Here is a 57671-nt window from a genome sequence, read left to right as displayed (position 1 = left end):
CTTGTGATCGAGCGCTTTATCCAGGCCATGGTCCTGGCCTTCGGTGTGGAACAGCGCGCGCTGGCTCTCGACTTTCGGCTGGTAGAAGATGTTCGAGAAGTCCAGGCCCTGCGCCTTCCAGTGGCCGATTGCCTTCGATTTGTCGAGCAGGTCGGCGCGGCCAATCAGTTCGTCGTAGGTGCGAATGCCCAGCTGCGCCATGATCTGGCGGGCCTCTTCGGCCACGAAGAAGAAGTAGTTCACGACGTGTTCGGGCTTACCCTGGAATTTCGCGCGCAGCACCGGGTCTTGCGTGGCCACGCCCACCGGGCAGGTATTGAGGTGGCACTTGCGCATCATGATGCAACCTTCGACCACCAGCGGCGCGGTGGCAAAGCCCACTTCGTCGGCACCCAGCATCGCCGCGATGACGACGTCGCGGCCGGTGCGCATCTGCCCGTCCGCTTGCAGGCGGATGCGGCTGCGCAGGCCATTGAGCACCAGCGTTTGCTGGGTTTCGGCCAGGCCCAGCTCCCACGGGGTGCCGGCATGCTTGACCGACGACAGCGGCGAAGCACCCGTGCCGCCATCGTGGCCGGCCACGACGATGTGATCGGCCTTGGCTTTCGAGACGCCCGCAGCGACCGTGCCGATACCCACTTCCGAGACCAGCTTGACCGAGATCGAGGCGCGCGGGTTCACGTTTTTCAGGTCGTGGATCAGCTGGGCCAGATCTTCGATCGAATAGATGTCGTGGTGCGGCGGCGGCGAAATCAGGCCGACACCCGGCACCGAGAAGCGCAAGGACGCGATGTACTCGGACACCTTATGGCCCGGCAGCTGGCCGCCTTCGCCCGGCTTGGCGCCCTGCGCCATCTTGATCTGGATCTGATCGGCCGAGTTCAGGTATTCGGCCGTGACGCCAAAGCGCCCCGACGCCACCTGCTTGATTTTTGAACGCAGCGAGTCGCCGTCTTCGAGCGGGATGTCGACCACGACGCGGCCATCGCCCAGGCGCGAGGCCAGCGTCTCGCCCTTCTTGATCGCGATGCCCTTGAATTCGTTCATGTAGCGCGCCGGATCTTCGCCGCCCTCACCCGTATTGCTCTTGCCGCCGATGCGGTTCATCGCGATGGCCAGCGTAGCGTGGGCTTCGGTGCTGATCGAGCCGAGCGACATGGCGCCGGTGGCAAAGCGCTTGACGATGTCCTTGGCCGATTCGACTTCTTCGATCGGAATCGCCTTGTCGCGGTCGATCTTGAATTCGAACAGGCCGCGCAGCGTCAGGTGACGGCGCGTCTGGTCGTTGATCAGCTGCGCGTATTCTTTATAGGTCGAGAAGTTGTTGGCGCGCGTCGCATGCTGCAGCTTGGCGATCGTGTCGGGCGTCCACAGGTGGTCTTCGCCGCGCACGCGGAAGGCGTACTCGCCGCCGACGTCCAGCGCATTGGCCAGCACCGGATCGGCGCCAAAGGCCAGCGCGTGCAGGCGCAGCGCTTCTTCGGCCACTTCAAACAGGCCAATGCCTTCGATATTCGACGAGGTGCCCTTGAAATACTTGTCGACCAGCGACTTGTTCAGGCCTATGGCTTCGAAGATCTGCGCGCCGCAGTACGACATATAGGTGGAGATGCCCATCTTCGACATCACCTTCAGCAGGCCTTTACCGACAGCCTTGATGTAGTTGTAGCTGACCGTCTCGGCCGACAGTTCTTGCGGCAGGCCATGGGCCAGCTCGGCCAGCGTTTCGAGAGCCAGGTACGGGTGCACGGCTTCGGCACCGTAGCCGGCCAGCAGCGCAAAGTGGTGCGTCTCGCGCGCCGAACCGGTTTCGATCACGAGACCGGCGGAGGCGCGCAGCCCGCGTGCCACCAGGTGCTGGTGCACGCTGGAGGTGGCCAGCAGCGCGGGGATCGCAACCAGGTCGGGCGACATGCGGCGGTCGGACACGATCAGGATGTTGTGGCCCGACTTGACCGCATCGACCGCCTCGGCGCACAGCGAGGCCAGCGACGCTTCGATGCCCTCCTTGCCCCACGCGACCGGGTAGCAGATGTTCAGCTCATAAGCCTTGAACTTGCCGCCGGTGTGCTGGCCGATATTGCGCAGGCGCGCCATGTCGTCGAAGTTCAGGATCGGCTGCGCGACTTCGAGGCGCATCGGCGGGTTGACGTTGTTGGTGTCGAGGATGTTCGGCTTGGGGCCGATGAACGAGACCAGCGACATGACCATGCTTTCGCGGATCGGATCGATCGGCGGATTGGTCACCTGCGCGAACAGCTGCTTGAAGTAGTTATACAGCGGCTTGAGTTTGTTGGACGTGACGGCCAGTGGCGAGTCGTTGCCCATCGAGCCGGTGGCTTCTTCGCCCAGCACCGCCATCGGCGCCATCAGGAACTTCAGGTCTTCCTGCGTGTAGCCGAATGCCTGCTGGCGGTCGAGCAGCGTGAGCGCCGGTTTTTCGCCCTGCGCATCGGTCGGGCGGCCGGCGGCCAGCTGCGATTCGGTCAGCTTGATTTCACCCAGCTTGATGCGCACCGACTTGATCCAGGCCTTGTACGGCTTGGCGTTGGCGTAGGTGTCCTTCAGTTCCTTGTCGTCGATGATGCGGCCCGCTTCGAGGTCGATCAGGAACATCTTGCCCGGCTGGAGGCGCCACTTCTTGACGATGCGCGACTCGGGAATCGGCAGCACGCCCGATTCGGACGCCATGACGACCAGGTCGTCCTCCGTGATGACGTAGCGCGCCGGGCGCAGGCCATTGCGGTCGAGCGTACCGCCGATATGGCGGCCATCGGTGAAGGCCATCGCGGCCGGGCCGTCCCACGGCTCCATCATCGCGGCGTGGTATTCATAGAAGGCGCGGCGGTTGTCGTCCATCGAAGCGTGGTTTTCCCAGGCTTCCGGGATCATCATCATCATCGCCTGGGCGATCGGGTAGCCGGCCATGATCAACAGTTCGAGCGCGTTGTCGAAGCAGGCGGTGTCGGACTGGCCTTCATAGATCAGCGGGAACAGCTTGTTCAGGTCGTCGCCCAGCACGGCCGACTTGAGGATGCCTTCGCGCGCGCGGGTCCAGTTGAAGTTGCCCTTGACGGTATTGATCTCGCCGTTGTGGGCGATCAGGCGGTACGGGTGGGCCAGTGGCCACTCGGGGAAGGTATTGGTCGAGAAGCGCTGGTGGACCAGTGCCAGGGCCGAGATGCAGCGTGGATCCTGCAGATCCTTGTAGAACACGCCCACCTGGTCGGCCAGCAGCAAACCCTTGTAGACGACGGTGCGCGCCGACATCGACGGCACGAAGAACTCCTTGCCGTGCAACAGTTTGAGGGCCTGGATCGCGTGGCCGGACGATTTGCGGATCACGTACAGCTTACGCTCGAGTGCATCGGTGACCATGATGTCCGGGCCGCGGCCGATGAAGATCTGGCGAATCACCGGCTCCTTGGCGCGCACGAACGGCGACATCGGCATCGTCGCATCGACCGGCACGTTGCGCCAGCCCAGAACGACCTGGCCTTCGATGCGCACGGCGCGCTCGATCTCCTGCTCGCACGCAATGCGCGATGCATGCTCTTTCGGCAAGAAGACCATGCCGACGCCGTACTCGCCTGGTGGCGGCAACTCGACGCCCTGGCGCGCCATCTCGTCGCGGTAATACTGGTCCGGAATCTGGATCAGAATCCCCGCCCCGTCGCCCATCAGCGCATCGGCGCCCACGGCGCCCCGGTGGTCGAGGTTCTTCAGAATCAACAGACCCTGTTCAACAATCGAATGACTCTTGTTGCCCTTGATATGGGCGATGAAGCCAACACCGCAAGCATCGTGTTCATTGGCGGGATCATACAAACCTTGGGCAATCATGCGACGTTCTCCACAACTTTACGGGATCGAATGCCGAGAATAGTGCAATGCAAAATCCCCCGTCAACCTCAATAATTAGGGTCAGAGTCGAATTGTTTGACAACTTTTCAGGAAACTCGATAATTGGGGACAGAGTCGTTACGGTCTTTGGACAGGCTTTCCGCTAGCGGTTAAGCTATTGATTCCAAATAGATTTTTGCAATAAAAAACGGCACGAATAACCGTGCCGTTGTGTCGGGAATTGCTTTTTTTTAAGCTTGCGAGAGCGGCGGAAGGGGCAAATTAAAAGGGCGACCACGCTTGGCTGGCAAGATCTGGCGTTGTGTTTTTTGCTCCAGCTGACTCTTGAAGGTGTCCGAACCCAGCGGCTTGTTTCTCAGAATCGAGGTGGTGATGAAATCAACCTCTTCGGAGGACAAACCTTGCTGAACCATGTCCATGTACGCCGCCTCGCGCTGGAATGGGGTATTGCCCAGGGCCCAGAACAGGCTGTGGTCGCTGACCAACGTATCGAGGCGCGCCCCGGCATGATGGGCATAGCTCGACCACGCATAATCGCCCGGCCCGACAGCCAACTGCGCACGCACCGGATTGAGTTCGATGTAGCGGCTGCAGGTCATGAAATACCGGTCCGAGTCGATCAGTGACGTGCGGAATCGGCCCTCAAACAAGCCGCCGCTGCGCTCATACTTGTGGTTAAACCAGGGAACATAGAGTCGGCCAACCTTTTGCATCATCAGCGCCAGGCCGGTGGCGTCACTTGGTGTTGCCAGCAAGTGAACATGGTTTGGCATCAAGACATAGGCATGGATTGCCACGTCATAAAACCGCGCGCCCTCCTTGAGCCAGACGAGAAATCGCTGGTAATCCGCCTCGTCCCTGTAAATGATCTGGCGGTTATTGCCGCGTTGGATGACGTGATGCGGTTGCTCGGGAACGATGAGTCGAGGTTGGCGTGCCATGGCGTCGGATGTGCATGAGGAGCCAGAATTCTACAATGGAAAATGACTCTGTCCCTAATTAAACGCAAGAGATCGCAAAAACCGTCTGACTCTGTCCCCAATTATTCAGGATGGGACCCATGCGCAATTTATGCCACGACTTTTTACGTGAATATGGATCATCCAACCAAGTTCCCAAAGAAAATTGGCCAATAATTCTACTCTGACCCTAATTGTCTGAGTGGAAATTGGCCAATAATTCTACTCTGACCCTCATTGTTGGAGGGCAGAGGTGGTCAGGAGAGGGTGAAGCCGGCGGAGAGGCTGTAGCCTTCGCCGTAGGCGCTGCGCAGGGGGAGGTCCTGGCCGAGGCCGGTGCGGGCTTTTTTGCGCAGGCGGTAGACCAGCATGTCGACGCGGCGGCTGGCGTCGGGGTCGTCGCCACCCATGCCGGCGACGATCACGTGGCGCGGTACCGGGCGCGTGTTGATCGTCAGGAGGTGCAGGAAATTGCATTCTTTTTCGGTCAGGTCGACGACCTTGCCCATCAGCTCGAGCTGGCGCGCGCTCACGCGCAGCATCCACTTGCTGGGGGCCGGCGCCGGGTCTTGCGGGCGCACCCGGCGGTCCAATGCCTCGATGTGGGCGGCCAGTTCCGGGAACTTGATCGGCTTGGTCAGATAATGGTCGGCGCCCAGGCGCAAACCCAGGATGCGGTGGTCAAAGGCCACCCGGCCCGTGAGTACCAGCAACCCGATTTCCGGGTACAGCTGGCGCATGCGCGGGATGACATTAAAGCCATCTTCGTCTGGCAGCCCGAGGTCGAGCACCACGACCGCAGCCGGCGTGCGCGTCAGCGCCGCCCACATTTCACTGGCGGTCCTGGCGATCGTGACATCATGGTCCAGCTCCTTCAGGAACTCGGCCATGTCGTCGGCGTATTCGCCATTGTCTTCAACAATCAGTATCTGCGTCATGCCCTTGCCATATTAGTCACCTGCCCGTCGTTGATACCGATGGTAGCGTTATCCTCGCCGAAGCGCGGTCCCGATTATCACTGCTGAGGCTACCTGAAGCAAGGAGTTATTCCTCTATAACCTCTATAAGACCAGCGCCGGCATCCAGAGACGGAACTCGGCGCCGGCGCCCTGCTGCCCCGGCGCGAGGCTCAGCACGCCGCCGTGGACTTCGATGATCGAGCGCGCCATATACAGCCCCAGGCCACTGCCTGGCAGACCGGCGGCGTTACGGCCGCGGTACCCCTTGTCGAAGACCCGGGATGCGTCGTCTGGTGGCACGCCCGCGCCGCCATCGAGTACGGCGATCTCGACGCCACCGCCGCTGCGCCGCACGCGCACAGTGACGTCGGCGGTGGGCGGCGAAAACGCCAGCGCATTGTCGATCATGACCTTCAGCGCCAGCCGCAAGCCTTCCGGTTCGCCGCGCAGGATCGAGGCGACATCGTCGAGCTGCAGCACGGCTGCGCGCCCGGCCGCGCGGATCTGCGCAGCGCCCGTCTCGACCAGTTCGCCGACCGTGATGGTGTTGGGCTGGCGGGTGCGACCGAGCGTGGCCATGCGATCCGGCGACAGGTATTCGTCGAGCATCCCGATCAGGCGGTCGACTGCGGCGCCGATCTTGCGATAACGGGCGCGCACCGATTCTTCGGCATGGCTGGATGTCGCTTCCAGCCGCTGGATCGCGCCATCGATCGTTGCCAGCGGCGTACGGAACTCGTGATTGAGCATGCTGGCAAACCGTTTGTGTTCGCTCTCATGGCCGCGCCGCACCGACAGGTCGCGCAGCAGGCCAACCAGCACCGTTGCGTCATCGACCGGCACGATGGCCAGGGCTTCCAGCGCCAGCGGGCGGCGCTCGACATCGAACAGATCGAATTCGCGCCGGTTGCGCATCCCCGGCGTGCCGGCTGCCGTAGTGCGCAGCCACGCGGCCAGCGGCGCCAGCGGCGAGGCGCTGTCACCATCGAGCGCGCCCTGCAGTGTGGCGGCGTCGTAGCCGCTGAGGGCCGCAAACGCCGGACTCAGATAGCGCACGCTTCCAGCCGGCAGCGCAATGGCAAAGGCCATGTCGTCTCCCAGTTCGGCAATCGTGCGCAGCTGCCGGCCGGTCAGCATCTCGGCATCGCCAGCAAAGACCGGGATGGCAGGCACGGTAGCGGCTATCGGACTGGACTTCATTGGACCTCTTTCCTCACCAACAGTTACGGGCAATGTATCGACCAGCTAGTATATCGCGACCGTCACATGCTTGTGACATATTGCTTTGCAAAATGCAAAATATGATTTCAATAAGGAATGAAAGCAGCCACCACAGCGTGGAATGCATTTGGCAAACGAAACAATTGCGCCACACCGGCAGGGTTTGGGCGATAATTTCACTACCATGAACGATACCGCTACCCGCCCCCCGCTCCCAGACCGGCTCTCGATCGATCCGAGCAGCCCATTTCACAACCGTGACGTCTTCCAGCACGACGTCGGCATTCGCTTCAACGACAAGGATCGCACCGACGTCGAAGAGTACTGCATCAGCGAAAGCTGGATCAAAGTCGCCGCCGGCAAGACCCTCGACCGCAAAGGCCGCCCGATGCTGATCAAGCTGAAAGGCAAAGTCGAAGCGTATTACGCATAAACCTTTGGTCGATATAACAATGGCGGGCTCGCGAGCCCGCCATTTCTCTATCTATACCAGCGCGAGCTTGCGCTATGCTGACTGAGCCGCCCTGGCCAATTACTCGGTCAGCGGCGCAAAGATCGCCTGCAGATCTTCCTGCGTCAACGCCATCTTCTGCGACTCGCCTTCGGACAGGATCGAGTGCGCCAGCTCCGACTTCTTCTGCTGCAGCAGCTGGATCTTTTCTTCCAGCGTACCCTTGGCAATCAGCTTGTAGACGAACACCGGCTTGTCCTGTCCGATGCGCCAGGCGCGGTCGGTCGCCTGATTTTCGGCCGCCGGATTCCACCACGGGTCGTAGTGGATCACGGTGTCGGCCGCCGTCAGATTCAACCCGACGCCGCCCGCTTTCAGGCTGATCAGGAAGATCGGCACCGCGCCCTGCTGGAATGCCGCCACCTGCGCCGGGCGATCGCGCGTTTCGCCGGTGAGCAGCGCATACGGGATCTTGCGCAGCGTGAGTTCTTCTTCGATCAGCGCCAGCATGCTGGTGAACTGGGAGAACACGAGGATCTTGCGGCCTTCGCCCAGCAAGTCTTCGACCATCTGCATCAGGTCGACCAGCTTGGCCGATACCGCCGCCGTGTTTTTCTTCGAGGGCATCGACTTGACCAGGCGCGGATCGCAGCACACCTGGCGCAGCTTGAGCAGCGCCTCCAGGATCACGATCTGGCTGCGCGCCACGCCCTTGCGGTCGATCTCGTCGCGCACCTTCTTGTCCATCGCCAGGCGCACCGTTTCGTACAGGTCGCGCTGCGGGCCGGACAGCTCGATGCGGCGCACCATCTCGGTCTTTTGCGGCAGCTCTTTGGCCACATTGTCCTTCGTGCGGCGCAGCAGGAACGGCCGGATGCGGCGATTGAGCAGCGTGCGGCGTACCGGATCGTCCTGACGCTCGATCGGATGACGGAACTGGGTGTTGAATGTCTTTTCGTCGCCCAGCAACCCCGGGATCAGGAAGTGGAACTGCGACCACAGCTCGCCCAGATGATTCTCGAGCGGCGTGCCCGACAGGCACAGGCGGTGGCTGGCGTCGAGCGAGCCGGCCGTCTGCGCTGCCTTGGAACGGGTGTTCTTGATGTAGTGCGATTCGTCCAGGATCACCAGGTGATAGTGGTGCTTGCGCAGTTCTTCTTCGTCGCGCGGCAGCAGCGCGTAGGTGGTCAGCACGATGTCGGCACCGTCGATCTGGTCGAACGACTCCATGCGCTCCTTGCCCTGCAACAGCAGCACTTTCAGGCTCGGGACAAAGCGCGCTGCTTCGTCGAACCAGTTGGCCATCAGGCTCGTTGGCGCGATCACCAGCGCCGGACTGGTCAAACGGCCCGCTTCTTTTTCGATCAGGATGTGCGCCAGCGTCTGCACCGTCTTGCCAAGACCCATGTCGTCGGCCAGGATGCCGCCAAGGTCATATTCGCGCAGGAACTGCATCCACGCCAGGCCATCGAGCTGGTAGTCGCGCAAGGTGGCCTGCAGGCCCGCAGGCGCCTCGACTTTTTTTACCGCGCCGAACTGGCTCAGTTTGCGGCCGGTCTCGCGCAGGCGCTCGCCGCCCGTCCATTGCAGCTCGACGCCGCGCGCCAGTTCTTCGAGCCGCGCCGCGTCGAGCGTCGACAGGCGCAGGCGCGCCTTGATCTTGTCATTGAAATACAGCTCGCCCAGCGTGGCGAGGATGGGCTTGAGGCGGCCCCACGGCAGCGCCACGCGCTCGCCATCGGGCAGCACGGCCAGCATCTGGTCGGACTCGGTGTGCGCAGCCAGCACGCTCGGATCGAATTCGAGCGGCGCGCTGCGAATCAGCTGCACCAATACCGGCAGCAGCGGCACGCGCTTCTTGGCCACCACGATGCCCAGCTCCAGTTCGAACCAGGCATTGCCGGCCTCGAGCGGTTCGTCGATGTCGGCATACCAGTCTTCGACCGGCACCACGTCGTAGCGGTACTTGCCCGATTTTTGCAGGTGCCAGCCGGCGTCGGACAGTGCGTCGACCGAGTGCTCGGCAAAGCGCAGCCAGTGCGCCTGACTCTCGAGCTGCAACGCGCCGGCCATCACGTTGAGCGGCGCCGTGGCCGGCTTGCGAAAACCGATCTCACCCAGCTTGTCGAGCGCGTCGCTTTCGAGTTTCGGATCGCGCTCGATGATTTCGGTGAGGTCGCCCACCTGGCGCACGACGCGCTGCGATGGGTCGAACGACACGCGCTGGCCGTCGTAATCGAAGGCCAGCACGGCGAAGTCCTGCCAGCGCGCGGCGCTGCCGTCAGCCAGCTGCACTGCATCGAGCAGCAGGTGCGGAATCGGTTTGACGTCATTGCGCAGGCGCTGCGTGAGCGGCTGCGGCAACGGCATCAGTTGCTGCAGGCCGTGCGCGAGCAGCAGTTGCGAGACGCGTTTTTTATCGGTGCCGGTGAGCGTCGGTGCCTGCGCCACGAGCGCCTGCAGTTCGGCCAGCGAGATGTCGATGCCGCCGCGATTGAGCTCAAGCGGCCCGCATGACAGATTGTCGATGTACCACGGCGGATCGGTCGGCAGCATGTAGTCGATCTGGTCGGCGGCGCTGTGCACGGCCGCGCCGCCCACGGGTTCAACCGACCAGCCGAGTTTTACGACGCGGCCTTCGTCGCGCCAGGCCAGGCTGGCCAGGCGGGTCGGGCCGCACTGCAGCGGGTAGACCAGGCCGCCGGCCATGTCGGCCCACGAGTTCGCCCATAGCAGCTTGCCCTGTTCGAGCAGCATCTGCAGCAGGATCGCGCCGACCTTGCCTTTCGGTTCGGTGGCGCTGGTGCCTTGCGCCGACCCGCTGCGCATCGCGATGAAAAAGCGCACCAGGTCGATATCGTCGCCTTCGAGATACGCCGGCGGCGCCGACAACAACGAAAAAACTTCGCTCACGGGACTGGCCGCGGCCACGTCGCCGTTTGGCCGAAGGCGCGCCTTGCACAGGCACAGCGCCACATGACGCCCGCCGCTGGTGGGCGCCATCACGTAGACGAACTTGTACTGCGCAGCCTTGGGGTCGACCACTTCATCGGTCAGCTTCGGTTGCGGATGCGCCGCTGCTTCGACCCGCTGCAACCAGCTCACGACCGGCGCCGGCAAGGCCGGAGAACGTGCGGGCGTGCGGGCTGCGGGTGCGTCGCTGGCTTTGTCGCGAAGATAATCGACTGTTGTCATTGGGTCTCGTGGCAGGGTATTAAAAACGGCAATAACGACTATTATCTCGCATACGAACACTTCCGATTTGTTCGTAATCGCACCTTGCCTGCAAATGGTGCGCGCGCGCAACGCGCGTGTCTGCAGTCAACCGACTGTTCTCTCATGTTCGTGTGGCCCTGTCAAGACTGGCGTATCGGCATTGTTTGCGTATCATTGGCCGCTTGGTCCACGATCCGTGCTTCACCACTGCCTATGCTGCCATCCATCGAACAACGCCTTGCCAAAGAACTCGCCGCCAGGCCAGCCCAGGTGGCTGCCGCCATCGCCCTGCTGGATGAAGGGGCCACCGTGCCCTTCATCGCGCGCTATCGCAAGGAAGCCACCGGCGGCCTGGACGACATCCAGCTGCGCCTTCTGGAAGAACGCCTGCGCTACCTGCGTGAGCTGGAAGACCGGCGCGCATCGATCATCGCGTCGATCACGGAGCAGAACAAGATGACGCCGGCGCTGCTGGAATCGATCGCGCTGGCCGAAGACAAGACGCGTCTTGAAGACCTGTACCTGCCGTACAAGCAGAAGCGCCGCACGAAGGCCCAGATCGCCATCGAGGCGGGGCTGGCGCCGCTGGCCGACAGCCTGCTGACCGACCCGCAGCAGGATCCCGAGGCCATCGCCAAGGGTTATCTGCGCGAGGCGTTTACCAACGCCGACGGCGGCGCCAACCCCGGCGTGGCCGACACCAAAGCAGCGCTCGATGGCGCGCGCCAGATCCTGATGGAGCGTTTTGCCGAAGACGCCGCGCTGCTGCAGACGCTGCGCGAGTACGTGCAGGAACACGGCATCGTCGAATCGAAGGTCGTCACCGGGAAAGAAGACGAAGGCGAAAAATTCGCCGACTATTTCGACTACAACGAGCCATTGGCCGCGGTGCCGTCGCACCGCGCGCTGGCACTGCTCCGCGGTCGCCGCGAAGGCATGCTGGACGTGTCGCTACGCCTGGATTCCGAGCCCGAAAAACCGAAGTGGGACGCACCGCTCAATCCGTGCGAAGGCCGCATCGCGGCGCGCTTCGGCATCAAGGCGCAGGGCCGCCCGGCCGACAAATGGCTGCTCGATACGGCGCGCTGGACCTGGCGCGTGAAGAGCTTCATGCATCTGGATACCGAATTGATGGGCGCCTTGCGCGACAAGGCCGAACTCGATGCGATCGGCGTCTTCGCACGCAACCTGAAGGCCCTGCTGCTGGCCGCGCCGGCGGGCCCGCGCGCGACGATGGGCCTGGACCCTGGCCTGCGCACCGGCGTGAAGGTCGCGGTGGTCGACGCCACCGGCAAGGTGGTCGATACCGCCACGGTCTATCCGCACCAGCCGCGCAATGACTGGGACGGCGCGCTGCACACGCTTGGCCTGCTCGCGGCGAAACACAATGTGTCGCTGGTCTCGATCGGCAACGGCACCGGCTCGCGCGAGACCGACAAGCTGGCGCAGGATCTGATCAAGCAGCAGCCCGAGCTGAAGCTGACGAAAATCGTCGTCTCGGAAGCCGGCGCGTCGGTCTATTCGGCGTCCGAATTCGCCTCGCGCGAATTGCCCGACATGGACGTGTCGCTGCGCGGCGCGGTCTCGATTGCGCGCCGCCTGCAGGACCCGCTGGCCGAACTGGTCAAGATCGATCCGAAATCGATCGGCGTGGGCCAGTACCAGCACGACGTCTCGCAAAGCCAGCTGGCGCGCTCGCTCGACGCGGTGGTCGAGGATTGCGTGAACGCGGTCGGCGTGGACGTCAATACCGCATCGGCGCCGCTGCTGGCGCGCGTATCCGGCCTGTCGTCCACGGTCGCGCAGGGCATCGTCGCGTATCGCGACACGCATGGTGCATTCGCCTCGCGCGCGGCGCTCAAAAAAGTCCCGCGCCTGGGCGACAAGACGTTCGAGCAGGCGGCGGGCTTCCTGCGCGTGATGAACGGCGCCAACCCGCTGGACGCGTCGGCCGTGCACCCTGAGTCGTACCCGCTCGTCGAAAAGATCCTGCTCGACGTGCGGCGCGACATGAAAGCCGTGATCGGCGACGGCGCCCTGATCAAGAGCCTGAATCCGGCGAGGTACGCGGACGACAAGTTCGGCGTGCCGACCATCACCGACATCCTGAAGGAGCTCGAAAAGCCGGGCCGCGATCCACGGCCCGAATTCACCACGGCGACCTTCAAGGATGGCGTGGAGCAGATCTCGGACCTGCGTCCGGACATGATCCTGGAAGGCGTGGTCACCAACGTCGCCGCCTTCGGCGCATTCGTCGACATCGGCGTGCACCAGGACGGCTTGGTGCACATCTCGGCGCTGTCGAACACGTTCGTCAAAGACCCGCACACGGTCGTCAAGGCCGGCCAGGTGGTGAAGGTCAAGGTGCTGGAAGTGGACCCGAAGCGCAAGCGCATCGCGCTGACGATGCGCCTGACGGACAGCGCGCCGCAACCGGGCGCGCAACCTGCGCAGCGCCCCGACCGCAACGACGCCAAACGCGTGCAGCAGCACCAGCGCCAGGAACGCACGGCGGCGCCGGCCGGCGGCGCGATGGCCGATGCGTTTGCCAAGCTGCGCAAATAGGCGGCGCAGGCCTTAACTGTGCTTGATCAGGATACCGATCAGGTACACACCCAGGCAGCCAAACCCGATCAGCAGCATCTTGTGCTGCGGGATCGCCGGCGCGCCCGTCTTCTTGATGTAGAGCGCATCGCGCACCAGCAGCAGCGCGTAGACCAGCGCCGCGATGCCGGACAGGATGTCGCCGGGGCTCGGGCGCGTGAACCCCGTATAGATATTCAGGATGCCGGGAATGCCCAGCAGGGCGGCGATCACGAGGTTCGCGTTCGGCGATGGTACGCGGCGGCGGGGTTGCTGCATCGGGTGCTCCGGTGGATGGTGACAAACGGCGCGATCATACCGCAATGCCGGGCGCAGGCACTGAGGCAGGCACTGACACAGCGGCTAGGGGCTCAGGCGAACAGGGTCGTGTTGCGCAGCACCAGCTTGATCAGGAAGCATCCGGCGAAGGCGCCGAAGCAGATGAAGCCGATCAGCGTGACGCGCGGCGACGTCAGGAGTGCGAGCCGGCCGGCGCGCCGCTGCAGCGCGCACCAGGCCAGAAACAGCGCCATCATCAAAGGGCCGACCTGGACGAAGATATCGACCGCGCGGCCACCCCGCAATGCATTGGCGCCGTCATACAGCGCCGGCAAGCCCAGCAGCGCTGCAAAAACCCACAGGGCCGCAATGGGCAAGGTAGCGAACGTATTCTTCATCGTGTTTTCCGTCATCTTGAAGCGGGGCATGATACGGCAGCGTCGTCATGGTCACCGATGCCGTCAACGACGAATTCTTATAGAATGGCGCCATCTACCCATTCCTCTCCAAAAGGCACACATCAAATGAGCGACGTTCAAACCTGGATCAAAGACACCGTGACCTCGACCCCGGTCGTGCTGTTCATGAAAGGCACCGCGCAGTTCCCACAGTGCGGCTTCTCCGGCCGTGCCATCCAGCTGCTGAAAGCGTGCGGCGTCGACAACGTCGCCACCGTCAATGTGCTGGACGATGCTGAAGTGCGTCAGGGTATCAAGGACTTCTCGAACTGGCCAACCGTGCCGCAGCTGTACGTGAACGGCGAGTTCATCGGCGGCACCGACATCATGAACGAGATGTACGAATCCGGCGAACTGCAGACCCTGCTGAAAAACGGCTGATTGCATGGCTGAGCGCCCACGCAGGATTGTCGTCGCCCTCACTGGCGCGACCGGCGCAACCTATGGCGTGCAGCTGCTCAAGCGGCTGCACGCAACGCCTGGCATCGAAAGTCACCTGATCATTTCCGACGCCGCCACCCTGACCCTGCACCAGGAACTCGGCCTGCAGCGACGGGACGTCGAAGCGCTGGCCCACGTCGTGCATCGCAACCGCGATATTGGTGCATCGATCGCCAGCGGGTCGTATCAGGTTGACGGCATGGTCGTCGCGCCCTGCTCGATGAAGACACTGGCCGCCGTGGCCCACGGTTTCGCGGACAACCTCGTCACGCGTGCTGCCGACGTGATCCTGAAGGAACGCCGGCGCCTGGTGCTGATGGTGCGCGAAACCCCGTTCAACCTGGCCCACTTGCGCAATATGACGGCGGTGACCGAAATGGGCGGCATCATCTTTCCGCCATTGCCGAGCTTTTACCACCGGCCTGCGACGATCGCGGACATGGTCGAACACACGGTAGACCGTGTCGTGGACCTGCTGGGGATAGAAAATAGTCAGGCCGCGCGCTGGGGCGGCATGAAGGGTGAACAGAACGACCGGGCAGAATGAACCGCCATGCCGGCTTGCGCCGGCATGGGTTATTTCAGCGTTTGTCGTCGTAACGGTTATCTTCCGACTTTTTCAAGTCACGCGCTTCTTCGAGCATTCGCCGCCGGGCGTTGCGTTCTCGCATCAGCTCAGCATGACGCGCTGCCGTCATTGGCGGCACCGTCATCAAATCCTTGAGCTGGGCGGTATTGGCGTAGTTGTTTCGCATGCGTCAGCTGCTCCTGGTCAACCTGAATCGGTGGCGGAAACCGCTGCCACCTGATCAGATTATGGACCAGACCAGCCCATTTGTACCGTTCTGCACAACAAAAGTGCAAACCAGCAATAACGCTACTGCGATGGCGGTTTACTTCGCTTCCGGCTTCGTGTGATTCACACGCACCAGCATGCGAATGAATTCGCGCGCCAGCTGGCGATGGTGTTCATCGAGGCGCTGCAGGTCGGCGATCAACTTGACGTCGGCCGATTCGAAGCGTGCGCTGGCAGCACCGGCGTCGCCGGCAGCCTGCTCGGCGCCGCCAAAACGCAACCAGTCGGCAGGCACGCCCAGCCACTGGGCGATCATGCGCAATTTTTCCTGGGTTGGAATGGCTTCGCCCACCAGCCACTTGCGGGCGGCATGAACCGTGATCGGGCGACCTTCAAAGCGGATATTAAATTCTCGCGCCAGACGCGTGGGGCTGTCCGGGGAGTAGTGAGCGTTCTTCAGGGCATGCTGGAGGCGTTCGCTAAAGCTCTCCCGTTCGTTGGTTGAATTCATTGCGGTACTTGTTGTTGGATAGAGGAAGGTTCTTCCAGACGAGAAACCTCATCTTTACACTATACAACTAATAAGTAACAAAGATGTGGTTTTTTAATAGTTTTACACGCAATTTACCTTATTCCCAACAGCAATTTTCACAAGAACAGTTGGTAGTTAAAGTTGGCTTATAGAGCATGCAGCAACTACGTATCATTAATTAGAACAGTTCAAGAGAATGCCTGTCCTGTTCAATATGTATCCGGTGGTGACATATCCGGTGTTAATTTCGCGTGAAAACTAACACGCCATCGGCATTTGTCACACGGGTCAATTGACCGTCATACCAAAGCTTGTGCAGATGCGCGAGCGCCTCGCCGAGTGCGAAACTGAGCTGGTGCGCATCGAGCGGCCGCCGGAACATGATGGGCACGATATCGGTTGCCGACTGGGGGACAGCGCAGGCAGCGAGCACCTCGGCCAGCCGGTCGACATGGTGCTCGCGCAACTGCCGGATGCGCGTGTGCAGCCCGCGAAACGGCTTGCCGTGGGACGGCAGCACCAATACGTCGTCGGGCAGGTCGGCGAACTTGCCGAGCGAGTCCAGATACAGTTGCAGCGGGTTGCCATCAGGCTCCACGGCAAACACGGACACGTTCGTCGAAATGCGCGGCAAGACCATGTCGCCCGACACCAGGATGTTCCGGTGCGCGCAGTACAGCGAGGCGTGTTCGGGCGAGTGACCAAAGCCGGTGATCACGCGCCACAATTGACCGCCAATTGTGACATCTTGCTTGTCCTGCAACCGGGTATAGGCCAGCGGCACGGTCGGCACCAGTGACGGATAGTAATTGCGGCGGCTGCCCATCTGGTCCAGCATCGCCGCGTCGCGCAAGCCGTGGCGCTCGAAATGCGGGATGGCCGACGGGCCGTCCACGCCCGGCAGCGCGGCCGCCATCATGCGCATGAAGCCGAATTCACCCGTCGTGGTCCAGAACGGCGCGCCGAAACGCTCGCATAGCCAGCCAGCCAGTCCGACGTGATCGGGGTGGCAGTGGGTGGCGATGACCCGTACCAGCGCTTGTCCGTCCAGTCCAGTGGCCAGCAGCTGTTCCCAGCCGGCGCGGGTTGCGTCGGTCCCGGCGCCGGTATCGATCACGCTCCACCCGGCGCGCATCGCCCCATCCTGCTCCACGTCGTCGCGCAGCAGCCACAGATTGACGTGGTCCAGCGCAAATGGCAGCGGCATGCGGGCCCAGTACAGGCCCGGTACGATCTCGGTAACGGCCCCCGGTAACGGGATCGTGTCGCCGAACGCATACGACAGCTGGGATTCAAGCGCATTCATGCAAATCTTTCCTTTTCTGGCACAACGGCGGGCGCGCTACAATACGACGCAACGGCAATTTACGTTAACGGAAGTTACTGCTTGTTTCGATTTTACGCGATTTTTGGTTGTTTCCCAACTGCTACAAAACCTCATGCCAACTACCTACACCATCGCCGAACTGGCGCGCGAATTCGACATCACTGCTCGGGCCATCCGTTTCTATGAAGACCAGGGACTGCTCAGTCCGAAACGCGAAGGCGTGGGCGGCCGCAACCGTGTCTATACGCCGCGCGACCGCACGCGCCTGAAACTGACGCTGCGCGGCAAGCGCCTGGGTTTGACGCTATCCGAGATCAAGAGCATCGTCGACATGTACGAGTCGCCCAAAGACACGCAGGCACAAATCGACCGCTTCCTCGCCGTGCTGGGCCAGCAGCGCGTAACACTCGAGCAGCAGCGCGCCGACATCGAGATGGCGCTGGAAGAAATCGTCGCCCATGAAGACGAATGCCGTCGCCTGCTGGGCGGCAATCACGGCACCCGCGAGGCCAACGCAGGCCGCGACGCCGCCTGAGTCGCCGGGCGCGCACATCGAACCGGCGCGGCCACGATTTTTCCGCGCCTTATTTTTGCCCGCTGTTTGACGTTTACGTTAACGTAACACGCGAGTATGATTGACGCGCACCCTTTCTTAATTTTCCACCCACTGTTCACCGCGAGGACGACATGCTGCACCTTCCAGGCCTGACTTTTGACCATGGCGACGACATCGCCGCGCTGCGCGAAGCCGTCCAGCACTTCGCCGCCAGCGAAATCGCACCGCGCGCTGCCGAGATCGACCGCAGCGACCAGTTCCCGATGGATTTGTGGAAAAAGATGGGCGAGCTTGGCCTGCTGGGCATCACGGTAAGCGAGGAATACGGCGGCGCGAACATGGGCTACCTGGCCCACATCGTGGCGATGGAAGAAATCTCGCGCGCTTCGGCCTCGGTCGGCCTGTCGTACGGCGCCCACTCGAACCTGTGCGTGAACCAGATCAAGCGCAACGGCACCGAAGCGCAAAAGCAGCGCTACCTGCCCAAGCTGATCTCGGGCGAGCACATCGGTGCGCTGGCCATGTCCGAGCCAAACGCTGGCTCGGACGTGGTCAGCATGCGCCTGCGCGCCGAGCTCAAGGGCGACCGCTACGTGCTGAACGGCACCAAGATGTGGATCACCAACGGCCCCGATGCCGACACGCTGGTCGTCTACGCCAAGACCGACCCCGAGGCGGGCGCGCGCGGCATGACCGCCTTCCTGATCGAAAAAGGTTTTAAAGGGTTCTCGATCGCGCAAAAGCTCGACAAGCTCGGCATGCGCGGTTCGCACACGGGCGAACTGGTGTTCCAGGATTGCGAAGTGCCGCTCGAGAACGTGCTGGGCGGCCTCGGCAAGGGCGTCAATGTCCTGATGTCGGGCCTGGACTTCGAGCGCAGCGTGCTCTCGGGCGGGCCGCTGGGCATCATGTCGGCCTGCATGGACGTGGTGGTGCCGTACATCCACGACCGCAAGCAGTTCGGCCAGGCCATTGGCGAGTTCCAGCTCATGCAGGGCAAGATCGCCGACATGTACTCGACCATGATGGCGTGCCGCGCTTACGTGTATGCGGTCGGCCAGGCGTGCGACCGCGCCACGGGGCCGGAGCAGATCCGCGCCCTGCGCAAGGACGCCGCCGGCGCCATCCTGTACAGCGCCGAAAAAGCCACGTGGATGGCTGGCGAAGCGATCCAGACGCTGGGTGGCAATGGCTACATCAATGAATACCCGGTCGGGCGCCTGTGGCGTGACGCCAAGCTGTACGAAATCGGCGCCGGTACCAGCGAAATCCGCCGCATGCTGATCGGCCGCGAGCTGTTCGGCGAGACCATGTAATCCTTTCAGATTCGGAGACCCATACCATGAACGATCCAGTCGTTATCGTCGGCGCCGCGCGCACCCCGATGGGCGCCTTCCAGGGCGATTTTTCCAGCAAGAGCGCAAGTGACCTGGGCGCGGTCGCGATCCAGGCCGCCGTGCAGCGCGCGGGCGTGGATCCTGCGGCCGTCGAACACGTCTACTTCGGCAACTGCCTGATGGCCGGCCAGGGCCAGGCCCCGGCGCGCCAGGCGCTGATCAAGGCCGGCCTGCCGATGTCCACCGGCGCCGTGACGCTCTCCAAGATGTGCGGCTCGGCGATGCAGGCGGCCATCTTCGCGCACGACCAGCTGGTGGCCGGCAGCGCCGACGTCGTCGTTGCCGGCGGCATGGAATCGATGACCGGTGCGCCCTACCTGATCCCGAAGGCGCGCGGCGGCTACCGCATCGGCCACGCACCGATGTTCGACCACATGATGCTCGACGGCCTCGAAGACGCCTACTCGCGCAACGAAAAAACCGGCGAAGGCCGCTCGATGGGCACCTTCGCCGAAGAGTGCGTGGCCAGCTACGGCTTCACGCGCGAAGAGCAGGATGCGTTCGCGATTGCCTCGGTCAAGCGCGCGCAGGCCGCCGCGACCAGCGGCGGCTTCGATTGGGAAATCGCGCCTGTCAGCGTGACCAGCCGCGCCGGCGAGACCGTCATCGACAAGGACGAAGGCCCGCTCAAGGCCAGGATCGACAAGATCCCGTCATTGAAGCCCGCCTTCAAGAAAGATGGCACCGTCACTGCCGCCTCGTCGTCGTCGATCAACGACGGCGCCGCCGCCCTCGTGATGATGCGCGAATCGACCGCAAAAACACTCGGCCTGACGCCGATTGCGCGCGTGCTCGGTCACGCCACCCATGCGCAAGAGCCGAACCTGTTTACCACCGCCCCGATCGGCGCGATGCAGAAGCTGTTCAAGAAAACCGGCTGGACTGCGGGCGACGTCGACCTGTACGAAATCAACGAAGCCTTCGCTGCGGTGCCGATGGCGGCGATGCGCGACCTGGACATCCCGCACGAGAAGGTCAATGTGCACGGCGGCGCCTGCGCACTGGGCCACCCGATCGGCGCCTCCGGCGCGCGCATCGTCGTCACGCTGCTCGGCGCGCTCAAGCGCACGGGTGGCAAGCGCGGTGTGGCGGCGCTGTGCATCGGCGGCGGCGAGGCCACGGCAATGGCAATCGAGCTGGTATAAGCCCGCCCGCGATGCGCTGCAACGATGAACAAAGCATGCGACTATTGAAGGTCTTGAATATTCAACCCTTCACAAGGAATGCAGCATGCCCACCGCATTGATCGTCGGCGCCTCGCGCGGCATTGGCCATGAACTGGCTGCCCAATATCGCCAGGATGGCTGGCGCGTCATCGCCACCGCACGCAAGCAGGAAGACTGCGCTGGCCTCGTCGCACTGGGCGCCGAAGCGCACCAGCTCGACGTGCTCGATGCCGCATCGATCGCCGCGCTGGCCTGGCGCCTGGACGACGAAAAGATCGACAGCGCCTGGCTGGTGGCCGGCGTGTATGGCCCGGGTAAAGGAAGTTTTCCGACCGGCCCCGATTTCGACGCCGTCATGCACACCAATGTGCTCGCGGCGATGCGCCTGATCCCGGTGGTCGCGCCCCTGCTGGTCGATGCGAAAGGCAAGCTGGCCGTGCTCTCGTCGCGCATGGGCTCCATCGGCGAGCGCTCGGGCAGCAACGGCACGCTGTACCGCGCCAGCAAGGCCGCGCTCAACTCGGTGCTCAAGGATGCCTCGATCACCTACGGCGCGCAAGGCGTGACCTGCATCGCCTTCCATCCGGGCTGGGTCCAGACCGACATGGGCGGCAGCGGCGCGGCGCTCACCGTGCACGACAGCGTGCGCGATCTGCGCGCCACGCTGGCCAGGGTGGACGCGGGCGCCAACGGCAGTTTCCTGAACCACGACGGCGAGCCGATCGCCTGGTAACACACGATAACGAGACCCCATGATCCTGTCCGACGAACACCAGATGATCCGCGACGCCCTGCGCAGCTTTGCCCAGGAGCGCCTGGCCCCCAACGCTGCGCGCTGGGACCGTGACCACCACTTCCCGCGCGAAGAACTGGACGAACTGGCGGCGCTGGGCGCCTTCGGCGTGGCGGTGCCGGAACAATACGGCGGCGCCGGCCTGGATTATGTGGCGCTCGCGCTGGTACTTGAAGAAATCGCCGCCGGTGATGGCGGCGTCTCCACCATCATCTCGGTCAACAACTGCCCGGTGTGCAGCATCGCGATGATGTACGCGAGCGAAGCGCAGAAACAGCAGTGGCTGCGGCCCCTGGCGCAGGGCGAGCTGCTGGGCGCGTTCGCGCTGACCGAGCCGCACACCGGCAGCGATGCCGCGGCGCTGCGCACGACCGCCGTGCGCGATGGCGAGCATTACGTCATCAACGGCACCAAGCAATTCATCACCAGCGGCAAATACGGCGATGTGGCGATCGTCATGGCCGTCACCGACAAGGCGGCCGGCAAGAGGGGCATCAGCGCGTTCTGGGTGCCGACCAACACGCCCGGCTACATCGTGGCCGGCGTCGAACACAAGATGGGCCAGCACTCGTCGGACACGGCGCAGATCGTGTTCGACAATTGCCGCATCCCGCTGGAGAACCTGATCGGCGAAGAAGGCATGGGCTACAAGATCGCGCTGTCGGGCCTGGAGGGTGGCCGCATCGGCATCGCCTCGCAGGCGGTCGGCATGGCGCGCGCCGCGTATGAGGCGGCGCTGGCGTACGCGAAAGACCGCGAAAGCTTTGGTAAACCAATCTTCGAGCACCAGGCGGTGCAGTTCCGCCTGGCCGAGATGGCGATGAAGATCGAGGCCGCGCGCCAGCTGATCCTGCATGCGGCGTCGATGAAGGATGCCGGCCTGCCCTGCCTGAAAGAAGCCGCGATGGCCAAGCTGTTCGCGTCCGAAATGGCCGAGCGCGTGGTGTCCGATGCGATGCAGGTGTTTGGCGGCTACGGTTACGTGGCCGACTTCCCGGTCGAGCGCATCTACCGCGATGTGCGCGTGTGCCAGATCTACGAAGGCACCAGCGACATCCAGAAGATCCTGATCGCCCGCGCATTGTGACCGCCCAGTTGATCCTGCAGGCGTTGGTGCCGGAACAGCTGCCGCAGCTGTTCATGTACCTGGACGAGCACCTGCAGGAAAACGGCCGCGGCGCCGTGCCGCTGTTTCAGCCGGCCTCGCGCGCGCAGTCACGCCTTCCGCCCGACAAGGCGGCGTCGTTTGCCGCCAGCTTTACCGTGCCGTTCGGCCAGCCACGCTGGCGCCGCATGTGGCTTGCGCTCGATGCCCGGGGCGCGATCGCCGGCCATGTCGACCTGCGCGCGCGGCCCGAAATCACCGCCGGGCACCGCGCGCTGCTGGGCATGGGCGTGCACCGCGACCACCGCCAAGCGGGACTGGGCCGCCAGCTGGTCGAGCACGCGCTGGCGTGGGCCAGCGCTACGCCGCCACTCGAATGGGTCGACCTGGATGTCCTGTCGGGCAACCTGGCGGCGCGCCGGCTCTACGAGCGCACCGGGTTCGTCGTCACCGGCGAGGTGCACGACCTGTACCGGATCGATGGCGAGTCGCACGGCTCGGTGACGATGAGCCGGCGCCTTACGCCATATCCGAGGTAGGGTGGGCGGGTTTCCCGCCCACGCGTTCAACCCACCTGTCACAAGCCCGCGCTAAACAGCACCACCAGAAAATTCTCAGGACACTGCCGCTTCCAGCAGCGTGATCGTCTCCGCCCGCGTATCGAGCCTCGCGCGCACGCCGATGGGCAGCGTGCACTGGTTGCGGATATGCCCGATCGAATAGCCGCTCACTGCTGGAATGACCAGCGGATGCAGGTGCAGCGCCAGCGTGCGCTCGAGCGTCAGCGACACGTCCTCGTGTTCCGGCCCGCAGTTCTGGCAAATCCCCACGACGACCGCCGCCGCGTTCGCAAAGCCAGCGGCCAGGTCCAGTTGCATCATCCAGCGATCGATCCGGTACGGCGCCTCGTTGACGTCTTCCAGGAACAGGATGCTGTTCTCGATATCGGCCGCATATGGCGTGCCGGCCAGCGCCGCGACCATCGACAGGTTGCCGCCCATGAGCGGCCCCGTCGCCACGCCGTGCGTGAAGGTATGGATGCCGAAGTGGGGCTCCTGCGCGGCGCGTTCGGCGTTCTCAAGCGACATCGGAATCGTGTAGCGCGCCTGCGGCTCGGTGAGCACTGCCATCATGTGCTGCGTCGCATAGTCGGTCAGCGTCGACGAGGCCACCGGCCCATGGAACGTCACGAGACCCGTCTGCTTGACGATCGCCAGGTGCAGCGCCGTGATGTCGGAATACCCGATCAGCACTTTCGGATTACGGCGAATCAGCGCGTAATCCAGCCCGGACAATAACGAGATGCAGCCCGAGCCACCGCGGATCGGCCAGATCGCCTTGACCTCGGGATCGGCAAACATCGCGTGCAGGTCGGCCAGGCGCTGCTGGCTCGATCCCGCGTAATTGCCAAACACCTCGCGCAGATAGGCGCCAGGCTTGACCCTGAAACCCAGCGCTTCGATATTGCGCACGGCCTTCTCGATCGCGCCATCGTTCGTGTAGCCGCCCGGCGCGATCAGGCCAACGACGTCGCCCTGGCGCAGGCGTGGGGGTTTGATCAGCTTGTGCATCGAACGGGAAGGCAGGCGCGCAGCGGCAGCGCCGGACGCGATGGTGGACATGGCGGCGGCGATGGCGCCAAAACTGCGGCGGTTGATCTTCATGCGCGGTAGGCAATCCTGAATGAAAAAGGCCCGGGCACAGCCGGGGTCAGGTCTGACATTCAGACACGACCTCAGCATTAGCCACTTCCAATGGTGTCTTGCCCAGGATCAGCATGGCCCGGCGCCAGCTAGTTCCGACTACACGACTGTCGAGATCGTGTCCGAATGTCAGACCTGACCCCCGCTTTTTCTACGCGGCCCGGGCCGTCATTGCAGGGCGATCAGAAGAACTTGTAGGTCGCCATCATCGTGAACGAACGGCCACGCGGATCGGCCACACGTGGCTCCCAGCTGCTGCCGGCGCCGGTGTTGCTGTCGTAGGTAATCGCGAACGGTGGATCTTCATCCAGGATGTTCTTGATGCCGGCGGTGAGCGTCAGGTTCTTGAAGCCCGTGTAGTTCGCGGTCAGGTGGAAGATCGAGTAGTCGTCCACTTTGCTGTTGTACTCGGACGGCTTGATGCGGCCGCTGGCCACGCCCGGCAGCACCTGGTCGGTGTAACCGGAGCGGAAGATATTCTGCAGCATGCCGCTCCAGTTGCCGTACTTGTATGTCACGTAGGCGCTGTGCTTCCACTTCAGGCCCAGGTCACCGGTGAACAGGAAGCGGCCGATTTCGCTCTCGCCGAATGCGGCGTTCTTCGTGGCGCGCGACTTCTTCTCGAGCAGGCGCGAACCGTCGATGCCGATGCCCCAGATCGAACCGGTGCTGAACTTGCCGGTCATGCGGGCGCCGACTTCGAGGCCGCGCGTGATGCGCTCGCCGGCATTCAGCCAGCGCTGGTCGACGAACGCCAGGTTGCCGGCGGCGTCACGAATGAACTGGTCCTGGAACAGGTTGTAGTTCGCGACCATGGTCGCGAGGTTGAACGAGTCGATCGTGTTTTCCTTGCGGATTTCCCACAGGTCGGCATTGGCCGAGAAGCCGCCGGCCGGCTCGAACACCACGCCCAGGCTGGCCTGCTTGGCGGTCTCTGGCCCCAGCGTCGGCTTGCCGCCGGTGAGCGTGACCGGATTGACCGCCTGGCAGCCTGCCACTGTCGTGTCAACGCGGCCGCTCGGGCAAGTGGCCGGGTCAGCAAAGTCCTTGCCGGCGTACGCGGTCTCGGTCACGCCGTTGAATAGCTGATTGAATGACGGCGCGCGGAAGCCCTCGTTGTACGAGCCGCGGAACATCAGTTGCGGGATCGGCTGGTAGCGGAACGAGACCTTCGGATTGGTCGTCGCGCCAAAGCCCGTGTAATCGTCGCGGCGGATGGCGAAGGTCAGTTCCAGCGCCTGCGTGACCGGCACCAGCATCTCGGCATACACGGCCTTGATGTCGCGGCTGACCTTGGCCAGCGCATTGACGTCATCGAATGGCGCGTTCAGGATCGCCGGGCGCGCACTGGCGGCGCGCAGGTCGCCATTGAACTTGTATTCTTCGCGGCGCAGGTCGGTACCCAGCGCCATCATCACGGCGCCGGCCGGCAGCTTGAAGATTTCGCCCGACAGCGCAGCGTCGAACTGGGTCAGCGTCGTTTTACCGCCGTACATCACGACGCCTGCGGCCGAGGTGGCGCGGATCGCGTCGATCGCGGCCTGGCTCTGGGTCTGGCCCGGCAGCAGGAACGGGTTGACGATGCCCGAGCCGAGCACGCGGCCCAGCGCCGCCGTGTAGTTGTAGCCGGTGCCCAGCAGCGATTCGGATTCACTGTAGGCACGCGACAGGCCGACGCGGTAATCGTAGCGGTTGCCGAACAGGGTCAGCGGACCATCGGCGCCCACCAGCAGGCGGCCGGCCTTGGATTCGGTGGTGATTTCGCGGTTGCCGCACTCCATGCAGCGCCAGCGGTAGGCGATCGGCAAGCCGTAGTTGCCCGAAATGCCGGGGAAGGTCTTGACCAGCGCGTTGTAGACATCGTTGTAGGCAGCGCCCGTGCTCGGGTAGAACGAGCTCGCGCCGAAGGTCGATGCGGATGGCGAAATCTGGTTCGGCGAGAAGCGCTTGGAGACTTCGACACGCGAGGCCACGCCTTCGGCAAACAGCTCGTGCTCGCCGATGCGGAAGGTGGCGCGGCCCAGCGCATTGGTGTTCTTGACCGGCTGCTGCAGCACGGCGGCACGGCCCGTATCCCAGGCGCAGCCATAGGCGGCGCCCGGCGTGTCCCACAGCTTTTCGTCGTACGCGCCCATGCCGTCGATGCTGTTGCACCCGGCGCCGCCTGGCAGGTCGAGCAGGCTGATGCCGTTGTAGGCAACGCTGCTGCCCGGCAGGGTCGGGCCGGTGCCGGTGCGCGAAAGCAGCGTTGGCGCCAGCGTCGTGGCGAAGATATTGCCGCTCGGCGTACCGCGCGTGTCCACCGACACGCCGCGGTTCGGCTGGAAGGTGTTGACGAAATCACGCTGGTTGCCGCGCAGCGCCTTGTTTTCGCTGTGGGACAGCGTCGCCAGCACGTTCCAGCCCTGGGTATCGAGGTCGCCCCAGCCGCCGGTGAGGCTGGCGCGGCCGATTTCGCCGCCGCTCGCCTCGGCCACATCGGTGAAGGCTTGCGCTTCCAGGCCCTTGTAGTTCTTGCGCAGGATGAAGTTGATCACGCCGCCGATGGCGTCGGTGCCATACACGGCCGAGGCGCCATCCTTGAGCACTTCGACGCGCTCCACCGCCGCCATCGGAATCGAATTGAGGTCGACCGCCGAACCCTTCATGCCGTGCGTTGCGACGCGCCGGCCATTGAGCAGCACCAGCGTCGAATCGGAGCCCTGGCCGCGCAGGTTGGCGCTGGAGGCGCCGTTGTTGCCGCGCTGGGCACCCGAGGTCACATCGGCGTTCGAGGCCAGGTTGTCCGAGCCATTGCCATTAATGTTCAGCGTGGCGATGAGTTGCTCGGCCGTGACGATGCCCTGGTCTTCGATCTGCTTGCGCGAAATGATTTCAACCGGCAGCGCGCCCTCCTTGGCGATACGCTTGATGCTCGAGCCGGTGATTTCCACCCGCTGCATCGACGTGTCGGTTTGCGCTTGCGCCACGAGCGGCATGGCAGCAGGGGCAACCGCCCCCATCAAGGCGATCAGCTGGGCCAGTTTCTTCAATTTCACGATGTTTCTCCTTGCGTTCCAGGGCGGTCTTCGGCTGGCGCTGCGTTGCACCAGCCTGTGTGTCGCATGCCAAATTGATTCTTGGCATTACGTTATGTTTTCAATTCAGAGTACGCTCACAATTTTGTGACAAGCCAATGAATTATCCGGAGGGGAGTATAACCAGCGGGAATATTTTCTTGCGGAAAAACTAACGGAATCTATCGCTTGCCCCTGACCGAGCGTGCCCTTTGCGCAACATCGATATCGAGGTAACGCCAGTTCGTGAATTCAACGGGATGGCGTTTGTAGTTTTTCAACCACGGATGCCGCAGATCGCCCGATAAAACATGGGTCAACGGCACCCACGGGTTGTACGCATGGAGCAGCTGGTTCATCTCAACATAGAGTCTGTTTCGCTCTGCACCATCCTGTAGCAAGCGTGCTTTTTCATAGCGCACATTGTATTGAGGCAGGTTGAAGCGCGCGTAGTTGGCGCGGCCCGCATTTGGGCCGTACAAGAGCTGATAAAAGTTGTCGCCGTCGGGGAAATCGGCGATCCAGTTACTCTCGAACATCTGCACCGTTCCGAGGCGCGAGGCCTTGATGATCTCGGTTTTCTTGTCCGACTTGAACACGACGCGCACACCGATGGCATTCAGGCATTTTCGCCACAGTTCGTCACGCAGGCGCCCACCCACGGTCGCTTCGCTGTGCATCGTCAAGGTCAGGGGCTTGCCATCGGGCGCGCGCCGAAAGCCGTCCGGGTCGCGCCCGTCGTAGCCATGGCGGTCGAGCAAGGCATTGGCCAGCGCCGGGTTGTACGGCACCGGACTGCGGTAGCGCGGATCGTAACCGCGCACATTCGGCGGCAGCGGCGACTCGGCCTTCATCGCAAACCCTTTCTTCAGTAGCGCAATGTCTTCGGCGCTGTTGTACGACAGCGAGATCGCGCGCCGCAGCGCAATCCGGTCCTGGCTGTAGCCGCCCACGACCGGGTCGGTCATGTTCATCCACATATAGTAGGTCTGCAATACGGGAAAACGCGACAGCACGATGCCGCGCGCGGCCAGCTCGGGCTTCAGGGCGCCGTCGTGCACGACCATCTCGGTCATCGATTCGGGGATCTGTTCCAGATAGTCGTAATCGGCATTCAGAAAGCCCAGCATGCGGCCCTGGAATTCCTCGGCGATGCGCACCTCGACCCGGTCCACGCGCGGCAGGCGCTTGCCATTCAGTGCGGCGGCGATCGCCCGGTCTTGCGGGTCGGCGCCGGGCGTGGCCGCGAACACGGCGGTGGAATCCGGATTGGCCAGCAGCACGATACGGTCGCTGCGCTTCCACTGCCCCAGCATGAACGGGCCGGTACCGATCGGGTGATTGCCCGCCTGGCCCGGATACGCTTCGATGACTTCACGCGCCACCACGCTGCTGGCTGCCGTCGCCAGATAGAACAGAAAATTGTTGTCGGGCGCGGCCAGCCTGATGCGCAGCGTGTAGCGATCCAGCGCCTGCAGGCCGGCCACCGGCACGTCCGGACCAAAGCGTGCGCGCAGCGCGGCGTCGCCCGCGATCTTGCTTTCGAACATATAGGCCCAGGGCGACTTGAGCGCCGGGTCGTACAGGCGCTTGAGGCTGTAGACATAGTCGGCGGCCGTGACCTCGCGCTTGCGGCCCTTGAAGGCGGGGTCGGGCGTGAAATGGATGCCGGGACGGATGCGGAAGGTGTAGGTCAGGCCATCGCTGCTGACGGTCGGCATGGCCGTGGCCGTGTTGGGGCGCAGCGTGGCCGGGCGCGCCAGATAGTCGTAGCGCAGCAGCGGGTCGAACAGGTTTTCCAGCAGCGACAGCGTGGCGTTGTCGGACGCCACCGCCGGGTCGAGTCCCGTCTCGCTGGTGGACAGGAACATGTGCAAGACCTTGTCTTGCGTCTGCGTCTGCGCCTGCACGCTGGAATACGGCACGAGCAGGAACGACAGTGACAGCAGCGCAGCAGCGGCGGAGCGAAATTTCATGACGGCAGATCCTTTGGGGCATCCCAGACAGCGTGCCGTATCATAGGCGCGCCGCGCTGTCGGAAGCAACGCTCATAACTTTTGCGCATGGCGCGGCTGCATTCTTTCATCTACGCGGCTTGCCCTTGGCCCGTGGGCGCTGCACAATCGTCCGAACCCGGCGGCAACGCACCGATCTGCACCTCTCAGCAATTACTGGTTATCGATGGCACTCAATTACATCTGGACAGGCTTCTTCCTCGTCGGCTTTCTCGCAGCAATGGCGCAGTGGCTGTTCCTTGGCGACACCGAAATCTTCAAGCGCATCATCGACGGCACCTTCGACTCGGCCAAGATGGCCGTGATGGACATCGCCCTGCCGCTGGCCGGCGTGATGACGTTCTGGCTCGGGATCATGAATGTCGGCGAAAAGGCTGGCGCCATCAACCTGTTCGCGCGCGTGATCGGCCCGTTCTTCTCGCGCATCTTCCCCGGCGTGCCGCGCAACCACCCGGCCAACGGCCACATGGTGATGAACTTCTCGGCCAATATGCTGGGCCTCGATAACGCCGCCACGCCGTTTGGCCTGAAGGCCATGGAAAGCCTGCAGTCGCTCAATCCGAACAAGGATGAAGCGACCGACGCCCAGCTGATGTTTTTGGTGATCCAGACCTCGGGCCTGACCATCATTCCGCTGGCCGTCATGGCCCAGCGCGCGGTACTGGGCGCGGCCAACCCGGCCGACATCTTCATCCCGACCCTGATCGCGACCTACACCGCCACCATCTTCAGCATCATCATGGTGGGCCTGCGCCAGCGCATCAACCTGCTCGACCCGGTGATCTTCGCCTGGATCGGCGGCACGGCGGCGCTGATCGCGTCGATGGTCTTCTCCTTCACGTACTTCCTCGACAAGACGCAGATCCAGCTGGTGTCGACGGTCGCCGCCAACCTGGTGCTGTTCGGCGTCATCGCCGCCTTCATGACCGGGGCGCTACGCAAGAAGGTCAATGTGTTCGAAGCCTTCATCGAAGGCGCGAAGGGTGGCGTCGAAACGTCGATCAAGATCATCCCCTACCTGGTCGGCATGATCGTGGCGATCAGCGTGGTGCGCAACTCGGGCATCCTGGGCATGGTCACGAGCGGCTTCGCGTGGGTCTTTTCCGCGCTGGGCATGCAGACCGATTTCGTCGGCGCGCTGCCGACCGCGCTCATGAAGTCGCTCTCGGGCAGCGGCGCGCGCGCCATGATGATCGATGCGATCAACACGTATGGCGTGGACTCGTTCGTTGGCCGCCTGGCCAGCATCATGCAGGGCGCATCGGACACCACGTTCTACATCATCGCGCTGTATTTCGGCTCGGTCGGCATCCGCAAGACGCGCTATGCGGTCAGCTATGGCCTGCTGGCCGACCTGGTCGGCATCATCGCCGCGATCTTCGTGGCCTATCTCTTCTTCGGTTAAGGATCCACGCATGTTCAAACGCGCCACCTTCGTCCTGTCGCTGCTGTGCGCCACGTCGCTCGCCCAGGCCCAGCTACCGGCGCCGGTGGCGCAGCTGATGCAGCAAGGCGGCATCGCACCCAACGAAGTGGGTCTGCTGGTGCTGCGTGGGGACGCGGCCGTGCTGTCGCACCAGGCGATGCTGCCGATGCAGCCGGCGTCGACGATCAAGCTGGTGACGACGCTGATCGGCCTCGAACGGCTTGGCCCCACGTTCCGCGGCCGCACCGAGCTGCGCACGCTCGGTGACATCAAGGACGGCGTGCTGCGCGGCAGCCTGTACGTCAAGGGCGGCGCCGACGCCGACCTGGCCGGCGAGCATCTCGAGGCCATGCTGCGCGCTCTGCGCTACCAGGGCATCGAGCGCATCGAGGGCGACCTGGTGCTCGATCGCAGCCTGTTCCAGCCGGCGCGGCTGGACGTCGGCCTGCCGCCGTTCGACGAGTCGCCCGACGCGTATTACAACGTGATTCCCGACGCCCTCCTCCTCAACAAGAACATGCTGCAGCTCGACATGCGCGCGACCGGATCGACACTCCAACTGCGCATGTACCCGGAACTCGAACGCGTCTCGGTCACGTCGGCGATGACGCTGGTCGAGCGCGATTGCGCGAAGTGGGAAGACGGCTGGCAGCTGCCCGAGACGCGGCGCGCGCCCGATGGCCGCATCGAGGTGGTCTTGCGCGGCACCTTCCCGAAAAACTGCAACCGCAGCTACAGCATCAATGTGCTCGACCGCGACGATTACGTGGGCCGCTTCGTGCGCCGCGCCTGGACCGATCTTGGCGGCACGCTCAGTGGCCGCACGATCACCGGCCCCACGCCGCTCGACGCACGCGTGCTGGCCGCGCACGCCGCGCGCGCCTTGCCGGAGCTGGTCCGCGACATCAACAAGACGTCCGACAACACGCTGGCGCGCCTGCTGTTCCTGAGCCTGGGCAGCCTGCAGGGCGATCCGGTCGATGGCAGCCTGGCGCTGCCAGGCGGCGAGGTCACCACCTTCGCACGCGCCGACAGCGCGGTGCGCGACTGGCTGCGCGCTCAGCGCATCGACGACACCGGGTTCGTGATCGACAACGGCTCGGGCCTGTCGCGCGTGGAACGCATCAGCGCGCAGCAGATGGGCAGCCTGCTGCGCGCCGGCTTGACCAGCCCATGGGCGCCCGAATTCCAGGCCAGCCTGCCGATCGGCGCGGTCGATGGCACGATGCGCCGGCGCCTGGCCGGCACGCCGGCCGCCGGGCGCGCGCGCCTGAAAACCGGCACGCTGCGCAATGTCACGGCAGTGGCCGGCTACGTGCCGGATGCAAATGGCAACCTGTGCGTGGTGGTGGCGATGGTCAACAGCGAACGCGCTGGGGACGGACGCGGCCGCGCAGTGCTTGATGCGCTGGTCGACTGGGTGGCGCGCTCGGGAACGACACAGGCAGCCACCGCACTGCCTTGACGAGCACTGGCCAATTGTCACGCGATTGAATTGGGTTATCTTGCAAAAATAATAAAATAATTAATGAACTGATACATTCTGTTAGTTTCGAGTAAGAAAACCTTGCCACAATAGTCATTTATCCGATACCGCGCCGGTGATCGGTCCGGCCGGCGCCGACGCCGGATCTTTTCGTCCTGTCCGACTATCGCCGACCACTGAATCGTGTGTCGCAGGCATCATCACCTGGCGCACTGTTCATCGCATGCATATCCATTACCTGACCGGCGAATTCGCGCGCAGCACCAGCGAAATTGCGTTCCTTTCCAGCCAGATGGACCGTACACGTGCCATGCTCGGCTTCACACTGGTGTTCTGCGTCTTCTTTTTCCTGTGCTTTTTTGTGACGGATGTCGCGGTGCTGGGCATGACTGCAGCACTGCGCGACACCCTGCCGGCACGCCTGCTGGTCACGGCCATCGCGGGCACCTGGGCCTGGCTGGCCTATCGCCGTCCGCTGTCGATCCGGGCCATGCGCCTGGCAGCGTCGCTGTCCGAAGGCATCGCACTGTGCTGCTTCATGGTGGTGGCGATGGCGCGGCCGCATGAAGTGCACTGGCATGCCATGTCGATGCTGATCATGCTGGTGGTGATCTACCTGTATATCCCGAACCGCCTGGTATATGCGACCGCGCTCGGCACCGGTGCCACGGTGGTGTTTCTGGTGCTGGTCACGTTCATGCTGCCGTCAAGGCCAGTGTCCGACCTGGTCACGATGGGCATGCTGCTGGTGCTGATCAACACATTCGGCATCCTGGCGGCGCGCCGCTACAACTGCGTGGCGCGCGAACAGTTCCGGCTGCAGATGACACTCAAGCAGCTGGCCCAACGCGACCAGCTCACGGGCTGCTACAACCGCCACTACCTGCACGATCATCTGCTGGAACATGAACTGGAACGCGCCCGCCATCACAAGCATCCGGTCTCGGTCATCGTGTGCGACATCGATCACTTCAAGCGCATCAACGACACCTTCGGCCACCACGAGGGCGATGCGGTGATCCGCACCTTTGCCAACCTGCTGCACGGGATGGTGCGCGACGGCGTCGATGCCGTGGTGCGCTACGGCGGCGAGGAATTCCTGCTGGTCTTGCCCGGCACCGACCTGGCGCAAGGGGCACGCCTGGCCGAGGACCTGCGCGCGGCGTTCGCGGCCAACAGGGTCGCGCCGGATGTCGATGGCCCCGGGTTGCAGACCAGCGCCAGCTTCGGCCTGGCCATGTTCGATTTCGCCCGCGACGACGGGCGCATCACGCTGCCCGACCTGATCCTGGCGGCCGACAAGCTGCTGTACGCGGCCAAGCACAATGGCCGCAACCGGGTCGAAGCGATCGCGATGAATTGATGGCTACAGCACACGGCGGAACGTGCGCCGCACCAGGTCGCGGTCGCCGCAATCGAAGTGCCACCATTCGGTCCTGATGCCCAGAAAGCCCGCTGCCAGCATCGCCTCGCGCAGCAGGCGCCGGTTGGCCACCTGCGCTTGATTCAGGCTGCCGGCCCGCAGGAACCCTTCTTCAAGCGCCGGGTGCGACAATTCCGTCATGTCGTCAAAGCCGGTGCCCATGTCCAGCTCGTGGCCAGCCGCATCGACCAGGGTGAGGTCCAGCGCCATGCCGTACGAGTGGATCGAGCCGCGCGCCGGGTCGGCCAGGTACAGACGCAGGTCGGTGCCCTCGAGCGCATCCCACAATTGCTGCTGGACGCGCTGCGGCCGCAGCGCATCGAGCACCAGCACCGTCAGGTCGGGCCGGCGCCCGGCGAGCCAGGCCACCACGCGTTCGAGCGCCTCGGCCGCCTGCACATGCAGCCAGGCGCAGTCGAACGGCGAATACAGATCGCGCCCGACGAAGTTGTTGACGGTGGCATAGCGCAGGTCGACCCGGATGCCGGCAATGCTGTCCAGGTGCCGGAATGCCGGGCTGGCGGCAATGTCTTCGCTGGCGAGGAACGCGTGCATGATGCTGAAACAATCCTAGGCTGGTTCGAGACAGGCGCGCGCGGTCGCGCCGATGCAGTTGGCCAGCTCGCGCGCGCCATGCGACAGCGGCGAGTGGCTGGCCGTGAGCAGATACAGATGCACCGCAATCGAGGGCGACCACTGGCGGCACTGCACCTGGTTCGCCGCCGCCGATGCGGCCGTGAAAGGATCGACGACCGCGGTGCCGGCGCCGGCTTCGACCAGCGAACGGGCGATCTGGTACGTTTGCACGACGGTGCGAAACACCGGTTGCACGCCCTGCGCTTCGCAGGCGGCCATCACCATCTCGCCCAGCGGATCGCTGTCGGCCATGCCGATCAGTTCACCCGTCAAGCCGTCGGCCGCAATCGGCGTGCGGCATTCGGCCTCGCTCCAGGTGCCGCGCGGCGCCATCACCGTCAGCAAGCCTTGCGCAATCGGCTCGGCGACGATGCCGGGATGGCGCGGGTCCTGCAGCGACAGGCCCACATCGGCTTCGCCCAGGCGCAGTGCATTGACGATTTCGCTCGTGTGGTGCGTGGCCAGCTCGCAGCGCGTTTCGGGAAAGGCGCGACGCCAGGCGGTCATCCCGGCCGGCAGCACGCTCACCGCAATGGTCGGCGTGGACACCAGGCGCACGGTTTCCACCGCATGGCCCTTCAGGCTCGCGGCCAGGCGGCGGATGCCCTGCAGGTCGCGATGGAGCTTTTCGGTTTCGACGAACAGGCGGTGCGCTTCCGGCTTGGGATACAGCTTGCCGCGCACGCGCTCGAACAGCGGCATGCCCAGTTGCAGCTCGGCGTGCTGCAGCACCTTGGTCACGGCCGGCTGCGAGATATGCAGCACCTGCGCGGCGCCACTGATGGTGCCGACCTGCATGATGGCGTGGAATACTTCGATATGGCGCAGACGCATTGCTTATCCCCCAATCACGGCCATCATGGCGTGGTAATGACTGGCGTGGCCGGGGCCGGGGCGGTTTCCGGCGTCGGTTCGACCGGCAGCACCGGCGTCGGCTCGGGCAAGGTCGGCGTTGGCATCGGCGTTGGCGTAGACATCGGCGCAGGCATCGGCGCGGTCGGTGCCGTTGGTGCCATTGGTGCCAGCGCTGCCTGGACCACCGGTGGCGGCGTGTTCGCCGGCGTGGTCAGCACTTCCAGCAGCGCCGCTGTCTCGGCATCGGCAACGCCCGAGATATCGCGCGGGCGGTACTTCATCTGGAACGCCGCCAGCGTGGTGCGGGTCGCTTCATCGTAGGTGCCGCTCTGCACCAGGCCGAAGCCGTGCGTGGCCAGCTTGCGCTGGAACCAGGCGACGTCCGGCAGCAGGGCGTCGAACGCCGGGCGTACGGCGGCGACACGGTTCGCATCCGGCCACAGCACCAGGCCTTCCTGCGCCAGGCGTTGCCACGGGAACTGCGGCCCCGGATCCTGCTTGCGCAGCGGCGCGATATCGCTGTGACCGAGCACGTTCTCGGGGGCGATGCCGTGGCGCGCCACGATGTCTTTCACCAGCGGCAGCAGCGCATCCATCTGCGCCTGCGGGAACGGTGCGTAGACGCGACCCTGCGGCGTGTCCTTCCAGCCGGCGTTGACGATCTCGATGCCGATCGAGCTGTTGTTCAGTTGCGTGAAGTTCTTCCAGCTCGAGTTGCCCGCATGCCAGGCGGCGCGATTCTCGTCGACCAGGCGGTAGATCTTCGGCTGCGCTTCGTCGGTCAGCAGGTAGTGCGAACTGACCTGCTGCTGCGTCAGGATCTTGATCGAGGCGGGCGTGTTGGCCACCGTGTAGTGCAGCACCAGAAAGCGCGCGCGGCTCGACTGGCCGACAGCGTCATAGGTGGTGTCGTACTTCGGCGTGGTCGGGGTGGTGGTACAACCTGCCAGCACGGCCAGGGCGAGAGCGGCGAAGATTGATTTCATGGGGATTCCTCGTTGATGTTCTTGTTGGTTGCGCGCGCGGGCGGCGTGGCGGCCGGTTGCAATGCCAGCCGCGCGGCGCCGTGGTGGGCGCGCAGGCCGGTCTGCGTCAGCACCATCCCGGACGGCAGCGCGGCGCGCATGGTCTCGATGATCAAGGGGTGCAGTTCGCTCGCGCGGCCGGCCAGCACCACCGGGCGCGCACCGAAGCGGCGCGTGAGCGCCAGCGCCAGGCGCGCCAGTTCCAGCCCGGCCTCGCTCAGGATCGTGGCGGCGGCCGGATCGCACTCTGCGCTGGCGGCAACGGCCAGCGCCAGCTTGCCGATCGCGCCGCGCTCGCCCTGATAGATGAACTGGCGCGACAGATTCCAGTCGGCGCCGCCGATCTGCGCGAACACGGCCTGCGCCAGCGGCGAATCGCGCCAGCAGCCCGGCTGCTCGTCTTCGTTGCGCCAGATGTGGCGCAGCGCCTCGCGCGCGATCCAGAAGCCCCCGCCGCCATCGTCGAGCAGCACGCCGCGCCCGCCGGCGCGGTGGAACACATGATCGGCGTCGATGAAGGCACCGATCGAGCCGGTGCCCGCGTACACGAGGTAGCCGGCGCCGGGCGTGAAATTGGCGCGATACGCCAGTTCGATATCGTTGGACAGCGTAACGGCGCTGGGCGCGACGCCCAACAACTGGGCCAGCCACGCCTGCAGCAATTCGTCGTCGCCACCAAACCCCGTCAGGCCGGCCTGGATGCGCAGCGGACTGGCATGCGCGAGCACTGCCGCCGCCAGTTCTTCCAGGCTGGCGCGCACCGCTGCGCGCCCGTCGGACGTGGCCATCTGCAGCGCCGACAAGCCCGCGACCACGCCGTCGGCCAGGATCGCGCCGCCGGGGGCCGCCAGCGCCCAGCGCGTCTCGGTGCCGCCGGCGTCGATCCCCAGGCCAGGCCCGCTCATTGTGTCCCGATCAGATGGCATGGAAAAATCCGCCCATAAAACCTGATGCTACCTGCATTACGCTTTGCCCCATACGCGCACCCGTGCGCCTTCGTTGCCAAGGCGGTCGACCGCGCTGACCACGACGATCTCGGCCGCGCCCAGCGCGGCGTCATCCGGCACCGACCAGGCCACGCGCACGGCCGGGACCACGGCGAAGCGCCATTGTCCGCTGTGGCGCGACCAGACCGCGTACAGCGCATTGGCCTTGCCCGCCTTGAGCGTCAGATCGACCGAATTCGCGCGGCGCGCGGCCCCCACCAGCGGCGTGCCGGGCCGCTCGCTACCCAGCCACGGCGTGGCCGGCACCAGTGCCTGGCCGGCGTAGCGCGTCGTGCGCAGCTGGTCGGCGATGCCTTTGCGGTTCTGCATCAGTGCGACCATGCTGAAGTGGACGTGGCCGGTGGCAAGCGGCCGGGTACGGGTCACATCGACCTGGGCCAGCACCTCCTGCGGCTCGTAGGCCTTGGTCGCGGCGCCAATGCGGCTGGTAAACAGACCCGGCCAGATGTGACGGCGCTGCGGATTTTGCCTGATCCAGTAATCGAGCAGCACGTCGTAAGCCTGGCCCGGCGGCTTGATCGGCCAGTACAGCTGCGGCACGAAGTAATCGACCCAGCCTTTTTCGAGCCACAGTTCGGCGTCGGCATACAGCTTGTCGTACTGCGAAAAGCCGTTGATGCCGGGCGGGCGGCGGTCCGGGCGGCCCAGGCCGAAGGGGCTGATGCCGAAACGCACCCAGCTCTTTTCGGCGTGGATTCCCTTGTACATCGCCTCGATCAGGCGGTTGACGTTGTCGCGGCGCCAGTTGGCGCGATCGAGCTGGCCGCCGCTGGCCAGGTAGCGGTGCCAGGCCGGATCGTCCGGGAAGTCCAGTTCGCGCGTGCCGGCGCGGCCGTCGAGGGCCGCGGCGTTGCCGGCCATCTGCGGCGCAGCGTCGATCGGGTATGGATAAAAGTAATCGTCGATGTGCACGCCGTCGATGTCGTAGCGACGCACGACGTCGAGGATCACGTCGAGCGTCTGCTTGACGGCGGCCGGCTCGCCCGGGTCCATCCACATGAATTTGCCATAGCGTTTGACGATGGCCGGGTTGGTGTTGGTGATGTGGTTCGGCGCCGACTGGCCGCGCGAAGCGTCCAGCCGCGCGCGGTAGGGATTGAACCAGGCGTGCAGCTCGATCCCGCGCGCATGCGCCTCGGTGATCCAGTAGGCGAGCGGATCGTAGAACGGCTGCGGCGCCTTGCCCTGAATACCGCTCAGGTATTCGGTCCAGGGCTCGAGGTTCGACGGATAGATGGTGTCGGCAGCCGGGCGCACCTGCAGCACGATCGCGTTCAGGTTCATGGCCTTGGCGCGGTCGAGGATGGCGAGCACTTCCTGCTGCTGTTTGGCGGCGCTCAGGTTCGGTTTGCTGGGCCAGTCGATATTGGCGACCGTGGACACCCAGGCGGCGCGAAACTCGCGCGGCGCGGCGGGCGGCTCATTGCCACCGAAGGCCGGGTACAAACCGGCCGTTGCGCCAGGCTTGGTGGGCTTGGTACCGCAGGCGGCCAGGCCCAGGGCGACGGCGCTGGCCATGCCGAGCGTGAAAGTACGTTTGTTCAGATTGGGAAGCAAAAAAAGGGCTCCTTGAGTATGCTGTGCCGGAGGTTGACGGTCCGCGCCGGCGCCACGTCGGGCGCGGCAGCGCGGGCGTTGGCCTCCACTTATTTTTTTCCGAATTCCGGATCGATCTTGACGAGCGCCGCCACGATGAAGGCGGGAATGGTCGCAAGACAGGTCCAGATGAAGAAGTGCTGGTAGCCGAGGTATTCCTGCAGGTCGCCGCTCCACATGCCGGGCACCATCATCCCGAGCGCCATCAGGCCGGTGCAGATCGCGTAATGCGCGGTCTTGTTCGGACCATCGGCCACCATGATCATGTACATCATCATTGCGGTAAAGCCGAAACCGTAGCCGAACTGCTCGAGCGCGAGGAAGGCGGACACGATCATCAGATCGGTCGGCTGGGTTTGCGACAGATAGACGAACACCAGATCGGGCAAGTGGATCGCGAATACCATGATCCACAGGCAGCGCTTGAGGCCCACGCGCGAAATCAGCCAGCCGCCGGCCAGACCGCCCAGCGTCAGCGCGATGATGCCGACCGTGCCATAGGCGATGCCGTATTCGGCGGTGGTCAAGCCCAGGCCGCCGGCGCTGATGGGGTCTTTCAAAAATGGTGCCACGAGTTTGAGCAGCTGCGCTTCACCGAGCCGGAACGTGAGGATGAACGCGACGATCATCCAGATATCGCGCTTTTTGAAAAAGGCAATGAAGGTGCCGAAGAAGTCGCGCAGCGGATTGTCGCTCTTGGGGACGGCGTGGTCGTCGGCCGGCACGGGCAGCGCCCACTGGTGCCACGCAAAGGCAGCGAAGAACAGGCCGGCCAGCACGTAGAACACGATCGACCAGGCCTGGCGCACGTCGCCCAGGCTCACGGCCAGGTAACCGGCCAGCACCACGAGCGGGCCTTGCCCGAACAGCGTGGCCAGGCGGTAGAAGGTGCTGCGCACGCCGACGAACGCCGCCTGCTGCTTCTGGCGCAGGCCGAGCATGTAGAAGCCGTCGGCCGAGATGTCGTGGGTAGCGGAACTGAACGCCATGACCCACAGGACGGCCAGGCTGACCACGAAGAAGGTGGGCAGGTGCAGCACGGTGCCAACGGCAATGAGCGAGGCGCCGACGGCCAGTTGCAGCAGCACGGTCCAGCGCCGCTTGGTGCCGAACATGTCGACGATCGGGGACCACAGCGGCTTGATCACCCACGGCAGGTACAGCAGGCTCGTATAGAAGGCGATGTCGGAATTGGAAATGCCCATGTCCTTGTACATGATGACCGACAGGCTCATCACGACAACGTAGGGAATCGCCTGGGCAAAGTACAGGGACGGCACCCACAGCCACGGGCTGTTCGCTTGCGGTTTTTGCATGACTCTTTCGCGCGCCGTGCAGGCCGGCACTGCTGAAAAGGCGCGCGCTTACGCGAGCGCCTGGCGCACGCTGCCGTGCGCCGCTTCCAGCAGCGCTTGCGCCTGCTCGACACTGGTTTGTTTGGACAAGGCCACGATCGCGGTCTTGACGTGGAAGCCGCATTGTTCCAGCACCGCCTGCGCGGCCGCCTCGTCGGCGCCGGTGGCAAAGCTCGTCAGGCGGATTGCACGTCGTACCAGTTTGGCATTGGTGGCCTTCAAGTCTACCATCAGGTTGCCGTAAACCTTGTTCAAACGCACCATCAGCGCGCTGGAAAAGGTGTTCAGCGCGATCTTTTGCGAAGTGCCCGCTTTCAGGCGCGTGCTGCCCGAAATGACTTCGGTGCCCGTGTCGAGCGTGATGCCGATCTCGGCCTGCGTGGCTACCGGCGCATCCGGATTGTTGGCAAAGCCGACCGTCAGCGCGCCCGCAGCGCGCGCCGCTCGAAGCGCGCCCAGCACGTACGGCGTGGCGCCCGACGCCGCCAGCGCCAGCACGACGTCGTGCGGGCCCACGTTGACACCCGCGATATCCGCCGCGCCCTGCTCAAGATCGTCTTCGGCGCCTTCGACCGCAGCGAACATCGCGCCGTGGCCGCCAGCCAGCAGCGCCACCGCGCGTTCGGCGGGCCACGAGAAGGTCGGGTACAGCTCGACGCTGTCGAGCACGCCCAGGCGCCCCGAGGTGCCGGCGCCGACATAGATCAGGCGCCCGCCCGCTTGCATGCGCGGCACTGCGGCTGCCACCGCGGCGGCGATACGCGGCCCGGCGCGGCGCACGGCGTCCACCGCATGGAACTGGTCATCGATCAGGGCATTGACCAGTTCCGTTGTCGGGTACTGGTCGAGCGCGGTGTGCGCCAGGGAGGGGGTTTCGGTGTTGAGCATCGCTGTCTCGAACCTGCACAATTTGGTTAAAACCAGTGTAATACCACTTTGACAAGCGCTTCCATGAAAGGATCAGGCGCCGTCATGCCGCCAGGTTATGCCATTCAGGCTTGCCGGCGCAGCTCGGCCACGAAATCGTAATGGTCGCTGCGGCAATAGGAATGCGTCAGTTCAACGGGCTGGCCCGATTCGAGATACCCCACGCGGGTGATGAACAGCACCGCGCGGCCTTCGGGCACCTCAAGCCTCGTGGCAAGCTCCAGGTCAGCGTTCATCGCGCGGATATGCTGCAGCGCGCGCACCGGCAGGTGACCCGACCTGGACAGGTGCGCATACAGCGACGCTGCCACCAGCTCGGGGCGCGGCAGCACGGCGGCCGGGATCACGCTCACTTCGTAGGCCATGACGATGTCGTCGGCAAAGCGCAGGCGCTCGAGGCGCGCGATGCGCGCGCCGGGCGACAGGCCGAGCGAGAGCTGCTCGTCGGCGTCGGCCAGCATCGTGTCGCGCCGCAGCCATTGTGAGCGCGGGGTGTAGCCGCGCTGCTGCAGTTGCTCGGAAAAGCTCGACAGCGTCGACAGCGGCTGCTCGATGCGCGGCGCAATATAATTGCCCGAGCCGCGCCGGCGCACCACCAGGCCCTGGTCGACCAGCTGGTCGATCGCCTTGCGCGCCGTGACGCGCGAGACGTCGAGCTGCTCGGACAACATGCGCTCGGACGGCAGCGCCTGATCGGCCTGATAACGGCCATCGCGCACATCCTGCGCCAGCTTGCGCGCAAGCTGCTTGTAGAGCGGCGAATTGTCGTCGTGGTCGACCTGGAATCCGGGGCTGGGGCTGTTCATGGCGTCGTGGCGAAGGGGGCTGGCATACCATCCAAGCATACCACTTGCGACCAATACAAAACGGTTATGCCCTGCGCACGGGTATTCATTGGTCAAGGGTTTCGGACAGTCCGTATGCTGGACCGATAGTCACAATCACGCAACGCCAGGGGACGAACATGAATCACGGCAGGCGCACCCTGTTCGGCATGGCCATGCTGGGGACGATGGGACCATTATTTGCAGCGATGCCCACGGGCGGCGGCGGGGCCGACGCAGGCGGTGCCCTGCAGCGCCAGCTCGACGCCGAACTGGCGGCCATTGCCGACGATCCGGCCTGCCCACTGGCGGGCCTGTCGGTGCTGGCGCTGCGCGCCGGGCAGCCGGTGTACGAAGGTGCGTTCGGACGGCGCACGATCGGCAATGGCCTGTTCCCCGACCGCCCGGCCACACCGGCGACGCTGTACCGGATCGCCTCGATCTCGAAACTCGTCACCACGCTCGGGCTGATGCGGCTGCTGGAAGACGGCCGCGTCGATCTGGACGCCGACGTCTCGGGCTACCTCGGCTTCACGCTGCGCAATCCCCATTTCCCGACCCAGGCGATCACGCTGCGCCAGCTGCTCGTGCACACGTCGTCGTTGCGCGACGACGGCGGCTACTTCTGGCCCGCCACCACGGCGCTGAAGGAGGTCGTCACGCCGGCTGCGCTACCGATGTGGTCAAGCCTGGCCGGACCGGGCGCCTACTACACCTACTGCAACCTGGGGTTCGGGATCATCGGCACGCTCATGGAGCGCATCGCGAACGAACGGTTCGACCGGCTGATGACGCGCCTGGTGCTGCAGCCGCTCGGGCTGCAGGCCGGCTACAACCCGGCCGGCTTGCCGAAGGCCGCGCAGGACAATCTCGCCACCATCTACCGCAAGCGCGCCGTCGACAGCGAGGTCTGGGCGCCGAACGGGCCGTGGATCGCCCAGGTCGACGATGTCGGCGCGCGGCCACCGGCACCGCCACCGGGCCTGGACGGCTACGTCCCGGGCACCAATGCGACGCCGTTCAGCCCCACCGGCGGCTTGCGCATTGCCGCGCGCGACCTGGGCGTCATCATGCGCATGCTGATGGCCGGCGGCGTGCATGGCGGCGCTCGCCTGCTGCAGGGCGCAACGCTCGAGCGCATGTTCGCGCGCCACTGGTCGTATGACGGCGTGGGCGGCAACGGCAATCCGCTGGGCAGCATCCTCAGTCCGCGCGGGCTCGGTAACGCGCATTATCCAAACCGGCCCGGCCTGCGGCTGGCGCCGGGCTTCGATGCGGTGGGCCACCTGGGCGACGCCTACGGGCTGCGTTCCGTGTTCGCCATGGACCGCGCACGGGGCAATGGCGTGATCGTGCTGGCCGGTGGCACCGGATGCGACCCGGCCACCACGCCGGGCCGCGAGACGGCACTGGCGCGTTATGAAGAGCGCATCGTGGCGGCCTTGCACCGCCGCGCCATCCTCGGCCTGGCCGATTGACCGGCATGCACGCGCGTACATATATCCCGGTTATGAGCGCGCTCGCTAGATTCATTGGCAGTGCGTGCCTGCTGCCCCTAAGCTCCCTGTCCCCACCCGAAAAAAAGAGTCTGGCATGCAGCACATAATCGTCATCGGCGGCGGCGTCGTCGGCCTGGCATCTGCCTGGTGGCTACTCGAGGCGGGCCACGAGGTCACGCTGCTCGAGCGCGCGCCGGACGTGGGCAGCGGCGCCAGCTACGGCAATGGCGGGCAGCTCAGCTACCGCTATGTGGCGCCGCTGGCCGACGCCGGCATCCCGCTCAAGGCCTTCAAATGGCTGTTCCAGGCCGACGGCCCACTGCGCTTCAGGCCCGAGGCCGACCTGCGCCAGTACCGCTGGCTGGCCAGCTTCCTGGCCCACTGCCGCGCCGACGTGAATCGCCGCACCACGGCCAAACTGCTCGAACTGGGCGACCTGTCGCGCCGGGCGATGGCCTCGCTCGCCCTGGTCGTGCCGCCCGAACGCTTCAGCTGGCGCGACGCCGGCAAGCTGGTGGTGTTTCGCACGCGCGACGCGTTCGATATCGCCGCATCCCGGCCGGACGCGGGCCAGATCTGGTCGCCCGGGCAATGCACGGCGCACGAACCCGCACTCGCCGCCGCCGAACACCTGCTCGCGGGCGGCATCTACAACCCGGGCGAAGCGGTGGCCGACTGCCACGCCTTCTGCGTGGCGCTGGCCGAACGGCTGGGCGAGCATCCCCGCTTTCGCGGCATCGTCAACGGCACGGCCACCGGACTGCGCGCGGCGCGGGGCCGCATCACCGGCATCGAGACTGACGGTGGCCTGGTCACGGCCGACGCCTATGTGCTGGCCGCCGGCATCCAGAGCCGCACGCTGGCCGACACGGTCGGCATCTACCTGCCGCTGTACCCGCTCAAGGGTTACAGCCTGAGCGCGCCGATCCGCCAGGACGACATCGCGCCCGAGATCAGCGTGACCGACTTCGAGCGCAAGGTGCTGTACGCGCGCATCGGCGACCGGCTGCGGGTGGCGGCGATGGTGGATATGGTGGGCGAGGATGTCTCGCTCGACGCCCGGCGCGTTGCAGGCCTGACGCGCCTGGTGCGCGAGACGATGCCGCGCGCGGCGGATTATTCGCAGGTGTCGGCCTGGGCCGGATTACGCCCGGCCACCCCGGGCAGCGCTCCGATCATCGGCGCCACGCGCTACGACAATCTGTGGCTCAACGTCGGGCACGGACCGCTGGGATTCACGTTTGCCTGCGGCAGCGCGGCCGTGCTGGCGGACCTGGTGCAGGGTAAGGCGCCGCCGTTTGCGCTCGATGGCTTGACGCTGCGCGGTTAGTACTATATTTAGCACCTAATTTAGATATGTGATGCTATGATCGGCGATCGACCAGCGGAGGCACCATGAACTTTTCCAACATCCAACCCATCAGTTATTTGAAAACGAATACCAGCGATGTGGTCAAGTTGGTTCAGGAAACCCACGATCCAGTGGCCATTACTGTCAATGGCCGGGTGCAGGCAATCGTCCAGGATCCGGTAAGCTATCAGAAGACGCAGGATCAATTGACGATGCTACGGCTGCTTGCCCATGGCAGAAAGCAAATTGAAGACGGCAAGGTCACCGGTCATGATGATTTTTTTGCGCAACTGGATGCACAAGACAACGCGCCCTGATAGATCATGAAGATCATCTGGACCGAATCTGCCCAGGACGACCTGCTCACGATCCGCCAATACCTGAAGCAGTCCGAGTCGCCGGACTACGCCAGAAAAGTGACGCAGCAAATCCGCGATGAAGTGACATCCCTGATGCAATGGCCCAATAAAGGGACGCTCGTAGGCGAGCTGGAAGAGCTCAACCTGCCCCGATACCGTCAGCTTCTGGCCGGTCAGCATCGCATTATTTTTGAGCGTGGCGATCGTGAATGTTTTTATATTTACATCGTTTGCCATACGAGCCGCGATCTGGCAGCACTGTTACGTCGACGAATCCTGTCGAGCTAGCCGGCTGGTCTGGCGAGGCCTTCCCGAAGCACCCACCTGACCATCGTTGGTGAAATCGCGGATAATTGCCGCCATGCCTCCCCGCCCCACCTCCCCCTGCCCCTGCGGCGGCCCCTCGTTCGACACCTGCTGCGGCCCGTTCCTGGCCGGCGCGGCCCTGCCGCCCACCGCCGAACACCTGATGCGCTCGCGCTACACCGCCTTCACGCTGGGCGACGAGGCCTACCTGCGCGCCACCTGGCACCCGAGTACCCGGCCGCAGGAACCGATCGTCGACAGCGAGCCGGTCCGCTGGCTTGGCCTGGAGATAAAAACTGCTTTACGTTTACGTCAACGTAAAGCAGAATTGCCGGACGTTCCAGGTGACCACGACCAGCCCCGCGACGAAGACCACGTCGAATTCGTCGCCCGCTTCAAGGTGGGCGGGCGCGCGCACCGTCTCCACGAGCGCAGCCGCTTCGTGCGCGAAGCCGGCCCGGATGGCGCGCCACGCTGGTTTTACCTGGACGGCAGTTTCCCCGACAAGCAGTAAAGCGCTGCCACGCACCCAGGGCGGCGACAGACCAGAGGACGGCACATGCCCCAGATCGAAAGCAAACTGAACCCGCGCAGCGAGGATTTCAAGGCCAATGCCACCGCCATGCAGGCCGTGGTGGACGACTTGCGCGCGCGCGTGGCGCAACTGGCGCAGGGCGGCGGCGCCGAAGCCAGCGCGCGTCACCTCGCGCGCGGCAAGCTGCTGCCGCGCGAGCGTGTCGAACATCTGCTCGATCCGGGTACGCCCTTCCTCGAATTTTCGCAACTGGCTGCCTATGAGATGTACGACGGCGCCGCGCCCAGCGCCGGCATCATCACCGGCATCGGCCGCGTCTCGGGCCACGAATGCGTGATCGTCTGCAATGACGCCACCGTCAAGGGCGGCACCTATTACCCGATGACGGTCAAGAAGCACCTGCGCGCGCAGGAGATCGCCGAGCAAAACAACCTGCCCTGCATCTATCTGGTCGACTCGGGCGGCGCCAACCTGCCGAACCAGGACGACGTGTTCCCCGACCGCGACCACTTCGGCCGCATCTTCTACAACCAGGCGAATCTGTCGGCCAAGGGTGTCCCGCAGATCGCGGTCGTGATGGGCTCGTGCACCGCCGGCGGCGCCTACGTGCCGGCGATGAGCGACGAGTCGATCATCGTCAAGGACCAGGGCACGATTTTTCTCGGCGGCCCACCGTTGGTGAAAGCGGCGACCGGTGAAGTCGTCAGCGCCGAAGACCTGGGCGGGGGCGACGTGCACACGCGCCTGTCGGGCGTGGCCGATCATCTGGCGCAGAACGATCCGCATGCGCTGTCGCTCGCGCGCACGATCGTGTCGAACCTGAACCGCGTCAAGCCGCAGCAGGGCGAACGGCGCGCGAGCGTCGAGCCGCACTACCCGGCGTCGGAACTGTACGGCGTCATCCCGGTCGATACGCGTAAACCGTTCGACGTGTGCGAAGTGATCGCGCGCGTGGTCGATGGCAGCGTGTTCGACGAATTCAAGGCACGCTACGGCACGACGCTGGTGTGCGGCTTTGCCCATATCCACGGCATGAAGGTCGGCATCATCGCCAACAACGGCATCCTGTTTTCCGAGTCGGCGTTGAAGGGCGCGCACTTCATCGAGCTGTGCTGCCAGCGCAAGATTCCGCTCGTGTTTTTGCAGAACATCACCGGCTTCATGGTCGGGCGCAAATACGAAAACGAGGGCATCGCGCGCAATGGCGCCAAGATGGTCACGGCCGTGGCCACGGCTGCCGTACCCAAGTTCACCGTCATCATCGGCGGCTCGTTCGGCGCCGGCAACTACGGCATGTGCGGCCGCGCGTTCTCGCCGCGCTTCCTGTGGATGTGGCCCAATGCACGCATCTCGGTGATGGGCGGCGACCAGGCCGCGTCGGTGCTGGCCACCGTCAAGCGCGATGGCATCGAAGGCCGCGGCGGCCAGTGGTCGCCCGAAGAAGAAGCCGCGTTCAAGCAGCCGATCCGCGACCAGTACGAGCACCAGGGCCACCCGTATTACGCGTCGGCGCGGCTGTGGGACGATGGCGTGATCGACCCGGCCGACACCCGCACGGTGCTGGGCCTGGGCCTGTCCGCCGCCATGAACCAGCCGATCGGCGACACGACGTTCGGCGTGTTCCGCATGTAAGGGAATGACGATGACTTATGACACCCTGCTTGTGACCGTCGCCGACAAGGTCGCCACCGTCACGCTCAACCGCCCCGACCTGCGCAATGCCTTCAACGAGCAGGCGATTGCCGAACTGGCGCGCGTGTTCGATGAACTCGGCCGCAACGACGCCGTGCGCGCGATCGTCCTGGCCGCCAACGGCCCGTCGTTCTGCGCCGGTGCGGACCTGAACTGGATGAAGAAGATGGCCGGCTACTCGCATGACGAGAACGAGGCCGACGCCATGCGCCTGGCAGAGATGCTGCGCACGATCTACCTGTGCTCCAAGCCGGTGGTGGCGCGCGTGCAGGGCGATTGCTACGCCGGTGGCATGGGCCTGGTGGCAGCCTGCGACATCGTCGTCGCGAGCGAGACGGCCGGTTTTTGCCTGTCCGAAGTGAAGCTCGGGCTGATTCCGGCTACCATCTCGCCTTACGTGATCAAGGCGATGGGCGAACAGGCGGCGCGCCGCTACTTCTTGACGGCCGAGCGCTTCGACGCGGCCGAGGCGCAGCGCATCGGTGTCGCACACGAGGTCGTGGCGCCGGAAGCGCTCGACGCGACCGTCGCCGGGATCGTCAAGGCGCTCGTCAACAACAGCCCGCACGCCGTCCGGCAGGCCAAGACGCTGGTGCGCGAGATTGTCGGCCAGCCGGTCGACGACGCGCTGCTGCTTGACACGGCCGGGCGCATCGCCGCGATCCGCGCATCGACCGAAGGCCGCGAAGGCGTGGCCTCGTTCCTTGAAAAGCGCAAGCCGACATGGATTAACTAGTATTGGAATTTTATAGTGATGCAGCAAACCACCTCCTCCGACTGGATCGCGCGCAGCCTGCGCAGCGTCTGGCATCCCTGCACCCAGATGCAGCATCACGAAGAGGTGCCGCTGATCGCGGTCAGCCATGGCAAGGGGCCGTGGCTGTACGACTATGACGGCAAGCGTTACCTCGACGGCATCAGCTCGTGGTGGGTCAACCTGTTCGGCCATGCGAACCCGCGCATCAATGCCGCACTAAAAGACCAGCTGGACAAGCTCGAACACGCGATGCTGGCCGGCTTCACGCATGCGCCTGTGGTCGAGCTGGCCGAACGCCTGGCGGCGCTCACCGGCCACGCGCTGGGCCACGCCACGTTTGCCTCCGACGGCGCATCGGCCGTGGAAATCGCGATGAAGATGAGCTTTCACGCATGGCGCAATGCCGACCAGTCGTCCAAGCAGGAATTCGTCTGCCTGCAGGGCAGCTACCACGGCGAGACGATCGGCGCGCTGTCGGTCACCGACGTGCCACTGTTCAAGGACGCCTACGGCCCGCTGCTGCGCGCCTCGCACGTGGTGAGCGCCCCCGATGCACGCGGCGCCTTCGAGGGCGAGACGGCGCAGGACGTCGCACGGCGCGCGATCCTTGAAGTGAAAGCGCTGTTTGAAGAGCGTGGCGACAAGATCGCCGCCATCATCGTCGAGCCACTGGTGCAGTGCGCCACCGGCATGGCGATGTACGATCCGCTGTATCTCAAGCTGTTGCGCGACCTGTGCGACCAGCACCGCGTGCACCTGATCGCCGACGAGATCGCGGTCGGCTGCGGGCGCACCGGCACCTTCTTCGCCTGCGAGCAGGCCGGCATCTGGCCAGACTTTCTGTGCCTGTCGAAAGGCATCAGCGGCGGCTACCTGCCACTCTCGCTCGTGCTCACGCGCGACGACATCTACCAGGCCTTCTACAGCACCGACATCACGCGCGGCTTCTTGCACTCGCACTCGTACACCGGCAATCCGCTGGCCTGCCGCGCGGCGCTGGCCACGCTCGACATCTTCGAAGAAGACGACGTGTTGAACCACAACCGCGAACTGGCCACCAAAATGACGGTGGCGCTGGCGCCGCTGGCCGACCATCCGCGCACGCGCCACTTCCGCCAACGCGGGATGATCTTCGCGTTCGACGCGGTCGAACCGGATACCGATCTTGCATCGACCTTCGCGCGCCGCTTCTTTTCGACGGCGGCCGAGAACGAACTGCTGCTGCGCCCCATCGGCCGCACCGTGTACCTGATGCCGCCGTACGTGCTGGACGACGAGGACGTCGCGGGCCTGGCCGCGCGCACGATCAAGACGTTCGAATCGGTCATCGCGGGGTGATGCGATGGACTTGATCGCCACCATCGACCGCCAGCTGGACACGCTGGCCGCGCGCAGCCTCACGCGCCGCCGCCGCATCACCGATGGCGCCTGCGCGCCACGCCAGCTGGTGGACGGACGCGACCTGCTGGCCTTTTGCAGCAACGATTACCTGGGCCTGGCCGCGCATCCGCAGGTGATCGAGGCGCTGCGCGAAGGCGCGCAGCTGTACGGCGCCGGCAGCGGCGCCTCGCACCTGGTGTCGGGCCACAGCCGCGCCCATCACCTGCTCGAAGAAACACTGGCCGAGTGGATGGCGCCGCACCTCGAGCAGGCGCGCGTAGTCACGCTGTGCACCGGCTACATGGCCAACCTCGCGATCCTCAGTGCCCTGGGTGTCGATGCCGATGCGATGATCTTTTCCGAGGCGCTGAACCACGCCTCGCTGATCGACGGCGCCCGGCTCGCGAAAGCGGGCGTCACGGTCTACCCGCATGGCGACGTCGAGGCGCTGACACAACTACTGGCAGCCAGCAGCGCCAGCACCAAGATCGTCGTCACCGACAGCGTGTTCAGCATGGATGGCGACCTGGCGCCGCTGCCGGCGCTGCTGGCCGCGTGCGAGCGCCACGGCGCCTGGCTGGTGGTCGACGATGCGCACGGCTTCGGCGTGCTGGGCCAGAACGGGCGCGGCGCACTGGAACATTTCGGGCTGCGCTCGCGAAACCTGATCTACATGGGCACGCTGGGCAAGGCCGCCGGCGTCGGCGGCGCCTTCGTCGCCGCGCACGCCAGCGTGATCGAGTTGCTCATCCAGCGCGCCCGCCCCTACATCTACACGACGGCCTGCCCGCCCGCGCTCGCGCATGCCTTGCTCGCCAGCCTTGCTATCATGGGCGGTGACGAGGGCGCCGAACGGCGTGCACACCTGGCGCAACTGGTCGCGCAGCTGCGCGCTGCGCTGCGGCTGGAACGCTGGCAACTGGCAGCGTCAAGCACGCCGATCCAGCCCGTCATCATCGGCAGCAACGACGATGCGCTGCGCGCCGCCAGCCGTCTGCACGAGCAGGGCTTGTGGGTGCCGGCGATCCGCCCGCCGACCGTGGCGCCCGGCACCGCGCGCCTGCGCGTGACCTTGTCCGCCGCCCATGCCACGGATGACGTGGCACGGCTGGCGCAGGCGCTCAACGAACTGGAAAAGGCCGCACCATGAACAACCTGAATGAAACTGATGCACCGGTCATCGCGCAACCCGCGCTGGACCCCGAGGTCGACCTGACCGAGTTCGACGAGCCGGTCCTGGAACCCGAACTCGAACTGCGCGCCGATGATTTGCCAATGCGCTTTGCGTGCTTTGTCACCGGCACCGACACCGAGATCGGCAAGACGCTGATCTCGGCAGCCATCCTGCACAAGCTGGTGGCCACCGGCCAGCGCGCCTGTGGCATGAAGCCGGTCGCGGCCGGCGCCGAACTGAAAGACGGCGTGCTGCACAACGACGACGCCGACCAGCTGATCGCGGCAGGCAACGTGCATCTGCCGGCATCGCTGACCACGCCCTACCTGCTGCGCGAACCTGCCGCGCCCCACATCGCCGCCGCGCTCGAGGGCGTGACGATCGAGCTGGTGCCGATCCTGGCCGCCTTTGCCGAGGTCCAGGCCGCGTCCGACGCGGTCGTGGTCGAAGGCGTAGGGGGCTTTCGCGTGCCCTTCAACGACGACTTTGACAGCGCCGACCTGGCCGCACAACTGAACCTGCCCGTGATCCTCGTCGTCGGCGTGCGCCTGGGCTGCATCAGCCATGCGCTGCTGACGGTCGAAGCGATCGTGGCGCGCGGCCTGGTGCTGGCCGGCTGGGTCGCCAACACGGTCGACCTTGAGATGCGCTTCGCGCAAGAGAACATCGAGGCGCTGGCCCAGCGTATCCCGGCGCCGCTGCTGGGCCACGTGCCGCGCCTGAACGAACCGACGGCTGCTGCGGCAGCCGAATTTATCGACCTCGCCGGACTGCCGAACTGGCCGTCCACGCGGGTCTAGTTTTTGAAGGAACCGAAATGACCAATATGAACACCGTCGCCCTGCACCGCCCAACGGCCGCCATCAAGCCGCCAGAGAATGCGACCTGGCCGCTGGCCGACGTGCTCGCGCTGTTCGACCTGCCGTTCACCGAACTGATGCACCGCGCGTCGACCGCGCACCGCCTGAATTTCCCGGACGGCGACGTCGAACTGGCGACCCTGTTGTCGATCAAGACCGGCGGCTGCGAAGAAGACTGCAGCTACTGCCCGCAGGCGGCGCGCTACGATACCGGCGTGGAAGCCAAGAAGCTGCTCGACATCGACACGGTGCTCGACGCGGCGCGCGCGGCCAAGGCCAGCGGCGCCACGCGCTTTTGCATGGGCGCGGCATGGCGCAGCCCGAAAGAGCGCGACATGGACAAGGTCGAGACGATGGTGCGTGAAGTCAAAGCGCTGGGCATGGAAACCTGCGCCACGCTGGGCATGCTCGAAGCCGGCCAGGCAGAACAGCTCAAGCGCGCTGGCCTGGACTACTACAACCACAATATCGACACCGCGCCGGACTTCTACAACAACGTCATTTCGACCCGCGAATACCAGGACCGCCTGGACACGCTGGGCCGCGTGCGCGAAGCGGGCCTGAAGGTCTGCTGCGGCGGCATCGTCGGCATGGGCGAGACGCGCGAACAGCGAGCCGGCCTGATCGCGCAACTGGCGAACCTGAACCCGTACCCCGAATCGGTGCCGGTCAACCACCTGGTGCAGGTGGCTGGCACGCCGCTGCACGGCATGGACAAGCTCGACCCGATCGAATTCGTGCGCACCATCGCGGTCGCGCGCATCACGATGCCGCAAGCGCGCGTGCGCCTGTCGGCGGGGCGCCGCGAAATGGGCGAAGCGGTGCAGGCGATGTGCTTCATGGCCGGCGCCAACTCGATCTTCTACGGCGACAAGCTGCTGACCACCGAGAATCCCGAGGCGGACGATGACCGCGTGCTGCTGGAAAAACTGGGCCTGAAGACCCGCGCGGCGACGCTGGACTCCGCGCCGAAGGAAGCCTGCGCCTGCTGAGCATCGTACTCAATGCAGTAGCAAGCGCAGTACTAAGCGCCAGTACTAGGCGCCAGTCCTAAGCGCAGTACCCGCGCGGCCGGGGAGACACGGCCGCGCAAGCATTACCCGAACAACCATAAGCGAAAGATAACGCGCATGTTCACCAAACTCCTCATCGCCAATCGTGGCGAGATCGCCTGCCGTGTGGCCGCCACTGCGCGCCGCATGGGTATTCGCACCGTCGCCGTGTATTCCGAGGCCGACGCCGGCGCCAAGCACGTCGCGGTCTGCGATGAGGCCATCCTGATCGGTCCCGCCGCCGCGCGCGACAGTTATCTGCGCGGCCAGAAAATCATCGAGGTCGCCAAGGCCACCGGCGCGCAGGCGATCCACCCCGGCTATGGCTTCCTGTCCGAAAACGCGGCGTTTGCCGACGCCGTGCAGGCCGCCGGCCTGGTGTTCGTGGGCCCGCCCGCGGCATCGATGCGCGCGATGGGTTCCAAGTCGGCCGCCAAGCAGTTGATGGAAAGCGCCAACGTGCCGCTCGTGCCGGGCTACCACGGCGACGAGCAGGATCCTGCGTTCCTGCGCCAGCAGGCCGACCGCATCGGCTACCCGGTGCTGCTCAAGGCCAGCGCCGGCGGCGGCGGCAAGGGCATGCGCGTGGTCGAGCGCTCCGAAGACTTCGAGGGCGCGCTGGCCTCGTGCAAGCGCGAAGCGATTTCCAGCTTCGGCGACGACAAGGTGCTGGTCGAAAAATACCTGATCCGCCCGCGCCACATCGAGATCCAGGTGTTTGCCGATAGCCTGGGCAACTGCGTCTACCTGCACGAGCGCGATTGCTCGGTGCAGCGCCGGCACCAGAAAGTGCTGGAAGAAGCGCCCGCGCCCGGCATGCCGCCGGAGCGGCGCGCGGCGATGGGCGAGGCGGCCGTGAACGCTGCGCGCGCGGTCGGCTATGTCGGCGCCGGCACCGTCGAATTCATCGCCAACCAGGACGGCTCGTTCTACTTCATGGAGATGAACACGCGCCTGCAGGTCGAGCATCCGGTGACCGAAATGATCACCGGGACCGACCTGGTGGAATGGCAGTTGCGGGTCGCCTTTGGCGAAGCGCTGCCCAGGCAGCAGCATGAGCTGGGCATCCACGGCCACGCGATCGAAGCGCGCGTGTATGCCGAAAATCCCGAGAAGGGTTTCCTGCCGTCGATCGGCACCTTGCGCCATATGGACGTGCCGCGCGCGGTGGCCTTTGAACTGGGCACTGACGGCGCAAATCCGGCCGCCGTGCGTGTCGATTCCGGCGTGCGCGAAGGCGATGCGATTTCGCCGTTCTACGATCCGATGATCGCCAAGCTGATCGTCTGGGGCGCGGACCGCACCCAGGCGCTGGCGCGCATGTCTCAGGCGCTGGGCGAATTCCGCATCGTCGGGCTGGCCACCAATATCGCATTTTTGAAACGCCTGGTCGAGGGCGAGGCGTTTGCCACGGCCGACCTGGACACGGGCCTGATCGAGCGCCATGGCGCGACGCTGTTCCCGCCTGCCGCGCCGGCGCCGCTGGGCGCGCTGGCCCTGGCCGTGTTCGCGCTGCGCGAGAGCGCGGCCAACGACGCTGATCCATGGAGCCGGGCCAGCGGCTGGCGCATGAACGGCGACTACCGCCGCGTGCTGTCGTGGTCCGACGAATTCGGCGCCTACCGCGTTGGGCTGACCCACCGCCGCGACGGGCTCGAGATCGACCTCGATGGCCAGGCGCAGCGCGTGGCACGCATCGGTCGCGCTGGCGATGAACTGGCGCTGCGCCTGGGCGAGACGGCCGTGCAGGGCGTCGTGCGCCGCGACGGCGACGTGTTCCACGTATTTACCGGCGGTGGGCATTTCACGCTGACGTACAATGATCCGATGGCCCATGCCGGCGAAGTCGAAGCGCTCGGCGGTCGCCTGACGGCGCCGATGCCGGGCAAGGTGGTCGCGGTGCTGGTCCAGGCCGGCACTACCGTGGTGAAGGGCGAACCGCTCGTCATCATGGAAGCGATGAAGATGGAGCACACGATTGCCGCACCAGGCGATGGCGTGGTCGAAGAAGTGCTGTACGAGGTCGGCGACCAGGTTGCCGACGGCGCGCCGCTGCTGGCCTTCAAAGCGGCATAAGCAACACCCATAAAAACCACCCTACACGATGAGGGGGAGACATGCGGATTGTCCTGTACCGGGGCGATGGCGTCAGCGAGCCTTGGGAACACGCGTTTGCCAGCGTGATGCCGGGCGTCGAGACCGTCATCTGGAAAGAAGACGAGCAACTGGCGCACTGCGATTATGCGGTGCTGTGGAACCCGGCGCCGGCCCTGCTGGCGCAGCTGGCTCAGATGGGGAGCGTCAAGGCGATCTTCCTGATGGGCGCCGGCGTCGATGCGCTGCTCAAGTTTGGCGACGCCTTGCCCGACGTGCCGCTGGTGCGTCTGGGCGACGCCGGCATGGGCGTGCAGATGGCCGAGTATGTGGCGCATGCCGTGCTAAGGTACTTCCGCCGCTTCGATGAATATGAACAGCAGGCCAGGCACGGCGCCTGGAATCCGCTGCCGCAGCATCCGAAAGAGTCGTTTGCGATCGGCGTCATGGGCCTGGGCCGGCTGGGCATGCCGGTGGTCGAGGCGATGCGCCATTTCGGCTTTCCCGTGCGCGGCTGGAGCCGCAGCCCGAAAGACATTCCGGGCGTGCCGACCTTTGCCGGCATGGCGCAATTTGGCGACTTTTTGCAGGGCACGCGCGTGCTGGTCTGCCTGCTGCCGCTGACGCCAGAGACCACCAACCTGCTCGACCGCCACAACCTGGGCAAGCTGGCGCCCGGCGCGTACCTGATCAACGTCTCGCGCGGCGCAATCCTGGCCGAGCCCGACCTGATGACGCTGATCCGCTCAGGGCACATCGCCGGCGCCACGCTCGACGTGTTCCGCCACGAGCCGCTGCCGGCCCAGCACCCGTTCTGGAACGAGCCGCGCATCGCCCTCACCCCGCATATTTCGGCGCTGACCATGCGCCAGGACGCAGTGCGCCAGATCGTCGCCAAGATCGACGCCCTGGAACACGGCCAACCGGTCGACGACCTCGTCGACCGCCAACGTGGATATTGAGATGACACCCCTGCCAACGAAGGTCAAGATTGTCGAAGTCGGTCCGCGCGACGGCCTGCAGAATGAAAAAGAAGCGCTTGGCGCTGACGTGAAAATCGAACTGGTCGAGCGCCTGGCGCGGGCCGGTTTCGTCAATGTCGAGGCGGCGGCGTTTGTCTCACCGAAGTGGGTGCCGCAGATGGCGACGTCCGCCGAGGTGCTGGCCCGCATCGAGCGCCGGCCCGGCACGATCTACTCGGCGCTGGTGCCGAACATGCAGGGCTTCGAGGCCGCGCTGGCCGGCAAGGCCGACGAGGTCGTGGTGTTCGGCGCAGCATCCGAAGCGTTCTCGCAAAAGAACATCAACTGCTCGATTGCCGAGTCGATCGCGCGCTTCGAGCCGGTCGCGCGCGCTGCCAAAGCGCACGGCCTGCGCCTGCGCGGCTCGATCAGCACTGCGTTCGGCTGCCCGTACCAGGGCACCGTCTCGCTCGATGCCGTGGGCGACGTGGTGGCGCGCATGCGCGACCTGGGCTGTGACGAAATCGATATCGCCGACACGATCGGCGTGGCGACCGCGCGCCAGACACAGGCCGTGATGCTGCGCGCGGCGCAGGCATTCCCGATGGGCCAGCTGGCCGGCCACTTCCACGACACGTATGGCCAGGCGCTGGCGAATATCTATGCGGCGCTGGAAGTGGGCGTGGCGATTTTCCACTCGTCGGTAGCGGGCCTGGGCGGCTGCCCGTATGCCAAGGGCGCGACCGGCAATGTCGCGACCGAAGACGTGCTGTACCTGATGCAGGGGCTGGGTATCGAGACGGGCGTGGATCTCGACCAGGTGGTCGATGCCGGGCTGTTCATCTCGGCACAGCTGGGCCGCAAGAGCATCAGCCGCGCCGGCAATGCGCTGGCGGCCAAACGGGCCGGCTGACTAGCAGGCCCCCGGTGTGCCGGGGGCTGTTTCAACAAAAACGGCCGTACAACGAAAAAAGCCGACAACTCGCGTTGTCGGCTTTTCTCTTAATGCTGGTCGGAGTACAAGGATTCGAACCTTGGACCCCCTGGTCCCAAACCAGGTGCGCTACCGGGCTGCGCTACACTCCGAAGAAGCAAGATAATACCGGTTCGAGGTCACTTGGTCAAGGATTTCGCGTCAAAATGCTTACTCGCCCCGGATCTGCAGCGCCCGGTCATACAAGGCATTTTTCTTGCGCCCCGTGATCTGCGCCGCCAGATTGGCCGCCTGCTTCACGCTGCATTCAGTCAGCAGGATCTGCAGCACGCGCTCGGCTTCGATGTCTTCGGCGTCGCTGGCTTCCACCGCGCCCTCGACCAGCACGACGAACTCGCCCTTCTCGCGGTGCGCGTCGGCCTTGACCCAGGCCAGCGCCTCGCCCAGCGTGCAGCGGTGGATTTCCTCGAACATCTTGCTCAGTTCACGGGCAAACACGACCTGGCGGGTCGGCTCGAATGCCGCCACCAATGCTTCGACGCAATCGACGATCCGGTGCGGCGCCTCGTAGAACACGAGCGTCGACGTTTCGCGCGCCAGTGGCGCCAGCGCCGTCTCGCGGCCCTTGGCCTTGGCCGGCAGAAAGCCGACAAAGTGGAAGCGGTCATTGACCAGGCCGCTGGCCGACAGCGCCGTGATCGCCGCCGACGGGCCCGGCAACGGCACCACGTTCAGGCCGGCAGTACGGACCGCGTCAACGATGCGCGCGCCCGGATCGGACACGCCCGGGGTGCCGGCGTCGGACACCAGCGCCACGCGCTGGCCGGCGCGCAGGCGCTCGACGATCTTGTCGGCAACTTCGCGCTCATTGTGCTGGTGCGCCGCGATCGTGCTCTTGCTAAGACCAAAGCGTTGCAATAACGCGCCAGTCTTGCGCGTGTCTTCACAGGCGACGACGTCGGCCAGGGCAAGCAGGTGTAAAGCGCGCAAGGTGATGTCGGTGACGTTGCCAATCGGAGTAGCCACGACATACAGCGTTGCGGTAGGATAGGACTGCTGGGCCGCCTCGCCCATGACGGGAAGTCGGGCGATGTCGATGGTCTGCTGTTCTGTCATATAGGGTTCCGATGCTGAAGAAAAAAAATCTCACGGGCTTGATTGCCGCCTCACTCACGACACTGCTGGCCGCGTGCGGCAGTACGCCCCTGCCACCCGATACCGGTTGTGGCATGCCAGGCGGATTGTGCGGCCCAGGCGCGTCAGTGACAAGTGGTGCGCG

At 64.8% G+C, this 57671-nt stretch carries 50 protein-coding genes and 1 tRNA gene (2 of these 51 running past the window's edge); 28 read left to right on the top strand and 23 right to left on the bottom strand.

The window, feature by feature from the left end; genetic code table 11:
- The 4 genes from RCH14_RS09535 to RCH14_RS09520 all read right to left on the bottom strand — a co-directional run.
- Positions 1-3843 carry the 5' portion of a glutamate synthase-related protein gene (locus RCH14_RS09535; RefSeq protein ID WP_343025887.1) on the bottom strand. It extends 873 nt beyond the left edge of the window, so 3843 of the gene's 4716 nt are visible here — the first part of the coding sequence; its start codon is at positions 3841-3843; the stop codon falls past the left edge of the window.
- Positions 3844-4094: 251 nt separating this feature from the next.
- The gene (locus RCH14_RS09530) at positions 4095-4805 is read right to left on the bottom strand and encodes a transposase (RefSeq protein WP_343025886.1); all 711 of its coding nucleotides are present in this window, start codon (positions 4803-4805) and stop codon (positions 4095-4097) included.
- A 275-nt stretch (positions 4806-5080) separates the two neighbouring features.
- On the bottom strand, positions 5081-5761 hold the full coding sequence (locus tag RCH14_RS09525; protein WP_343025885.1) for a response regulator transcription factor: 681 nt from the start codon (positions 5759-5761) through the stop codon (positions 5081-5083).
- 123 nt (positions 5762-5884) lie between these two features.
- Positions 5885-6982 carry a HAMP domain-containing sensor histidine kinase gene (locus RCH14_RS09520; protein WP_343025884.1) on the bottom strand — a complete coding sequence of 366 codons (1098 nt, stop codon included), beginning with the start codon at positions 6980-6982 and terminating at the stop codon, positions 5885-5887.
- 205 nt (positions 6983-7187) lie between these two features.
- On the opposite strand from RCH14_RS09520, the gene RCH14_RS09515 reads away from it, so the two are divergent.
- Complete coding sequence (locus tag RCH14_RS09515; protein ID WP_343025883.1) at positions 7188-7436, top strand: DUF3297 family protein; 249 nt, start codon at positions 7188-7190, stop codon at positions 7434-7436.
- A gap of 99 nt (positions 7437-7535) precedes the next feature.
- Here the strand turns inward: RCH14_RS09515 and RCH14_RS09510 are convergent, their stop codons facing one another.
- A complete protein-coding gene (locus RCH14_RS09510) occupies positions 7536-10649 on the bottom strand; it encodes a DEAD/DEAH box helicase (protein ID WP_343025882.1) in 3114 nt (1037 codons plus the stop codon).
- Positions 10650-10883: 234 nt separating this feature from the next.
- Between RCH14_RS09510 and RCH14_RS09505 the strand changes: the two genes are divergently transcribed.
- On the top strand, positions 10884-13235 hold the full coding sequence (locus RCH14_RS09505) for a Tex family protein (protein ID WP_343025881.1): 2352 nt from the start codon (positions 10884-10886) through the stop codon (positions 13233-13235).
- 12 nt (positions 13236-13247) lie between these two features.
- Here the strand turns inward: RCH14_RS09505 and RCH14_RS09500 are convergent, their stop codons facing one another.
- The gene (locus RCH14_RS09500) at positions 13248-13532 is read right to left on the bottom strand and encodes a hypothetical protein (RefSeq protein WP_343025880.1); all 285 of its coding nucleotides are present in this window, start codon (positions 13530-13532) and stop codon (positions 13248-13250) included.
- Positions 13533-13624: 92 nt separating this feature from the next.
- Entirely contained in the window at positions 13625-13930 is a 306-nt protein-coding gene (locus tag RCH14_RS09495; protein WP_343025879.1) for a hypothetical protein, read from the bottom strand.
- Between the two features lie 126 nt (positions 13931-14056).
- Between RCH14_RS09495 and grxD the strand changes: the two genes are divergently transcribed.
- Both grxD and RCH14_RS09485 read left to right on the top strand, forming a co-directional pair.
- Positions 14057-14371 carry a Grx4 family monothiol glutaredoxin gene (gene grxD / locus RCH14_RS09490; RefSeq protein ID WP_343025878.1) on the top strand — a complete coding sequence of 105 codons (315 nt, stop codon included), beginning with the start codon at positions 14057-14059 and terminating at the stop codon, positions 14369-14371.
- Positions 14372-14375: 4 nt separating this feature from the next.
- Positions 14376-14978, top strand: a complete 603-nt coding sequence (locus tag RCH14_RS09485) for a UbiX family flavin prenyltransferase (protein ID WP_343025877.1) — start codon at positions 14376-14378, stop codon at positions 14976-14978.
- Between the two features lie 34 nt (positions 14979-15012).
- On the opposite strand, the gene RCH14_RS09480 is transcribed toward RCH14_RS09485, so the two are convergent.
- From RCH14_RS09480 to RCH14_RS09470, 3 genes are all read right to left on the bottom strand, one after another.
- Positions 15013-15186: a hypothetical protein gene (locus RCH14_RS09480; protein ID WP_183555071.1), complete on the bottom strand. Its 174-nt coding sequence runs from the start codon at positions 15184-15186 to the stop codon at positions 15013-15015.
- A gap of 138 nt (positions 15187-15324) precedes the next feature.
- Positions 15325-15738, bottom strand: a complete 414-nt coding sequence (locus RCH14_RS09475; protein ID WP_343025876.1) for a hypothetical protein — start codon at positions 15736-15738, stop codon at positions 15325-15327.
- Between the two features lie 262 nt (positions 15739-16000).
- Entirely contained in the window at positions 16001-17065 is a 1065-nt protein-coding gene (locus RCH14_RS09470) for an MBL fold metallo-hydrolase (RefSeq protein WP_343025875.1), read from the bottom strand.
- A 133-nt stretch (positions 17066-17198) separates the two neighbouring features.
- On the opposite strand from RCH14_RS09470, the gene RCH14_RS09465 reads away from it, so the two are divergent.
- The 6 genes from RCH14_RS09465 (at position 17199) to RCH14_RS09440 (ending at position 22642) form a co-directional block, all read left to right on the top strand.
- Positions 17199-17621 carry a MerR family DNA-binding transcriptional regulator gene (locus RCH14_RS09465; protein ID WP_343025874.1) on the top strand — a complete coding sequence of 141 codons (423 nt, stop codon included), beginning with the start codon at positions 17199-17201 and terminating at the stop codon, positions 17619-17621.
- A 152-nt stretch (positions 17622-17773) separates the two neighbouring features.
- Positions 17774-18958 carry an isovaleryl-CoA dehydrogenase gene (locus RCH14_RS09460; RefSeq protein WP_343025873.1) on the top strand — a complete coding sequence of 395 codons (1185 nt, stop codon included), beginning with the start codon at positions 17774-17776 and terminating at the stop codon, positions 18956-18958.
- A gap of 26 nt (positions 18959-18984) precedes the next feature.
- Positions 18985-20184, top strand: coding sequence for an acetyl-CoA C-acyltransferase (locus tag RCH14_RS09455; protein ID WP_343025872.1), 1200 nt, complete (start codon positions 18985-18987; stop codon positions 20182-20184).
- Positions 20185-20269: 85 nt separating this feature from the next.
- Positions 20270-20938, top strand: a complete 669-nt coding sequence (locus RCH14_RS09450; protein ID WP_343025871.1) for an SDR family oxidoreductase — start codon at positions 20270-20272, stop codon at positions 20936-20938.
- 19 nt (positions 20939-20957) lie between these two features.
- Complete coding sequence (locus RCH14_RS09445; RefSeq protein ID WP_343025870.1) at positions 20958-22085, top strand: acyl-CoA dehydrogenase family protein; 1128 nt, start codon at positions 20958-20960, stop codon at positions 22083-22085.
- Entirely contained in the window at positions 22082-22642 is a 561-nt protein-coding gene (locus RCH14_RS09440; protein WP_343025869.1) for a GNAT family N-acetyltransferase, read from the top strand. The genes RCH14_RS09445 and RCH14_RS09440 overlap by 4 nt, the downstream gene beginning before the upstream one ends.
- A gap of 75 nt (positions 22643-22717) precedes the next feature.
- Here the strand turns inward: RCH14_RS09440 and RCH14_RS09435 are convergent, their stop codons facing one another.
- The 3 genes from RCH14_RS09435 to RCH14_RS09425 form a co-directional block, all read right to left on the bottom strand.
- A complete protein-coding gene (locus tag RCH14_RS09435; protein ID WP_343025868.1) occupies positions 22718-23767 on the bottom strand; it encodes an LD-carboxypeptidase in 1050 nt (349 codons plus the stop codon).
- A 221-nt stretch (positions 23768-23988) separates the two neighbouring features.
- Positions 23989-26844, bottom strand: coding sequence for a TonB-dependent receptor domain-containing protein (locus RCH14_RS09430; RefSeq protein WP_343025867.1), 2856 nt, complete (start codon positions 26842-26844; stop codon positions 23989-23991).
- Positions 26845-27044: 200 nt separating this feature from the next.
- Positions 27045-28838, bottom strand: coding sequence for an ABC transporter substrate-binding protein (locus tag RCH14_RS09425; RefSeq protein ID WP_343025866.1), 1794 nt, complete (start codon positions 28836-28838; stop codon positions 27045-27047).
- Between the two features lie 205 nt (positions 28839-29043).
- Between RCH14_RS09425 and RCH14_RS09420 the strand changes: the two genes are divergently transcribed.
- The 3 genes from RCH14_RS09420 (at position 29044) to RCH14_RS09410 (ending at position 33152) form a co-directional block, all read left to right on the top strand.
- Positions 29044-30282 (top strand): nucleoside recognition domain-containing protein, encoded by a 1239-nt coding sequence (locus tag RCH14_RS09420; protein ID WP_343025865.1) that lies wholly within the window; start codon positions 29044-29046, stop codon positions 30280-30282.
- A gap of 10 nt (positions 30283-30292) precedes the next feature.
- Entirely contained in the window at positions 30293-31768 is a 1476-nt protein-coding gene (dacB, locus tag RCH14_RS09415; RefSeq protein ID WP_343025864.1) for a D-alanyl-D-alanine carboxypeptidase/D-alanyl-D-alanine-endopeptidase, read from the top strand.
- A 244-nt stretch (positions 31769-32012) separates the two neighbouring features.
- Positions 32013-33152: a GGDEF domain-containing protein gene (locus RCH14_RS09410; RefSeq protein ID WP_343025863.1), complete on the top strand. Its 1140-nt coding sequence runs from the start codon at positions 32013-32015 to the stop codon at positions 33150-33152.
- 3 nt (positions 33153-33155) lie between these two features.
- Here RCH14_RS09410 and RCH14_RS09405 read toward each other — a convergent pair whose 3' ends face one another.
- The 8 genes from RCH14_RS09405 to RCH14_RS09370 form a co-directional block, all read right to left on the bottom strand.
- Entirely contained in the window at positions 33156-33767 is a 612-nt protein-coding gene (locus tag RCH14_RS09405; protein WP_343025862.1) for a M15 family metallopeptidase, read from the bottom strand.
- A 15-nt stretch (positions 33768-33782) separates the two neighbouring features.
- Positions 33783-34682, bottom strand: a complete 900-nt coding sequence (locus RCH14_RS09400) for a LysR substrate-binding domain-containing protein (protein ID WP_343025861.1) — start codon at positions 34680-34682, stop codon at positions 33783-33785.
- Between the two features lie 23 nt (positions 34683-34705).
- Positions 34706-35689, bottom strand: a complete 984-nt coding sequence (locus RCH14_RS09395) for an N-acetylmuramoyl-L-alanine amidase (protein ID WP_343025860.1) — start codon at positions 35687-35689, stop codon at positions 34706-34708.
- Positions 35686-36654, bottom strand: a complete 969-nt coding sequence (locus RCH14_RS09390; RefSeq protein ID WP_343025859.1) for a BadF/BadG/BcrA/BcrD ATPase family protein — start codon at positions 36652-36654, stop codon at positions 35686-35688. The genes RCH14_RS09395 and RCH14_RS09390 overlap by 4 nt, the downstream gene beginning before the upstream one ends.
- Positions 36655-36690: 36 nt before the next feature.
- Positions 36691-38292: a family 10 glycosylhydrolase gene (locus RCH14_RS09385; RefSeq protein ID WP_343025858.1), complete on the bottom strand. Its 1602-nt coding sequence runs from the start codon at positions 38290-38292 to the stop codon at positions 36691-36693.
- A gap of 89 nt (positions 38293-38381) precedes the next feature.
- Complete coding sequence (locus RCH14_RS09380) at positions 38382-39647, bottom strand: AmpG family muropeptide MFS transporter (RefSeq protein ID WP_343025857.1); 1266 nt, start codon at positions 39645-39647, stop codon at positions 38382-38384.
- A 48-nt stretch (positions 39648-39695) separates the two neighbouring features.
- Positions 39696-40574, bottom strand: coding sequence for an N-acetylmuramic acid 6-phosphate etherase (murQ, locus tag RCH14_RS09375; RefSeq protein ID WP_343025856.1), 879 nt, complete (start codon positions 40572-40574; stop codon positions 39696-39698).
- Between the two features lie 104 nt (positions 40575-40678).
- Complete coding sequence (locus RCH14_RS09370; protein WP_343025855.1) at positions 40679-41419, bottom strand: GntR family transcriptional regulator; 741 nt, start codon at positions 41417-41419, stop codon at positions 40679-40681.
- Positions 41420-41577: 158 nt separating this feature from the next.
- Between RCH14_RS09370 and RCH14_RS09365 the strand changes: the two genes are divergently transcribed.
- From RCH14_RS09365 to RCH14_RS09300, 14 genes are all read left to right on the top strand, one after another.
- Positions 41578-42915: a serine hydrolase domain-containing protein gene (locus tag RCH14_RS09365; RefSeq protein ID WP_343025854.1), complete on the top strand. Its 1338-nt coding sequence runs from the start codon at positions 41578-41580 to the stop codon at positions 42913-42915.
- A gap of 115 nt (positions 42916-43030) precedes the next feature.
- The gene (locus RCH14_RS09360; RefSeq protein ID WP_343025853.1) at positions 43031-44266 is read left to right on the top strand and encodes a D-amino acid dehydrogenase; all 1236 of its coding nucleotides are present in this window, start codon (positions 43031-43033) and stop codon (positions 44264-44266) included.
- 65 nt (positions 44267-44331) lie between these two features.
- A complete protein-coding gene (locus RCH14_RS09355) occupies positions 44332-44604 on the top strand; it encodes a type II toxin-antitoxin system Phd/YefM family antitoxin (RefSeq protein ID WP_183555028.1) in 273 nt (90 codons plus the stop codon).
- Positions 44605-44610: 6 nt separating this feature from the next.
- Positions 44611-44934 carry a type II toxin-antitoxin system RelE/ParE family toxin gene (locus RCH14_RS09350; protein WP_343025852.1) on the top strand — a complete coding sequence of 108 codons (324 nt, stop codon included), beginning with the start codon at positions 44611-44613 and terminating at the stop codon, positions 44932-44934.
- A gap of 73 nt (positions 44935-45007) precedes the next feature.
- Positions 45008-45466, top strand: coding sequence for a YchJ family metal-binding protein (locus tag RCH14_RS09345; protein WP_343025851.1), 459 nt, complete (start codon positions 45008-45010; stop codon positions 45464-45466).
- 45 nt (positions 45467-45511) lie between these two features.
- Positions 45512-47119 (top strand): carboxyl transferase domain-containing protein, encoded by a 1608-nt coding sequence (locus RCH14_RS09340; protein ID WP_343025850.1) that lies wholly within the window; start codon positions 45512-45514, stop codon positions 47117-47119.
- Between the two features lie 10 nt (positions 47120-47129).
- Positions 47130-47915, top strand: coding sequence for an enoyl-CoA hydratase/isomerase family protein (locus tag RCH14_RS09335; RefSeq protein WP_343025849.1), 786 nt, complete (start codon positions 47130-47132; stop codon positions 47913-47915).
- Between the two features lie 18 nt (positions 47916-47933).
- On the top strand, positions 47934-49274 hold the full coding sequence (bioA, locus tag RCH14_RS09330; protein ID WP_343025848.1) for an adenosylmethionine--8-amino-7-oxononanoate transaminase: 1341 nt from the start codon (positions 47934-47936) through the stop codon (positions 49272-49274).
- Positions 49275-49278: 4 nt separating this feature from the next.
- Positions 49279-50466: an 8-amino-7-oxononanoate synthase gene (gene bioF / locus RCH14_RS09325; protein ID WP_343025847.1), complete on the top strand. Its 1188-nt coding sequence runs from the start codon at positions 49279-49281 to the stop codon at positions 50464-50466.
- Complete coding sequence (gene bioD, locus RCH14_RS09320) at positions 50463-51290, top strand: dethiobiotin synthase (RefSeq protein WP_343025846.1); 828 nt, start codon at positions 50463-50465, stop codon at positions 51288-51290. The genes bioF and bioD overlap by 4 nt, the downstream gene beginning before the upstream one ends.
- Before the next feature lie 26 nt (positions 51291-51316).
- The gene (bioB, locus tag RCH14_RS09315; protein WP_343026030.1) at positions 51317-52342 is read left to right on the top strand and encodes a biotin synthase BioB; all 1026 of its coding nucleotides are present in this window, start codon (positions 51317-51319) and stop codon (positions 52340-52342) included.
- Between the two features lie 138 nt (positions 52343-52480).
- Positions 52481-54478, top strand: coding sequence for an acetyl/propionyl/methylcrotonyl-CoA carboxylase subunit alpha (locus tag RCH14_RS09310; RefSeq protein WP_343025845.1), 1998 nt, complete (start codon positions 52481-52483; stop codon positions 54476-54478).
- 41 nt (positions 54479-54519) lie between these two features.
- Positions 54520-55458: a glyoxylate/hydroxypyruvate reductase A gene (locus RCH14_RS09305; RefSeq protein ID WP_343025844.1), complete on the top strand. Its 939-nt coding sequence runs from the start codon at positions 54520-54522 to the stop codon at positions 55456-55458.
- A gap of 1 nt (position 55459) precedes the next feature.
- On the top strand, positions 55460-56371 hold the full coding sequence (locus tag RCH14_RS09300) for a hydroxymethylglutaryl-CoA lyase (protein ID WP_343025843.1): 912 nt from the start codon (positions 55460-55462) through the stop codon (positions 56369-56371).
- Between the two features lie 96 nt (positions 56372-56467).
- On the opposite strand, the gene RCH14_RS09295 is transcribed toward RCH14_RS09300, so the two are convergent.
- Together RCH14_RS09295 and rsmI are read right to left on the bottom strand one after the other, a co-directional pair.
- Positions 56468-56544: transfer RNA gene (locus tag RCH14_RS09295), tRNA-Pro, on the bottom strand.
- 58 nt (positions 56545-56602) lie between these two features.
- Complete coding sequence (gene rsmI, locus RCH14_RS09290) at positions 56603-57508, bottom strand: 16S rRNA (cytidine(1402)-2'-O)-methyltransferase (RefSeq protein WP_343025842.1); 906 nt, start codon at positions 57506-57508, stop codon at positions 56603-56605.
- An 11-nt stretch (positions 57509-57519) separates the two neighbouring features.
- On the opposite strand from rsmI, the gene RCH14_RS09285 reads away from it, so the two are divergent.
- A protein-coding gene (locus RCH14_RS09285; protein ID WP_343025841.1) for a penicillin-binding protein activator crosses the window boundary here: on the top strand, positions 57520-57671 show its start. It continues 1174 nt past the right edge of the window; only the first 152 of its 1326 coding nucleotides appear in the window; it begins with the start codon at positions 57520-57522; its stop codon lies off the right edge, out of view.

The organism is Massilia sp. MP_M2, from assembly GCF_039123635.1.
Taxonomy (GTDB): Bacteria; Pseudomonadota; Gammaproteobacteria; order Burkholderiales; family Burkholderiaceae_D; genus Telluria.
Note: the sequence above shows the minus strand (reverse complement) of the source record. Positions and strands in the feature narration are given on the sequence as shown.

Coding starts and splice junctions, on each gene's coding strand:
- RCH14_RS09530 (WP_343025886.1), bottom strand. CDS start 4,805: ATGGCACGCCAACCTCGACTCATCGTTCCCGAGCAACCGCATCACGTC.
- RCH14_RS09525 (WP_343025885.1), bottom strand. CDS start 5,761: ATGACGCAGATACTGATTGTTGAAGACAATGGCGAATACGCCGACGAC.
- RCH14_RS09520 (WP_343025884.1), bottom strand. CDS start 6,982: ATGAAGTCCAGTCCGATAGCCGCTACCGTGCCTGCCATCCCGGTCTTT.
- RCH14_RS09515 (WP_343025883.1), top strand. CDS start 7,188: ATGAACGATACCGCTACCCGCCCCCCGCTCCCAGACCGGCTCTCGATC.
- RCH14_RS09510 (WP_343025882.1), bottom strand. CDS start 10,649: ATGACAACAGTCGATTATCTTCGCGACAAAGCCAGCGACGCACCCGCA.
- RCH14_RS09505 (WP_343025881.1), top strand. CDS start 10,884: ATGCTGCCATCCATCGAACAACGCCTTGCCAAAGAACTCGCCGCCAGG.
- RCH14_RS09500 (WP_343025880.1), bottom strand. CDS start 13,532: ATGCAGCAACCCCGCCGCCGCGTACCATCGCCGAACGCGAACCTCGTG.
- RCH14_RS09495 (WP_343025879.1), bottom strand. CDS start 13,930: ATGAAGAATACGTTCGCTACCTTGCCCATTGCGGCCCTGTGGGTTTTT.
- grxD (WP_343025878.1), top strand. CDS start 14,057: ATGAGCGACGTTCAAACCTGGATCAAAGACACCGTGACCTCGACCCCG.
- RCH14_RS09485 (WP_343025877.1), top strand. CDS start 14,376: ATGGCTGAGCGCCCACGCAGGATTGTCGTCGCCCTCACTGGCGCGACC.
- RCH14_RS09480 (WP_183555071.1), bottom strand. CDS start 15,186: ATGCGAAACAACTACGCCAATACCGCCCAGCTCAAGGATTTGATGACG.
- RCH14_RS09475 (WP_343025876.1), bottom strand. CDS start 15,738: ATGAATTCAACCAACGAACGGGAGAGCTTTAGCGAACGCCTCCAGCAT.
- RCH14_RS09470 (WP_343025875.1), bottom strand. CDS start 17,065: ATGAATGCGCTTGAATCCCAGCTGTCGTATGCGTTCGGCGACACGATC.
- RCH14_RS09465 (WP_343025874.1), top strand. CDS start 17,199: ATGCCAACTACCTACACCATCGCCGAACTGGCGCGCGAATTCGACATC.
- RCH14_RS09460 (WP_343025873.1), top strand. CDS start 17,774: ATGCTGCACCTTCCAGGCCTGACTTTTGACCATGGCGACGACATCGCC.
- RCH14_RS09455 (WP_343025872.1), top strand. CDS start 18,985: ATGAACGATCCAGTCGTTATCGTCGGCGCCGCGCGCACCCCGATGGGC.
- RCH14_RS09450 (WP_343025871.1), top strand. CDS start 20,270: ATGCCCACCGCATTGATCGTCGGCGCCTCGCGCGGCATTGGCCATGAA.
- RCH14_RS09445 (WP_343025870.1), top strand. CDS start 20,958: ATGATCCTGTCCGACGAACACCAGATGATCCGCGACGCCCTGCGCAGC.
- RCH14_RS09435 (WP_343025868.1), bottom strand. CDS start 23,767: ATGAAGATCAACCGCCGCAGTTTTGGCGCCATCGCCGCCGCCATGTCC.
- RCH14_RS09425 (WP_343025866.1), bottom strand. CDS start 28,838: ATGAAATTTCGCTCCGCCGCTGCTGCGCTGCTGTCACTGTCGTTCCTG.
- RCH14_RS09420 (WP_343025865.1), top strand. CDS start 29,044: ATGGCACTCAATTACATCTGGACAGGCTTCTTCCTCGTCGGCTTTCTC.
- dacB (WP_343025864.1), top strand. CDS start 30,293: ATGTTCAAACGCGCCACCTTCGTCCTGTCGCTGCTGTGCGCCACGTCG.
- RCH14_RS09410 (WP_343025863.1), top strand. CDS start 32,013: ATGCATATCCATTACCTGACCGGCGAATTCGCGCGCAGCACCAGCGAA.
- RCH14_RS09405 (WP_343025862.1), bottom strand. CDS start 33,767: ATGCACGCGTTCCTCGCCAGCGAAGACATTGCCGCCAGCCCGGCATTC.
- RCH14_RS09400 (WP_343025861.1), bottom strand. CDS start 34,682: ATGCGTCTGCGCCATATCGAAGTATTCCACGCCATCATGCAGGTCGGC.
- RCH14_RS09395 (WP_343025860.1), bottom strand. CDS start 35,689: ATGAAATCAATCTTCGCCGCTCTCGCCCTGGCCGTGCTGGCAGGTTGT.
- RCH14_RS09390 (WP_343025859.1), bottom strand. CDS start 36,654: ATGCCATCTGATCGGGACACAATGAGCGGGCCTGGCCTGGGGATCGAC.
- RCH14_RS09380 (WP_343025857.1), bottom strand. CDS start 39,647: ATGCAAAAACCGCAAGCGAACAGCCCGTGGCTGTGGGTGCCGTCCCTG.
- murQ (WP_343025856.1), bottom strand. CDS start 40,574: ATGCTCAACACCGAAACCCCCTCCCTGGCGCACACCGCGCTCGACCAG.
- RCH14_RS09370 (WP_343025855.1), bottom strand. CDS start 41,419: ATGAACAGCCCCAGCCCCGGATTCCAGGTCGACCACGACGACAATTCG.
- RCH14_RS09365 (WP_343025854.1), top strand. CDS start 41,578: ATGAATCACGGCAGGCGCACCCTGTTCGGCATGGCCATGCTGGGGACG.
- RCH14_RS09360 (WP_343025853.1), top strand. CDS start 43,031: ATGCAGCACATAATCGTCATCGGCGGCGGCGTCGTCGGCCTGGCATCT.
- RCH14_RS09355 (WP_183555028.1), top strand. CDS start 44,332: ATGAACTTTTCCAACATCCAACCCATCAGTTATTTGAAAACGAATACC.
- RCH14_RS09350 (WP_343025852.1), top strand. CDS start 44,611: ATGAAGATCATCTGGACCGAATCTGCCCAGGACGACCTGCTCACGATC.
- RCH14_RS09345 (WP_343025851.1), top strand. CDS start 45,008: ATGCCTCCCCGCCCCACCTCCCCCTGCCCCTGCGGCGGCCCCTCGTTC.
- RCH14_RS09340 (WP_343025850.1), top strand. CDS start 45,512: ATGCCCCAGATCGAAAGCAAACTGAACCCGCGCAGCGAGGATTTCAAG.
- RCH14_RS09335 (WP_343025849.1), top strand. CDS start 47,130: ATGACTTATGACACCCTGCTTGTGACCGTCGCCGACAAGGTCGCCACC.
- bioA (WP_343025848.1), top strand. CDS start 47,934: ATGCAGCAAACCACCTCCTCCGACTGGATCGCGCGCAGCCTGCGCAGC.
- bioF (WP_343025847.1), top strand. CDS start 49,279: ATGGACTTGATCGCCACCATCGACCGCCAGCTGGACACGCTGGCCGCG.
- bioD (WP_343025846.1), top strand. CDS start 50,463: ATGAACAACCTGAATGAAACTGATGCACCGGTCATCGCGCAACCCGCG.
- bioB (WP_343026030.1), top strand. CDS start 51,317: ATGAACACCGTCGCCCTGCACCGCCCAACGGCCGCCATCAAGCCGCCA.
- RCH14_RS09310 (WP_343025845.1), top strand. CDS start 52,481: ATGTTCACCAAACTCCTCATCGCCAATCGTGGCGAGATCGCCTGCCGT.
- RCH14_RS09305 (WP_343025844.1), top strand. CDS start 54,520: ATGCGGATTGTCCTGTACCGGGGCGATGGCGTCAGCGAGCCTTGGGAA.
- RCH14_RS09300 (WP_343025843.1), top strand. CDS start 55,460: ATGACACCCCTGCCAACGAAGGTCAAGATTGTCGAAGTCGGTCCGCGC.
- rsmI (WP_343025842.1), bottom strand. CDS start 57,508: ATGACAGAACAGCAGACCATCGACATCGCCCGACTTCCCGTCATGGGC.